Here is a 56,947-nt window from a genome sequence, read left to right as displayed (position 1 = left end):
CCCCTGGTCGTTGCGCGCTGGGCTCAGGCGACGGTGTGCGAGCGTCGCTGGGAGCGCCGGGCGGCGAGCAGCTCGCCGACGGCGCTGGACTGCTTCGGGTTCCGCGGCAGGCGGGAGTGGTGGGGCAGGGCCCGGCCGAGGACGTTGAGCCGGGAGCGTACGACAGCGGTCGGGGCCACGCGCATGACCGCCTGGGCGCCGAGGCCGATCCGGGCGAGGAACCGGTTGCCGTCGCGGCCACCGGCGGCGGCCGCGGCCGCGACCGTCCTGATCCCGCGCTCCTCGGCGAAGGAGACGGCCGACTCCATCAGCATCCGTCCCACGCCACGGCGGCGGAAGCTGGGCACGACGTGGGGCGCGAAGATCTGCACCGTCGGCTCCAGGTTGAGCGGGCCGAAGGTCGTCGCACGCAGGTAGACCGCCCCGACGGGCTCGCTGCCGCACTCGGCGACCAGCAGGCGCTGGTCCGGGGAGGCGTCGGCGTCACGGATGATCGTCTCGAGGTCGCTCAGCTGATCCTGGGCGTCCGCCATCCGCAGCGAGTCCTGCCAGATGCCGAGAAGGAAGAGCGCGTCATCGGCTCGAGCCTCTCGCATCGTCACCGGCACCCTGGTCATCGAACCCGACCTCCATGGGTGCCGTGCGTACAGATCATCACAATTCCTCCACGATCGAGCCTGTTCCTGGCGGGAATCGGGTTCCCCGAGTGATCATGGGTCACCTCGGCCCCGATGATACGGAGCCGATCATGGCGGCAACCGAGGCAATGATGCCACGGGGGAGATGTAACGGATTGGTGAAAAGACAGGTCCCTCGGGTGATTCGCCCTCCGAGCGTCTCTAATGTGACTCCGCAAGGTCCGACGTGAGCCGGGCCAGCCCATACGAAAGAGGGACTAAAGCAGTGAACTCATCATCCTCTACCTGGATGAAGCTGACCGCAGGCGTCGGCGCCTTGGCGCTCAGCTTCACCCTCGCCGCCTGTGGCGGCGAGACCGCTTCCGAGGAGCCGGAGAAGAAGCCTGCCGCCAAGGGCGACGGCACTCTCACCATCGGGCAGCTCCTCCCGCAGACCGGCAGCCTCGCGTTCCTCGGCCCGCCCGAGTTCGCCGGTTCGGACCTGGCGATCCAGGACATCAACGCTGCCGGCGGCGTGCTCGGCAAGGACGTCAAGTCCGTCGTCGCGGACTCCGGTGACACCACCTCCGCGATCGCCCCGACCGAGGCCGACAAGCTCATCGACGCCAAGTCCGACGTCATCATCGGCACCGCCTCCTCGGGCGTGTCGATGACCGTGATCGACAAGATCATGTCGTCCGGCACCGTGATGTTCTCCCCGGCGAACACCTCGACCGAGTTCGACGAGGGCGACTTCGCCAAGCCGGACCTCTACTTCCGCACGGCTCCGTCCGACATCTTGCAGGGCGCCGTCATGGCCAACCTGCTGCTCGAGGACAAGCGCACCAACGTCGCGATCCTGGCCCGCCAGGACGCGTACGGCGAGACGCTGGCCGAGGAGGTCAAGGCCAACCTCGAGGGTGCCGGCTCCAAGGTCGCCACCACGGCGTTCTACTCCGAGGACGCCACCTCGTTCGACGCCCAGATCAACGAGGTCGCCGGCTCCGGTGCGGACGCGGTCGTCGTGATCGCGTTCGAGGAGACCAAGAAGCTCATCCCGCAGCTCATCGCCGCGGGTGTCGGTCCCTCGAAGCTGCCGACCTACTTCGTCGACGGCAACCTGTCCGACTACTCCAAGGACTTCACCAAGGGTGAGCTCAAGGGTGTCAAGGGCACGCTCCCGGGCGCCGAGACCGCCGGTGACTTCAAGCAGCAGCTGCTGAAGGTCAACCCGAAGCTGGCCGACTACTCCTACGCGGGTGAGTCCTACGACGCCACCATCGTCTCCGCGCTGGCGGCCGTCCAGGCCGACAACGACAACGGTGAGGCCATCGCCAAGGAGATCGTCGACATCACCACCGGTGGTGAGAAGTGCACCACCTACGCCGACTGCGTGAAGCTCATCGAGGACGGCAAGGACATCGACTACGACGGCAAGTCCGGTCCGATCGAGCTCGGCGAGACCGGTAGCCCGACGGCCGCGTCCATCGGTATCTACCAGTACAACGACAAGGCGACCTACGCCCCCGTCAAGTACATCGCTGGGGAAGTCTGATCCACAGCGACAAGGGCCCCGGAGCGACGCTCCGGGGCCCTTGTGCCGTACATCCCTACTTCGAGACCCGCTCCGGGTCGATCAGCGAGCAGGTGATCCGCGAGGTGCAGACCCGCTTGCCTCGCTCGTCGGTGATCACGACCTCGTAGGCCGCCGAGGTGCGGCCCAGGTGGATCGCGGTCGCGGTGCCGGTGACGATGCCGGAGGTCGCCGAACGGTGGTGGGTGGCGTTGATGTCGACGCCGACCGCGAGCTTGCCCATGGTCGCGGCGTGCATCCCGGACCCGGTCGAGCCGAGCGTCTCGGCGAGCGCGACGGACGCGCCGCCGTGGAGCAGGCCGTAGGGCTGCGTGTTGCCCTCCACCGGCATGGTGCCGACGACCTTCTCGGCCGAGATCTCCAGGATCTTGACGCCCATCTTGTCGTTGAGGCCTCCCATGCCGTGGGGGAGTGAGGCGAAGAAGACCTCGCCTGCTGTCTGGTCGGCGGTAGATGCATCGGTCATAAATGCATGGTCGCACGCGCCGGTTGAACCTGTTGTCGGTGGTCGTGGATAGAGTCGACCCGTGGCTGATGTGACGCGTGACCGACTGCTCCTTCTCGATGGGCACTCGCTGGCCTACCGGGCCTTCTTCGCCCTGCCGGTGGAGAACTTCTCGACCGTCACGGGGCAGAACACCAATGCCGTCTACGGCTTCACCTCGATGCTGGTCAACGTGCTGCGCGACGAGACCCCGACCCACGTCGCGGTCGCCTTCGACCTGTCGCGGCAGACGTTCCGGCTGGAGGAATACTCCGAATACAAGGCCAAGCGCAACAAGACGCCCGACGAGTTCAAGTCCCAGCTGCCGCTGATCCAGCGGCTGCTCGACGTGCTGCACATCCGCCATCTGTCCCTCGAGGGCTACGAGGCCGACGACATCATCGCGACCCTGGTGACCCAGGGCCTCGAGGCGGGGATGGAGGTGCTGATCCTGACCGGCGACCGCGACTCGCTGCAGCTGGTCACGGAGTCCTCGACCGTGCTCTATCCGATGCGTGGCGTCTCCGACCTGGCCCGGATGACTCCGGCGGCCGTCGAGGCGAAGTACGGGGTGCCGCCGCACCGTTATCCCGAGCTGGCCGCGCTGGTCGGGGAGGACTCCGACAACCTGCCCGGCATCCCGGGGGTCGGGCCGAAGACGGCCGCGAAGTGGATCAACACCTACGACGGCCTCGACAACGTGATCACCCACGCCGACCAGATCAAGGGCAAGGCCGGTGACAACCTGCGCGCCCACCTCGGTGACGTGATGCGCAACCGGCGGCTCAACGCCCTGGTGCGAGACCTCTCCCTGGAGGTCGGCCCGGCCGACCTCGGGCGGGTCGAGTGGGACCGCGCGGCCACGCTGGAGCTCCTCGACGAGCTCGAGTTCCGTGGTGAGATCCGCACCCGGCTCACCGACGTGCTCGCACCGGAGGACGACGTCCCCGTCGACGACAGCGGCTTCGCGCTCGCGGGCGAGACGCTGGCGCCGGGGGCCGTGTCGGCATTCCTGGAGGAGCTCGGCACCACGCCGGTCGGGGTGCACGTGCGCGGAGCCTGGGGTTCCGGCACCGGCCGCGTGGACGGGTTCGGCTTCGCGACCCAGGAGCGGGCTGCGTACGTCGGGGTGGAGGGGCTCACCCCCGAGGACGAGGCGGCGTTGGCAGGCTGGCTCGCGGATGCCTCGAAGCCCAAGATCATGCACGACGCCAAGGGGCCCGAGCTGGCGATCGACGCCCACGGCTGGACGCTGCGCGGGCTGGTGACCGACACGGCGCTCTCCGCCTACATCGTGGCGCCCGACCAGCGCTCCTACGACCTCGCCGACCTGACCCTGCGCTACCTCAAGCGTGAGCTCAAGCAGGAGGACGACGGCGGCCAGGAGTCGCTCTTCGGCGACGACGAGGTCGGTGGCGACGGCGTCGCCACGACCACGATGCTCTACGCCCGGGCCGTGCTCGACCTGGCCGCCGAGCTCGACTCGGCCGTCGAGGCCGCCGGTGGACACCGGCTGCTCTCCGAGGTGGAGCTCCCGCTGCTGCACCTGCTGGCGCGGATGGAGAAGACCGGCATCGCGGTCGACACCGAGCATCTCGACGCCTTGGAGCGACACTTCGCCGGCCAGATGAAGCAGGCGGCGGACGAGGCCTACGGCGTGATCGGCAAGGAGATCAACCTCGGCTCGCCCAAGCAGCTGCAGGTGGTGCTCTTCGACGAGCTCGACATGCCGAAGACGAAGCGTACGAAGACCGGCTGGACCACCGACGCCGACGCGCTCCAGCAGCTCTACGTGAAGACCGAGCACCCGTTCCTGCTCGCCCTGCTGCGCCACCGCGACGTCACCCGGCTGCGGGTCACCATCGAGGGCCTGCTGAAGACCGTGCAGGACGATGGCCGGATCCACACCACCTTCAACCAGACGATCGCGGCGACCGGGCGGCTCTCCTCGACCGAGCCCAACCTGCAGAACATCCCCGTACGCACCGAGGAGGGCCGCGGGATCCGCAAAGGCTTCGTCGTGGGCAAGGGCTTCGAGTCCCTGATGACGGCCGACTACTCGCAGATCGAGATGCGGATCATGGCTCACCTGTCCGAGGACGAGCTGCTCATCGAGGCGTTCCGCTCCGGGCGCGACTTCCACTCGATCACCGCCGCGCGGGTCTTCGGCGTCGACCCCGACGCGGTCTCGGTCGAGCAGCGGGCCAAGATCAAGGCGATGAACTACGGCCTCGCCTACGGCCTGTCCGCCTTCGGGCTCTCCCAGCAGCTCGGCATCGAGCCTTCGGAGGCAAGGGGGCTGATGGAGGAGTACTTCGAGACCTTCGGCGGCATCCGCGACTACCTGCGCAGCCTGGTCGAGGAGGCCCGGCGCACGGGTTACACCGAGACCATCATGGGCCGACGCCGCTACCTGCCCGACCTGCTCTCGGACAACCGTCAGCGACGCGAGACCGCCGAGCGGATGGCCCTCAACGCCCCGATCCAGGGTTCCGCCGCCGACCTGATCAAGGTCGCCATGCTGCGGGTCCAGGCCGCCATCGACGAGGCCGGCCTCTCCTCCCGGATGCTCCTCCAGGTCCACGACGAGCTCGTCTTCGAGGTCGCCCCGGGGGAGCGGGAGGCGCTCGAGGCCCTCGTACGCGAGCAGATGGGCTCCGCCGCCGACCTCAACGTCCCCCTCGACGTCTCCGTCGGCACCGGCCGCTCCTGGCACGAAGCCGCCCACTAGCCGAGAAGTCACCCGCGTCGGCCGAAACGTCACCGGCGTCGGCCGAGAAGTCACTCGCGACGGCCGAGTGGTCACGCGCGTCGTACGCACCGCCGTCTCGGCCGACGCGGCTGACGCCTCGGCTGACGTAGGTGACGCCTCGGCGGGTGGGGTCAGCTGCGGTGAGAGGGCTGGGCGAGGCGCCAGAAGGTGACGGAGAGAAGGACGGCGACGAGGGTGGCGTCGACGCTGAGGACCGCCCAGACGAGACCGTCGGCGCTGGTCTGGATCGCACCGAGGGCGATGACGGCGGCGACGGCGATCCAGAGAAGGTACGCCGAGAGCCGGCTGCGCCGGGCCAGGACCGAGTAGACGAGCAGCTGTAGCACGGACAGCACCGTGCCGAGGATCGCGAAGACCCAGAGCAGGCCCTCGATCTCGGCGTAGTCGGGGCCACCGATGAAGATCATCGCGAGCCAGGACAGCAGCCAGGAGCCGGCGATCGCGCACACGCCGAGCCCGGCGACGAGGGCCAGCGACTTGAGCAGGGCGGAGCGGCGGCTGGCCTCGGCCGACATCGACGGGAAGGCGATGATCACCACGAACTGCGGCAGGAACAGCACCGCCTTGGTGAGGATCAGGCCACCTGCGTACAGGCCGGAGACATGGTCCGAGAGCACGTTGCGGGCGATCAGGATGTCGACGTTGGAGAGCGCGAAGAAGGCCAGCAGCGCGAACGAGCCGTGGAGCATCTCGACCACGACGGGCTTGATGGGCCCCGGCTCCTCCGCGGAGGACGTACGCCGCCGCAGCACCCACCATCCGACGACCGCCGGCGCGAACTGGGCCAGCGCGACCCCGGCCATCGCGGCGCCCTCGGTGGGGCGGACCCACATCGCGGCGGTGGCGACCAGGACCCGGGGGATGCCGAGGGCCAGATACACCATCGCCAGGCCGAGCCAGCGGCGCTCGCCCTGCAGCACCCCGGCCTGGCCGCCCATGATCGTGAGCGGCACGGCACACACCGCGACCAGCAGCGCGGGATAGATGGAATCCAGCCGCAGCCCGCGCCAGACCAGCGGCGAGGCGGCGAGCATGACCACGCCGACGACGATGGCCGCCCGGTAGGTCGCCCGCAGCACGGTCCGCTCGATGGCACGCTCCTCGCCGGGCGTGTCGGTCACCCGGCGTGAGGCCGTCGCCTGCATGCCGAGCTGGACCACACCGACCACGAGGAGCAGCGACATCATCGAGGCGACGCCGCCGTACTGTCCGGGGCCGAGGATCCGGGCGGCGATGATCTGGAAGCCGTAGGTCGCGACGTTGGTGACCATGATGCAGACGGCGAGGAAGCCGCTGCTGTGGATGAGCGCGGACAGCGTACGCCGACGGGCGCTGGTCGGGCTGTCGGTCATCGTGGGCACCTGGAAAGCCTAGGCCGCGGCAGGTCACATGCCGGCACCGGCATCCGCCCAGGATCGGAACTCGTTCGCCACAACTGACATCTCGGTCGACGGATGTGACGTCTCGGTCGACGGATGTGACGTCTCGGTCGACGTACGTGACGGCTCGGCAGGGGGGCGGCTGGGTAGGGTGGCCGGCGTGAGCGATCGGCTGGTGCCTACGGTGTGGGCGGTCGCGCTCGGGGTGCTGATGCTGGGGCCGGCGCTGGGCGCCGGGTTCGTGCTCAGCTACGACATGGTGTGGGTGCCCGATCTCGTGCTGACCAAGGACGTGCTCGGGCTCGGGTCGGGGCTGCCGCGGGCGGTGCCGTCGGACGCGGTGGTCGGGGTGCTGGACGAGATCGTGCCGGGCCTCGTGCTGCAGAAGATCGTCCTGCTGGGAGCGCTGGTGCTGGTCGGGGCCGGTGCCGCCGAGCTGGTGCGCGAGCGCTCGCTTCCCGCGCGGCTGGCGGTGGTGAGCCTGACCGTGTGGAGTCCGTACGTCGCCGAGCGGCTGTGGATGGGTCACTGGCCGATGCTGCTGGCCTATGCCGCGGTGCCCTGGCTCGTCCTCGCCGGCCGCAGGTGGGCCGCGGGGAACCCCGGTGTGACGTGGATGCTGCCCGTCCTCCTCGCCGGAAGCCTGAGCGCGAGCGCCGGCATCGTCTCGGCCGCGGTCCTGCTCGCCACCGGTCTGCGCCGCGGCCGGCGCCCGGCCCTGCTGCTGGCCGTGGTGGCGGCGGTGAACGCCCCCTGGCTCGTCGCCAGCCTGACCCACACCTCCCAGGCCGCCTCGGCCACTGGGTTCGACGTCTTCGCTCTGCGCGGCGACGCCCTGCCCGCCCCGCTGGCCGCGCTCTCGCTCGGCGGGATCTGGAACACCTCGGTCGTACCGGCGAGCCGGGAGGGCTGGCTCGCCTGGGTGGCGCTGGTGCTTCTCGGTGCCCTGGTCGCGACCGGGGCCCGACGGTGGTGGAGATCCGAGCGCCAGCGAGTCACAATCCTGGCGCTGTGGGCCGTCGGTCTGGCGGTCGCCGTCGCCGGCTGGGCGGCGCCGCAGGCGCTCGACACTCTCTCCCAGCAGGTCCCCGGTCTCGCCCTGCTCCGCGACAGCAGCCGCCTGCTCCCGCTGTGCCTGCCGCTGCTGATCCTGACGGTGGCCGCCGGTGTCGACGCGCTGGGGGAGAGGCTTCGAGGATCGGCTCCGCGATGGGCGGCGGCCGTGGTCGTCGTGCTCGTCCCGGTCACCGTCCTCCCCGACGCTGCCTGGGGGCTGGCCGGCGGCATCGGCACCGCCGACTACCCACAGGCCTGGCGCCAGGCGCGCGCGGCGCTCGCCGAGGAGACCGCACCGGGCGACGTACTCGTCCTGCCCTGGTCCGCCTATCGCGCGCCGTCGTGGAACGACGGCCGGCCCGTGCTCGACCCGCTGCCCAGGATGCTGACCCGGACAAGCGTCGTGAACGGCGACCTGCTCATCGGCAGCCACCTGATCCGCGGGGAGGACCGGCGGGCGGAAGAGGTCGCAGACGCGCTGGCCGGGACCGACGTCGCGGGACAGGTCACCAGCCTGCGACAGCTCGGGATCGGGTACGTCATCACCGACCGCTCCGCGGGCGATGCGCCGCAGATCGCCGGCGAGGTGGTCTACGAGGGCGGCGGCATCCTCGTCCAGCGGCTGCCCGAGCGCGAGCACCGGATGCCCGAGACGACGGTCGCTCCGGCCATGGCCGGAGCGTGGGCGGCGTACGGCCTGGCCTGGCTCGCCGCCGCAACATCAACAGTTCTGCTACTGATCAGTACGCTTCGCCGGCCGGCTGCTAAGGTTCGCGGCTAGGAGAGGGAGGTCACATATCCATGGGCAACATCATTGCCATCGTCGCCAGCATTCTTGTTGGCGGCGGAGTCGCCGCAGCGACCATCGTCGGAGTCGTCACCAGCACCACGAACGACACCGTCGAGAATCCTCCGAGCGTCTCTCAGTCGACGGTTCAGTACGGCACCACCAACAACTGAGCCCGGCACATCCGACAAGGGGCCCGGCGGTGATCCGCCGGGCCCCTTCTCCGTCTCGATCGTCTCGATGACCGACGACGTCAGTCCGCGCCGACCACGTGCCCCTGCAGCGCGGCGGCGAGCACGGCGTTGAAGTTGAGCTGGCTCTGCTCCCAGGTGTGCTTGCGGGCGTGCCAGCGGGCACCCTCGGCCAGCTCCTTGCGGCGGATCTCGTCGCCGAGCAGGTGGTCGAGCGCGGCCACGAACCCGGCCTGGTCGTCGACCAGCACCCCGGACTCGCCGTCGTCGATCGACTCGGTCGTCCCGCCCGCGTCCCGGAAGGCGACCGTCGGGGTGCCGTGCTGGGCGGCCTCGGTGACGACCAGGCCCCAGCCCTCCTTCAGCGACGGGAGCGCCATCAGCCAGGACCGCTCGTAGACCGCCTCCTTGGTCTCCTCGTCGACATGGCCCAGCAGCTCGACGAAGTCGCCCGCCCCCACCCGGGAGACGTACGCAGCCAGCTCGTCGGCCCACCAGCCACCGCCGACGATGCTCAGCCTCAGGTCCGGGTAGGACGCCCGCAGCGCCACCGCCGCGTCGACCGCGAGCTCGACCCGCTTGTGCGGCACGAGCCGCCCGACGACGCAGATTGAGGGGTGCTCGGTCTTGGCCGGGTTGTCGCTCAGCGCCGGGGCGGCGCCGTTGTGCACGACCGCGACCCGGGCGGGGTCGACGCCCAGGGTGGCCAGCTCGGCGCGGGTGGCGCGGGAGACCGCGACGTACTGCTTGCGGCGGTAGAGCCGCGGCGCCAGCCACGACTCGACCCACCAGCCGATCCGCCCGGACAGCCCGGGGTAGACCACCGGCCACTGCTCGCGGTGGACATGGTGGACGAGCACGGTGACCGGTGCCCGCGTGCCGAGCGGCGTGAAGAACGGGAGCCCGTTCTGCACGTCGATCACCGCATCGACGCGACCGATCGGGCCCAGCCGGCCCAGCGCCAGCAGCAGCACGCCCCACAGGTAGATGCTGAGCTTGCCGCCGCGGCGCACGTAGCGAATACCGTCACGCGACTCACGAGCGAGCGCGCCCGGGTAGGCCGCGGTGAAGACGGTCACCCGCGCCCCGGCATCGACCAGGCCGGCGGTGATCTGGTGGAGGTAGTGCTCGGCCCCACCGGCTTCAGGATTGTCAGAATCGCGCCAGCTGAACACGGCGACATGGCCGCCGTTCAGCTGCGCTCCCTCGTTGGCGCGCAAAATACAGTGCTCCCCTGGATCTCGCAGTTCCCCGCTGCTGAGTGCTCCCTCCCCAGGGGTCACGCAGTTACTGGAGAGTAGGACATTTCGTGACCAAATGCACACCCACCGGGGTAATCGGTTAGGGTTCCCGCCGTGGCGAACCTCCTCGACTCCCAGCGCAACGCCCCCGCAGGCCGACGCTGGCGCGCGACGCTGGGGCGCTCCGTACGTCTGTTCAGCGACTTCCGGGTGGAGCAGACCGATCCGGCGCGCTTCTACACCGCGCTGGCGGCCGACTCGGTCGGCCAGCTGGCCCACTACACCGACGGAGAGACCCTCGAGGGCACCGTGCTGCTCGACGTCGGCGGCGGGCCGGGCTACTTCCGCGACGCCTTCATGGAGGCCGGCGCGACCTACCTGGCGCTCGACGCCGACGCCGGTGAGATGAAGGGCGCCGGGATCGTCGCCGAGGGCAGCATGCTCGGCGACGGGATGCGGCTGCCGGTCCGCACCGGATCGGTCGACGCCTGCTACTCCTCCAACGTGCTCGAGCACGTCCCGACGCCGACCGCGATGCTCGACGAGATGCTCCGGGTCACCAAGCCCGGCGGCGTCGTCTTCTGCTCCTACACGCTGTGGTGGGGTCCCTGGGGCGGCCACGAGACCAGCCCGTGGCACCTGCTCGGCGGCCGGTTCGCGCGCCGCCGCTACCGCCGCAAGCACGGCCACGAGCCCAAGAACAGGTTCGGCGAGTCGATGTACGCCGCGACCGCCTCCACCGGGCTGCGCTGGGCGCGTGCCCAGCGCAGGGCGGGCAACGCCGAGATCCTGGCTGCGGTTCCGCGCTACCACCCTGCGTGGGCGGCGTGGCTGATGCGGGTTCCGGTGGTGAGGGAGGTGCTCTCGTGGAACCTCCTGCTCGTGCTGCGCAAGACGTGACCCCGGATCCGTCCAGCGCCATCCCCGCTGCCTCGGGCTCCGCGTCGGCCACCTCCAGGCTCAGGATCACCGCGTACGTCGCGATCCTGACCGCGATCACCTTCACCCAGGCGCCGGGCCGGATCGTCGCGGACACCAAGTTCGACCTGAGCGCCGACCCGTGGGCCTTCCTGGGCCGGGCGATGACCATGTGGGACGCCCAGGGCGCCTTCGGCCAGGTGCAGAACCAGGCGATCGGCTACCTGTGGCCGATGGGTCCCTTCTACGGGCTCGGTCAGCTGGCACAGCTGCCGGAATGGGTCATCCAGCGGCTGTGGTGGGCGCTGCTGCTCAACCTGGCCTTCCTCGGCGTCCTGGCCGTGGCGAGCGAGCTGCGGCTGGGGCGGCCGTGGGCGCAGGTGGCCGGGGCGGCGGCGTACGTCCTGACCCCGCGTGTGATGACCATCCTCGGCGCCAACTCGGTCGAGCTGTGGCCGACCGCGGTCGCGCCGTGGGTGCTGCTCGCCGTCATCCGGGCCAGCGGCACCACCACCACGAAGGACCTCGTGCGCTGGTGCGCGGTGGCCGCCCTCGCGGTCGCCTGCGCGGGCGGCGTCAACGCGACCGCGGTCTCGGCGGTGCTGGTCCCGGGCGTGATCTTCCTGCTCACCCGCACCGGCCTGCGGCGGTTCGCCGCGCTCGCCCTGTGGGGCGTGTTCACCATCCTCGCCACCCTGTGGTGGACGATCCCGCTGGTGCTCCAGGGCCGCTACATCCCGCCGTTCCTCGACTACATCGAGACCGCGGCGGTGACCGCCTCGACCACCGGCCTGCTGCCGACGCTGCTCGGCACCTCCGACTGGGTCGCCTACGCCGACCCGCTCTACTACCCGGCCGGGGAGAGCCTGCACGCCACCCCCTACCTGATCCTGGACGCTGCTGCCGTCGTCGCGATCGGGCTGGCGGGGCTCGCCGGCGTGGGCCGTGGCCGCCGGCATCCGGAGAGCCGGTTCCTGATCGGCTGCGTCCTGGCCGGCGTCGTCCTCGTCGGGATCGGCTACACCGGCGCGCTGGCCGGCTGGGGAGCGGAGGCCCGTCAGGACCTCGTCGACGGCGCCCTGGCCGCGGTGCGCAACAGCCACAAATACGACGCGGTGCTCCGCCTCGGTCTCGCCGCCGGTGTCGTGCTGACCGTCGAGACCATCCTCCACCGCGTCGAGCTCGCCCGAGCCTCGACGGCGAGCACGAACGCGACGAGCGCGAGGGCCGCGCAGTGGCTGCGGAGGGTGTTCGTCATCGCCGTCGTCGCCTCGCTGGCCGGCCTGGCGGTGCCGTGGGTGCGCGGCCAGGTGCCGCCACCGGGATCGATCGAGAACGTCCCCGGCTTCTGGACCGACGCCGCCGACTACCTCTCCGAGAACGACGACGGCGGGGTCACCCTCGTGGTCCCTGCCGCCAGGTTCGGCGACTACCTGTGGGGCAGCACCCACGACGAGGTCCTGCAGCCCTACGCCGACTCCCGCTGGGCCGTACGCGGCGTGGTGCCGCTGGCTGAGCCCGGCAACGTGGTCTGGCTCGACCGGGTCACCGAGGAGCTCGAGCGCGGCACCCCCAGCGCGGATCTCGCGCCGATGCTGGCCAAGGCCGGCGTCACCCGGCTGCTGGTGCGCAACGACCTGCACTGGGGCACCACCGGTGCGCCGCCGCCCTCCCTGGTGCACGCCACCCTCGACCAGTCACCGGGCCTGAGCCGCGAGGCGAGCTTCGGCACCGAGTTCGGCAACACCACCTTCCACCGCGAGCAGGGCACCCGCGTGCTGGTCGACGGGGGACTGGCCGGGGAGTACCCCCCGATCGAGATCTACGAGGTCGACGACGCGGCCTCCGGCGCGACCCTGATCCCTGCCCGCACGACCGTGATGGGCGACCCCGGCGAGCCGGCGAGCGGCGCCCAGGCGGTGCTCACCCCCGACGACACCCGGGCCGATGAGGACGCCGAGGAGCCCGCCGACGTCATCCTGACCGACGGGCAGCGGCGGCGTACGACGCTCTTCTCCGGCGTCCGGGCCAACTCCTCCTCGACCCGCACCACCGAGGAGGGCGTCGACTCCGACAAGCCCGAGAGCTTCCACCGCTACCTGGAGGACCAGGAGCGGTGGCAGAGCACCGTGGTCTGGCGCGGGGTCGAGGCCGTGGAGGCCTCCAGCTCCGCGGCGACCCCGGAGGAGGTCCCGGTCGACCGCGGAGCGGCACCTTCGGCCGCCCTGGACGGCGACCCCGGGACCGCGTGGCGCACCGAGGGCGGATGGGGGCACAGCCCCGAGGGCGCCTGGCTCCGGGTGCGCTTCGAGGACGAGGTCGACCTGGGCAAGGTCACCATCACCCTGCCGAAGAACGTGATCGGGGTCGAGCGGCTCGAGCTCGTAGCCGGCGCCCAGATGCGGAAGGTCTACGCCCCGCTGCCGGGGGAGGAGGCGACGTACGACCTCACCGGGTTCAGCGCCCGCAACCTCACCATCACCGCCCGCGGCGCCACCGGCTACGGTCCCTGGGGGATCAGCGAGCTCGACATCGACGGCGTCGACGCCCAGCGCCTGGTCGCGCTCCCGAAGCCGCCCGGCGACGCCACGATCCGCAAGATCCGGCTCGGTCGCGACACCGACCGCAGCGGCTGCATCAACCAGGGCGGGGTGCTCTACTGCGAGCCGTTCCTGGCCGCCGGCGGTGACGACGGCGACCACCTGGACCGGCTCGTCACGCTCACCCGCGAGGAGTCGTTCGGTGTCACCGGGACGGTGTCGCTGCGCCGTGACCACGCCTACGCCGCCGCGGCCGCCGACCTCGCCGGCGTCGACATCACCGCGCCGAGCAGCGGAGACATCGCCCAGTCGGCGCTCGCGATGATCGACGGCGACCAAGGGACCTCGTGGCGGGCCCCGTCGACCGGTCCTGCCGCCGTCACGCTCGTGCTGCCCGAACGACAGCGGATCAAGTCGCTGCGGCTCCTGGTGAACGAGGCCGCGGCGGTCAGCATCCCCACCGAGGTCGAGATCACCGACCTGCGCCGCCCCAAGAAGCGCACGGTCACCCGCCACGTCGGCGACGACGGCAAGGTCGCCGTCCCCGCGGGCTGGCGCACCGACCGGCTCCGGATCCGCATCACCGAGACCGACGCCGCCTACGACCAGCCCTCGAGCAGGGCCGACGCCAAGGAGCTTCCGGTCGGTGTCTCCGAGCTGCAGGTCAACGGCCGTGCGCTCGGCGACGGCCGGCTCCGGGCAGGCTGTGCCGCCGGGCCACGCATCCAGGTGGGCGACCGGTTGCTGCGTACGTCGGTCAACGGGTCGCTCGCCGACCTGCTGCGCGGCGGCGAGGTGCCGCTGAAGGTCTGCGGCACCTCGCCGCTCACGCTGGCCGCGGGGGAGAACACCCTCCTCGCCGATCCTGTCGGCGCGCTCCGGGTCGACAGCCTCGAGCTCAGCTCCGACGTCATCGCCGCCGCGGAGCCGCCGGAGGCGGTCGAGGTGGAGCGGAACGATCGTGACGCCGCGGTCTCGGCGAGCGTCTCTGCCGAGACCTACGACCGGGTCCTCGTGCTCCCGCAGAACATCAACCCCGGGGCCACCGCGACCCTCGACGGCAAGGCGCTGCGCGCCCAGCGGGTCGACGGCTGGCAGCAGGGCTGGATCGTGCCCGCCGGCGCCGGGGGAGAGGTACATTTCGGCTTCGCGCCCGAGGGCACCTACCGTGCCGGGCTGCTCGCCGGTGCGGGCGGCGCGGCGCTGGTCCTGGTGCTCGCGCTGGTGACCTCATGGCGCCGCCGGGGCACCCCGCCCAGCCTCGAGCTGTTCCCCGAGGCCGCCCCGTGGCGCTGGTACGACGCAGGTGTGCTGGTCCTCGTGGCCGGGCTGCTCGCCGGCTGGTGGGGTGCGCTCGCCGCGGTCGTGGCCTGGCTGCTGCCGCGCCTGACCGGCCGCCGCCCCGACCTGGTGCGCCTCCTGGCCGCCGGGTCAGGAGCGGCGCTGCTCGCCGGTGCCCTGGCCGTCGAGATCCTCCCGACCGCCTGGGACCTGCCCTGGGACCCGCCCGCCTGGGCGGCTCAGGCGCTCTCGCTGGTCGCGGTCGTGCTGGCCGCCGCCGCGGCCTCGGCGGGACCGCGCCCGGCGACGGGCTCGGCGGCGGACTCGGCGGCGGGCTCGGTCACGACCACCGTCCGGCGCAACGGCCGGCGCCCGGAGGGACGCCAGCCGCGCAGGCGCATCACCCTGCGCTCGAAGAAGAGGTAGGAGAGGGCCGCGACGGGAACGGTGACGACGAGCGTCATCCCCAGCACGGTCCAGAACCGGTCGTTGAAGGTGCCGAAGCCGAGCAGCTCCATCCCCATCAGCAGCACGAACATGTGGATCGAGAAGATGCCGTAGGAGATCTCTCCCAGCGCGCTGGGCACCGGACCGGCCAGCCAGCGACGCACCGGGCCCTCGAGCTCGGGACCGAAGACCAGCGGGACGATCACGCAGACCGCGACCGCGCCGTAGAGCACGCACTTGAGGGCCGACTCGGCCGGCGTCGGCGCGTCCACGAGGCCGGTCGGGCCGGTGATCGGCGTGCAGGCGGCCACGAAGAGCCCCAGCGCCAGCAGCCACCAGCCGGCCAGGTCGCGCGCGGCGGCGTCCAGCCGCGCACGCATGCCCGGGTCGACCGAGCAGGCCGCGAGCGCGGTCCCGGCGAGGAACCACGGCAGGTACGCCGGCAGCCACTCGGCCGCGAACGGCTGGTCGAACCAGCTCCGGGCGCCGGCCGCGAAGACCACGCCGCCCACCGAGAGCAGCAGGCAGCCGATCAGCACGCGGCGTACGTCCAGGCGGTGCCGTGGCGTCAGCAGCCGCACCAGGAGCGGCAGGGCGAGGTAGAAGGCGACCTCCGTGCACAGGCTCCACATGTGCGCCAGGCCGTAGGCGTGGGAGTCCTGGGTGTAGATCTGGGTCAGGGTCAGGTTGGCGATCCACCCGCTGACACCGACGTCGGAGTTCGCCGGCGCGAAGACCAGGCAGACGATTACCACGACCCAGTAGAGTGGCAGGATCCGCAGCGCGCGCTTCCACAGGTAGCGGCCGGTGCCCGGCGGGCGGGTTCCGGCGGCGCTGGCCGCGAACCACGGCCTGGCCAGCAGGAACCCGGAGACCACGAAGAAGAGCGCGACGCCGAGGTCGAAGTGGGCGAGCATCGCCCCGGTCCAGCCCTGCGGGTAGCGGCCGGTGTGGAAGCCGACGTGGGTCAGCACCACCATGAGGGCACCGACCGCGCGCAGCGCGTCGAGGGTGAGGAACCGGCGGTCCATCAGTCCTCACCCCCAGGTCCCGAGATCGGGTCGCCGAACGGAACCACCTCGCCGACCTCGATGCCGCCCAGGCACGGCTTGGAGCCGGGCGTGAGGCTCTGGAACCCGACGGTGTCGAAGCGGCCCTCGCCGGTGCGCACGTAGAGGCTGCGGAACCCGGGCTCGATCTCGACGTCGTAGGAGTGGTCGCCGGCGGTCACCCGCATCCGGCCCGCGTCCTTCGCCCCGGCCACGTAGGCGATCCGGATCCACCAGCCGGCACCTTCGACGCCGCCGTCGAGACCGACCTGGAGCGGCGTCTGCCGCACTCGCAGCGTGCACCGGTCCAGGCTGGGTGTGGCGTCCACGGCGCCGACCGAGCGTCGTACGGTGTCGACCGCCGCCGGCCGGATGTGACCGTCCTCGTCGACCAGGTAGAGGTTGTCGGTGCTGGCCCGGGGGAAGTCCATCTTGTCCGACAGCGGTCGGAGGACCCGGCTCACCTGGTTGTAGGGGTAGGACGCGCCCCAGACCATCCACTCCGGCACCGGCCCGTCCGCCATCGGCAGCGGCTCCTCGACGTCGGCCAGGTCGGCGCGGACGGTGTCGATGTAGCGCCGGGTGTTGTCGTCGTCGTGCCAGCCCTCGGCGTAGGAGTAGGACGAGAAGAGCCCCAGTGCGGTCACGATCGCCGTCGCGACCGCGACCCGCTTCGGCACGTCGAGGAAGGCAGACGTACGCGTCGGGGCCAGCGTCTCCACCGCCCCGAGCAACGGCAGCGTGGCCAGCGCGAGCGCCATCGCGGTGACCGCGATCGTGTCGGTGAGGTAGCGGTAGGCGAGCGCGATGTCGGCGCCGACCCCGCCGGCCCGGATGGCCGTGATCAGGGCGATGTCGATGACGACGATGCCGCCGACCAGCCACCAGGCGCGCAGCGCGATCGAGCGGGTGCGGGCGAGCTCGTAGGTCAGCAGCGCCAGCACCCCGACCGCGAGCACCGAGACCACCGCGCCGGGCTCGGCCCAGCCGGCCGAGTTGCCCTCGATCCACTTCCAGCGCAACGGGCCGCCGACCACGCCCGGCGCCCACGACTCGAACAGGAACCGCTGGGTGACCAGCGCGAACCCGTTGGCGTCGGAGCTTGCCGCCGCCTTGGACGATCCCGCGCCCAGGGTGAGGTAGGCGACCGCGGAGCCGATCGAGACGACCCCGTAGAGCAGCACGCCGGGCAGGTAGCGGCCCGCGACGGTCCGCACCCGGGTCAGGATGTCACCGGTGGCGAACCAGCCCAGCGCGAGCACGGTGTAGGGCCAGAACAGCAGCATCGCCTTCTCGCCGAAGGCGATCGCCGCGAGGGTGATGAGCATCGTCAGCAGCGCCCAGCGGAACCGCCGCGTACGCAGGTAGGTGAGGTGGGTCCACGACCCCCAGAAGATCGCGGCGAGGAACGGCAGCTGGGTGATCCCCGGGCCCCAGGTCAGGAACGCCGGCAGGCTGATCGAGGAGAACAGGAACACGGCCAGCGGCGGCAGGATCCCGCGCCGCTTCCCGAACGCGGAGCAGAGGAACACCAGGGCGCCGAGGTCGGCGACCGCCTGCAGGATCAGCAGCTCGACGGCCGGGTAGGCCCACGCATAGGGGTCGAGCGAGAAGTTCCAGGCCGTCAGCGCGAACGCGCCCGGCATCAGGTGGCCGGCGAAGCCGTGGAAGAGCAGGTCGGCCGAGAGCCCGTCCGACATCAGCTTGGACATGAAGTTGGCGTCGTCGAAGCGATACCACGACCCGTTGAGCGCCCAGGCACGGAAGGCGAGCTGGGCCACGATCATGACGAGCGCGGCGGCGAGGACCTTCCTCGGGGTCGCCAGCACGCCGTCGTCGGCGGGCGCGGCGGTGGCGGATGCGAGGTGGGGGGATGACACGAAGATGAAGTGTCGCACAGTGGTTTGTGACCCGTTGCACACCTCTCGGGGTATTGCTGCTACGGTTCGCGGATCGAGGGGGGAACTGAAGCCTTGGGAGGGGCAGAAACATGCGAAGAGTGATTGGTTACGTCTTTGTGCTGGTCGGCGCGTTTGCGCTGGTCGCCGCCGCAGTGGCCGGCTTCTGGGCCAAGGACGCCGCCGCCAAGTTTCCACTGAACGTCGACTCGCGCACCGTGCTCGAAGGCACGGCCAGCGGTGCACAGGCCAAGTCGGACGACCCGGTACCGGTGAAGTACGTCAACGTGACCAAGGCCGACCCCAAGGCGTCCACCGATGACGTCGTGGTGCTGATCGAGCAGGCCTGCGTCGTCGTCCAGGACGGCAAGCCGGCACCCGACTGCCCCGACCCCAAGACCGACCCGCGTGCGGTGAACATCTCCAAGAGCGCCTACGCCCTGGACCGCACGACTGCCGAGCCGGTCAAGGACCAGGCCAAGTACGTCGGCGACGAGTTCGCGACCGAGGGCATGACCGGCTACGTCGCGAAGTTCCCGTTCGGCACCGAGCGTCACGACTACGAGTACTGGGACGACACGCTCGGCAAGTCCGTCGTCGCCACCTACGTCGATGACGTCGAGGTGAAGGGCGTGAAGACCTACCAGTTCGAGGTCTCGATCCCGGCCACCGAGGTGACGCTGGACGAGGGCGAGTCCGAGGGCACCGAGGACGACACGGTGGGCACCTACGAGGGGGCCCAGACGATCTACGTCGAGCCGACCACGGGTCAGTACATCGACCAGACCGGGTCCCAGAAGGCGGTCACCGGCGACACCACGGTGATCGACATCGAGGTGAGCTACACCGACGAGACCGTCGCCAAGAACGCCAAGGACGCCAAGGCCAACATCTCCAAGCTCAACCTGATCGGCACCTGGATCCCCGTCGTCGGCCTCGTCGTCGGCCTGATCCTTCTGGTGGCCGGCCTCTGGCTGGTCCTGCGCGGCCGCAAGCCCAACGGTGGCGCTCACGCCGCTGCGGACGACCGCACGCTGGTCGACGCCTGAGGCGCACCGCTCGCCGGAATCAACGTTCGCGGGCCCGGAGGCAGACAGCCTCCGGGCCCGCGCTCGGCTTCCTGGGCTGCCCTCGTGGCTAGCTGCGCGCCAGATCGGCGCCGAAGATCGCGGTGCCGGGTGTCAACAGCCCCCGGGTCCGTGACCAGCCGCCCCAGACCCGCTCGTGGTCCTCGGGCCACTCGGGCTCGACCAGGTCGGTGATCCGGAACCCGGCACCGGCCAGCAACGACACCCAGTCTCCGAGGGTGCGGTGGTGCTCGACGTACGACACCTCGCCGGTCTCGTCGTCGACCTCGACGTAGGGGGTGCGGTCCCAGTAGGACTGGGCGGCGATGAGGCCCTCGGGGCCGGGGTCGTCGGGGAACATCCACCGTGTCGGGTGGGTGATCGAGAACGCGAACCGCCCGCCGGGGCGCAGGACGCGGGCGGTCTCGGCGATCGCGTGGGCGATGTCGCTGACGAACTGCAGTGCCCCGAAGGAGCAGAACACGATGTCGAAGGAGTCGTCGGCGAAGGGCAGGTCGGTCGCGGTGGCCTGCACCGCGGGCACCACGACGCCGGTGTGCTCGTCGAGGCGCCGGGAGTGCTGGAGCTGACGGCCGGAGAGATCCAGCCCGATCGCCTGCCCGCCCTGGGTGTTCACCCAGCGGGAGCACTGACAGGCGCCGGAGCCGAGCTCGAGGACGTCCTTGCCGCCGACGTCGCCGAGGATGCCGAGATCGGACTCGGTCAGGCCCTCCGGGCCCCAGACGAACCCGGCCTCGCCGAGGAACGGCCCGTGGGTCGCCTGGTACTCGTCGGCGTAGCGGTCCCAGTCGGGACCGTTGGCGCGGCGTGACTCGGCTTCACCGACCGTACGCCGCTCGGCTCTGACGATCGGGCCGGTGGTCTCGATGGTTTCGATCGCGCCGAAGGGATCGATGGGCGCCTCCGGTCGGACGACCGGGCTGATGGCTTGGTCCACCTCTACAGGGTAGGCCCCGCAGGGTGACGCCGACAGTTGGACGGGGCCTGTGAGTGGAGCGTAGGCTTGGAAACTGCGTCTGAAGTCTGCCCGGGTCCCGGACCTAGTGGACCTTGGCCTGCTACCTCGACAGCCGGTTCACACCGGGCGACGAAGCCTGTTTGTGCGGTGCCGGCGAGGGGCTGCCGATCCGAGACCTCAGATGTGTGTGACCCGACGATATCTGTCCACCCAAGGAAACCACCTCCCTTATGACGAGCACGCTCAACATTCCTCTTCCTGACTACGACGCGCCTCAGGTCGCGATCAACGACATCGGGTCGGAAGAGGACTTCCTCGCCGCGATCGACGAGACCATCAAGTACTTCAACGACGGCGACATCGTGGACGGTGTCATCGTCAAGGTCGACCGGGACGAGGTCCTGCTCGACATCGGTTACAAGACCGAAGGTGTCATCCCGTCGCGCGAGCTCTCGATCAAGCACGACGTCGACCCGTCCGAGGTTGTCGAGGTCGGCGACAAGGTCGAGGCCCTGGTGCTCCAGAAGGAGGACAAGGAAGGCCGCCTGATCCTGTCCAAGAAGCGTGCGCAGTACGAGCGCGCCTGGGGCACGATCGAGCAGGTCAAGGAGGAGGACGGCGTCGTCGAGGGCGCGGTCATCGAGGTCGTCAAGGGTGGTCTCATCCTGGACATCGGCCTGCGTGGCTTCCTCCCCGCCTCCCTGGTGGAGATGCGTCGCGTCCGCGACCTGCAGCCGTACGTCGGCCAGACCCTCGAGGCCAAGATCATCGAGCTCGACAAGAACCGCAACAACGTGGTCCTGTCGCGCCGTGCCTGGCTCGAGCAGACCCAGTCCGAGGTTCGCCACGGCTTCCTGACCCAGCTCCAGAAGGGTCAGATCCGCAAGGGTGTCGTCTCCTCGATCGTCAACTTCGGTGCGTTCGTGGACCTCGGCGGCGTCGACGGTCTCGTCCACGTCTCGGAGCTGTCCTGGAAGCACATCGACCACCCGTCCGAGGTCGTCACCGTCGGTGACGAGGTCACCGTCGAGGTTCTCGACGTGGACATGGACCGCGAGCGTGTCTCCCTGTCGCTGAAGGCGACCCAGGAGGACCCGTGGCAGCACTTCGCCCGCACCCACCAGATCGGCCAGATCGTCCCGGGTAAGGTCACCAAGCTGGTGCCGTTCGGTTCGTTCGTCCGTGTCGAGGAGGGCATCGAGGGCCTGGTGCACATCTCCGAGCTGGCCGAGCGCCACGTGGAGATCCCCGAGCAGGTCGTCCAGGTCAACGACGACGTCATGGTCAAGATCATCGACATCGACCTCGAGCGTCGCCGGATCTCGCTCTCGCTCAAGCAGGCCAACGAGACGGTCACCTCGACCGACGTCGAGGAGTTCGACCCGACCCTCTACGGCATGCCGGCGACCTACGACGACCAGGGCAACTACATCTACCCCGAGGGCTTCGACCCGGAGACGGGCGAGTGGCTCGAGGGCTACGACGAGCAGCGCGCGAAGTGGGAGGAGCAGTACGCTCAGGCCCACGCCCGCTGGGAGGCCCACATCAAGCAGCAGCAGGAGGCCGCCGAGAAGGCTGCCGAGGCCGGCGAGGCCACCTCCTACTCCTCCGGTGGCTCGGTCGACGAGACCATCTCCGAGGACGAGGGCGGCTCGCTCGCCTCCGACGAGGCGCTGCAGGCTCTCCGTGAGAAGCTGACCGGCGGTCAGTGAACGCACCCGCGTAGCGCGGAGCTGATGCTCTGAAAACGCACGAATGCCCGGCCCCTTTCGAGGGGCCGGGCATTCGGCTTTTTAGGGCAGCCTGGCCGCGGGCTGGAAGTCCGGGTCGATGGCGTGGGACCGGGGAGCGGCCTTGGGACGGTCGCCGTGGACGACGGCGAAGGTGGCGTAGGTGGCGAGGGCGAACAGTGGGATGAGGATCAGTGCTGTGGTCATGGCAGTAATTCTTCGCTACCAGGTATTCCTGCCACATTGGCAGAAATGCCTAAGTTGCGCGAATTCCTGCCAACTGGCACTCTTCTGAGGTGCTTAGGAACGTTGCTGCGGTGATCTGGGACGGTGTCGCCCCCTTCGAGTTCGGTGCGGTCTGCGAGGCCTTCGCCATCGACCGGCGTGACGACGGGGTGCCCTACCTCGATTTCGCGGTGTGCGCGCCGACCGCGGGGATGGTGCGCACCAACCTCGGCTTCGGGGTCGAGGCCCTCCACGGCCTGGAGCGGCTGGAGGACGCCGACCTGATCGCGATCCCCGCCTTCGGCGGCCCCAGCGGCACGCTGCCCGTGGACGTGAGGGACGCGCTGCTGCGCGCCCACGCCCGCGGTGCCCGGTTCCTGACCGCCTGCTCGGGCGCCTTCGCGCTGGGGGAGGCCGGCCTCCTCGACGGCATCGAGTGCACCACCCACTGGAAGTACGCCACCGAGCTGCAGCGCCGCTTCCCGGAGTCGAAGGTCGTGCCCGAGGTGCTCTACGTCGACACCGGGCAGATCGTCACCAGCGCCGGCACCGCCTCGGTGCTCGACGCCGCGCTGCACATCTGGCGCCAGGAGTACGGCGCCGCGGTCGCCTCCGCGGTGGCCCGCCGGATGGTCGTCCCGCCCCAGCGCGACGGGGGACAGGCGCAGTTCATCTCCCACCCGGTCCCCGAGCCCGACGCGGAGACGCTGGGGCCCCTGCTGTCCTGGATCACGGCCCATCTCCACGAGGAGCTCGACGTGGACTCGCTGGCCCGGCAGGTGCTGATGTCGCCGCGTACGTTCGCCCGGCGGTTCCGCGCCGAGACCGGGGCCACGCCCTATGCCTGGATCACCGCCCAGCGGGTCCGCCGCGCCGAGGAGCTGCTGGAGCGCAGCGACCGGTCGGTGGAGTGGATCGCGGGCGAGGTCGGCTTCGGGAACGCGGCGGCGCTGCGCCACCACTTCACCCGGGTGCGGGGTCTGTCCCCGCAGGCCTATCGGCGCCGGTTCGCCTGCGGGGAGCCCGCGACGGCCTAGTAGGGTCTCGCCATGCGCGTAGGACTCACCGGCGGGATCGCCTCGGGGAAGAGCACGGTGTCGAAGCTGCTGGCCGAGTGCGGGGCGGTGATCGTCGACTCGGACAAGATCGCCCGTGAGGTCGTCGAGCCGGGCACTCCGGGGCTCGCGGCCGTGGTCGAGGAGTTCGGGCCCTCGGTGCTGACCGAGTCCGGTGAGCTGGACCGGGCCAAGGTGGGCGAGATCGTCTTCGCCGACGAGGGCGCCCGCGAGCGGCTCAACGCGATCGTGCACCCGCTGGTCGGGGCGCGGTCCGCGGAGCTCGAGGAGGCGGCGCGGACGGCGGGAAGGCTCGTCGTCAACGACATCCCGCTGCTGGTCGAGGTGGATTACGCACCCTTCTTCGACGAGGTGATCGTGGTCGACGTGCCGGTGGAGACGCAGATCGAGCGTGCGGTCGCGCGCGGGATGGCCGAGGCCGATGTCCGCGCTCGCATCTCCGCGCAGGCCAGTCGCGAGGACCGGCTCGCTGCGGCGACGTACGTCATCGACAACACCGGCAGCCTCGAGGACCTGGAGAAGCGGGTGCGGGAGATCTACGACTCACTCGCCGGAACGCGGTCATAGGCGGGGGTTGCTGACATACTCGGCCGCGTGACTGGGGGCAAGCACACCGAATCAGGGGATCAGCAGCGTCGCGGGTGGCGCTGGATGCGGCCGGCGATCGCGGGGACCGTGCTGGTCCTGGCGGCCGGCGCGGGAGCAGCGGCGGTGACCCTCTGGGAGCCGACGGAGGTCGAGCCGGGCAGGCCGGTGGTGGCCACCACGAAGACCGACCCGACGAAGGACACCACGCCGCTGGCCTGGGGCCCGACGCGCGGAGAGCTGGCGACGGCCCGTGAGCTGGTGGCGGGCTGGGACGACGACAAGCTCGCCGGACAGGTGATCGTCGGCCGCTACCACGGCACCGATCCGCGCAAGGCCGCGAAGATGGTGCGCAAGCTCCATCTGGCCGGGGTCAGCGTGACCGGCGAGAACGTCGTCGACGAGGCGCAGGTGCGCAAGACCACGGCGGCGGTCTCCCGTGCGGTGGCGGCCGACGGTCGCTCGTTCCCTGCGGTGATCGGTGTCGACCAGGAGGGCGGGGTGGTCTCCCACCTGCGCGGCGTGGCCACGGAGTTCCCCGAGTTCGCGCGTGCGGGGGACGCCATCGAGGCGAAGCCCGGCAAGGGTGTCGCGGTGACGAGCGAGGCCGCGCGGACGACCGGGCTCGAGCTGCGGGACCTGGGCTTCACCTGGGCGTTCGCGCCGGTCGCCGACGTGACCATCGGTGCGGCCGACCCGACGATCGGATCCCGCTCGCCGAGCGAGGACCCGAAGATCGCCGCAGCGGCGGTCTCGGCGGCCGTGCAGGGCTACAACGCCGCCGGCCTGGTCTCCACCACCAAGCACTTCCCGGGCCACGGAGCGGTCACCGGCGACACCCACCTCGGGCTCCAGGAACTCGACTTCGGGATGAAGAAGCTGAAGCGGCGCGACCTGGTGCCGTTCGACGCCGCCGTGGACGCCGGGGCTCCGGCCGTCATGGTCAGCCACGTCGACGTGAAGGCGGTGGCTCCCGGGAAGCCGGCCAGCATGGCGGCGCCCATCTACGACCTGCTCCGCGACGACCTCGACTTCGACGGCGTCGCCGTCACCGACTCGCTGGGCATGGGCGCGGTCACGACCACCACCAAGAAGCCCTCGGTGGCCGCCCTCGAGGCGGGCGCCGACCTGCTGCTGATGCCCGCCAACTCCAAGGCCGCCCACCGCAGCGTCGTCAAGGCTCTCCGTTCGGGGCGCCTCGACCGCTCCCGTGTCGAGGACGCGGCCGCCAAGGTGGTCGCCATGCAGCTGTGGCAGCAGCGCATCGCCGGTGGGGTGCCGGTGCCCGAGGACGTACGCGAGCAGGCGGAGAAGGCCTCCGCGGCCCTCTCCGAGGCGGGCTCCGAAGGCTGACCCCCACGGCGGCTGGTTCATGGCACCATCGACGCATGAGCGTGGTGCTGCACGTCGACCTGGACCAGTTCATCGCGGCGGTGGAGGTGCTCCGGCGGCCCGAGCTCGCCGGCAAGCCGGTGATCGTGGGTGGGCGTGGGGACCCGACCGAGCGGGCCGTGGTCTCGACGGCCTCCTACGAGGCGCGGGCACACGGGGTCGGATCCGGGATGCCGCTGCGGCTGGCGGTGCGGAAGTGTCCCGATGCGGTGCTGCTGCCGGTCGACAGCGTCGCCTACGACGCGGCCTCCGCGGGCGTGATGGACACGCTGCGGTCGCTGGAGTGGGGCGGCGTACCCGTCCTCGTCGAGGTCCTCGGCTGGGACGAGGCGTTCCTCGGGCCCGGCCCCGGCCACGGTGATCTCGGCGACCCGGTGGCCTTCGCCCAGGACGTACGCGACCTGGTGCTCGAACGCACCCGGCTGCGCAGCGGCGTCGGGGTCGGCGACAACAAGCTGCAGGCGAAGCTCGCGACCGGGTTCGCCAAGCAGCGGGTCGACGGTGCGGTCGCACGCGAGGCCGGAGCCGGCGGTCACGAGCCCGGTCCGGACGGTCAGCTGCGGGGGACCGGCGTCTACCGGATCACCCACGAGACCTGGGACGCCGAGATGGGCCACCGCCCGACCGACGCACTGTGGGGGATCGGGGCCAAGACCGCGAAGCGGCTCGCCGGGCTCGGGATCGAGACGGTCGCCGACCTGGGCGCGGCCTCGGCGGAGGGCCTGGCGGCCGCGATCGGTCCCACGACGGGTCCGTGGCTGCGCCGGCTGGGTCGCGGCGCCGACACCAGCCCGGTCGATCCGTCGCCGTGGGTCGCCCGCGGCCACGGCCACGAGGAGACCTTCCAGCAGGACCTCGTGGAGTGGCCCGACATCGTCGCCGCGACCCGCCGGCTGTGCGCCGAGTGCCTCGAGGACGTGGTCAAGGAGGACCGCCCGGTGACGCGGGTGGAGATCAAGGTGCGGTTCAAGCCGTTCTTCACCGTCACCCGCGGCCACAAGCTCCCCGAGCCCACCCTCGACGGTGATCGCCTCGCCGACGAGGCGGTGGCGCTGTTTGACCGCGTCGAGAAGGACCGGCCGATCCGCCTGATCGGGGTACGCCTCGAGATGGCCCCGCCGCCCGGAGGCTACTGACCGCCGAGACGTCACTCCCGTCGGCCGACCGGGCTGACGCCTCGGCATAAGAAAGACTCGGCGCCCCTCGTGATGAGGGACGCCGAGCCAGGTGGTTGGTGGTCAGGCCGCCAAGTCGGGATCGGCGAAGCGGCGCAGCTTCTGCAGAGCCTCGCGCTCGAGCTGGCGTACGCGCTCGGCGGAGATGCCGTGCTTGACACCGATGTCGGCGAGCTTGTGCTGACGGCCGTCGGTGAGGCCGTAGCGGGAGCGGACGATGTCGGCGGAACGCTCGTCGAGCTGGCCGACCAGCGAGTTGAGCCGCTCGCGCGACTCGACGTCGATGACGTCCATGTCCGGCGACGGCGCCGACTCCTGAGCCATCAGGTCGCCCAGCGAGGTGTCGCCGTCCTCGTCGATCGGGGTGTCGAGCGAGACGTGGTCCCGACCCCAGGAGAGCAGGTCGAGGACGCGGTCGATGTCCATACCGAGCTCGGCGGCGATCTCCTCCGGCTCGGGGTCACGGCCGAGCTGGCGTTCCAGGGTGCGGCGGGCGCCGCCGACCTGGTTGAGCTCCTCGACGACGTGGACCGGGAGCCGGACCACGCGCGCCTGCTGGGCGATGCCGCGGGTGATCGCCTGGCGGACCCACCACGTCGCGTACGTCGAGAACTTGTAGCCCTTGGTGTAGTCGAACTTCTCAACGGCCCGGATCAGGCCGGTGTTTCCTTCCTGGATCAGGTCGAGCATCGGCATCTGCGCGCGGCCGTACTTGCGCGCGATGGACACCACCAGTCGCAGGTTGGCGTTGATGAACTCACGGGTGGCGCGGTGGCCCTCCTCGGCCAACCACTCCAGCTCGGCTCGGGTGGCTCCACCGGGTGCCTTCTTGCGGCCGACGCGGCCCTCGGCCAAGAGGTGCTCGGCCATCAGGCCGGCCTCGATCGCCTTGGACAGCTCAACCTCTTTGGCGGCATCCAGGAGCTCGTTGCGGGCGATCTCGTCGAGATACAGCCCGACGCTGTCACGGCCCTCGATCTCTCGGGTGGCGGTGGCGGTTGCGGTGCGTGTCGCCATGGGAACCTCCTCACGGTGAGGTTTGTGGCCTCACGGTGGTTTCAACGCTTCGCCCCTCCCAGGTGTTCCCTGGTAGAGCGCCTTGTCATCGAATCCGTCTTCGATCTCTTGTCCGGTTCGACGTACGCCACGGGCGATAAGTTGCATCATGAGGTGAATCTCAGGGGTTTCTCATGGAGTACCCCGAGATCCCCGCAGATATGCCCTACGAAGCGGTCACCTGGTCGATCATCCAGGCAAGGCTGAACGCCCGGTCCTCCCACGCCTTGTAGCGTCCCGAGACTCCTCCATGTCCGGCCGCCATCTCCGTCTTCAGGAGTACGTCACCGGGATTCTCTGCCGTCGCGCGGAGCTTGGCGACCCATTTGGCGGGCTCGACGTAGAGCACGCGGGTGTCGTTGATGCTGGTCTCGGCCAGGATCGGCGGGTAGTGCTGGGCGGCGACGTTCGTGTAGGGGTCGTAGGAGGACATGTAGTCGTAGGTCTCCCTGTCGGCCTCCGGGTTGCCCCACTCGTCGTACTCGGTGACGGTCAGCGGCAGCGTCGCGTCGAGCATCGTGGTCAGCGCGTCCACGAAGGGCACCGCGGCGACGATCGCGCCGACGGCGTCGGGCGCCTGGTTGGCGACCGCGCCCATCAGCAGCCCGCCGGCGGAGCCACCCTCGGCGATGATCTTGCTGGGCGTCGACCAGCCCGACTCGGCGAGGTGGCGCGCGCAGGCGATGTAGTCGGAGAAGGTGTTCTGCTTCTTCAGCATCTTCCCGTCGTCGTACCACGCCCGGCCCATCTCGCCGCCGCCGCGGATGTGGGCGATGGCGAAGCCGATCCCACGGTCCAGCAGGCTCAGCCGCGCGATCGAGAAGTAGGGGTCCATGCTGGCCTCGTAGGAGCCGTAGGCGTAGAGCAGCACCGGGATCGGACCCTGCTCGTGGAGGCCCTTCTTCGCCACGATCGAGATCGGCACCCGTACGCCGTCCTCGGCCGTCGCCCACAGGCGGTGCTCCTCGTAGTCGTCGCGGTCGTAGCCACCCAGCACCGGGGCCTGCTTGAGCAGGGTCAGCTCGCGGCTGCGTACGTCGTAGTCGTAGACGGAGGCCGGGGTGCGCATCGTGGTGTAGCCGAGCCGCACGACCGGGGTCTCGAAGGAGGGGTTGGAGCCGGAGCCGATGGTGTAGAGCTCGTCGTCGAACTTCACCAGGTAGTCGTCGGCGACACCGTTCTCGCCGAGCTCCAGGATGCGGAGCTGGGTCAGGCCCTCGCTGCGCTGGTGGACGACCAGGTGGCCGGCGAAGGCGTCGACGTCCTCGAGGCGTACGCCCTGGGTGTGGGGGACGAGCGGCCGCCACTCGCTCCGCGGGGTCGGCGCGGTCGGCGCGGTGGCGATCTCGAAGTCGGGGCCCGAGGCGTTGTGGGTGACCAGGAAGACGTCCTCGCCGGCGATGATGGCGTGCTCCACGGAGTACTCGACGCCCTCCTCGCGGGCGGCGAAGACCTGCCAGCCGGCGTCGGGGTCGTCGAGGTCGAGGAAGCGGTATTCGGCGGTGATCTTCGCGGCGGTGCCGATGAACATGAACCGGTCGGACTTGGTGCGCCCCACGCCGACCCAGAAGCGGTCGTCGGTCTCGTGGAAGACGAGCTCGTCCTCCTCCTGCGTGGTGCCGAGGCGGTGGCGCCAGATCTTGTCGGCACGCCAGGACTCGTCGGCGGTCGTGTAGTAGAGGTTGGCCGAGTCGCGGTCCCAGGTGGCGCCGCCGTGCACGTTGGTGAGCTCGTCGCTCAGCAGCTCGCCGGTGGTGAGGTCCTTGACGCGTACGGTGTAGCGCTCGTCGCCGGCGACGTCGGTCGCGTAGGCGAGCAGGGTGGTGCTCGGGCTCACCGAGGACCCGCCGAGGCTGAAGAAGTCGTGCCCCTCGGCGAGCGCGTCGAGGTCGAGCAGCACCTCCTCGCCGGGCAGCGCGGGCTGGTCGTGGGTGACGTCGGCCGGGGTCGGGGGAGTCCAGTCGTCCGGGTCGGCGACCTTCACCCGGCAGCTCGCTCCGTACTGCTTGCCCTCGAAGCTGCGGCCGTAGTACCAGTAGCCGCGCGAGCGCGTCGGGACGCTCAGGTCGGTCTCGAGAGTGCGCGCCTTGATCTCCTCGAAGATCTGCGTGCGCAGGTCGGCGAGGTGGTCGGTCTGCTCCTTGGTGTAGGCGTTCTCGGCCTCGATGTAGGCGATGACCTCGGGGTTGTCCTTCTCACGGAGCCACTCGTAGTCATCGGTCCGGGTCAGGCCGTGGAACTGCTTGGACGAGGGCTTCTTCGGTGCGACCGGCCAGGGCGTCGACGAGTGTGCTGCAGACATGAACGAGACCCTATCCTCGCGACCCACGAACCTCCGCGCACGGGACACGCGCGCATCAAGCATCGCAACGCGCTATCGCACACCATGGGCGCCGGCCGCGATACCGCACCGCCTCGCCGTGACGACGGAGCCCGGACCGGGGGAGGGGCTCAGGACTCGGTGTAGGGCTGGAGGTCGGGGTCGTCGGCGGCGTAGGACCTCACCGGGCCGGCGGGAGTCTCGGCGGTCTCGAAGCGCACCGTCACGACGCCGCGCCCCGAGCCCCAGACCCAGCCGCGGCCCATCTCCGCGTGGACCACGTCCATCCCGGCCGCCCAGGTGGGCCGCCGCACCGGCTCGGGCAGCGGGAGGTCGGGCTCGGCCTCGTCATCGACGTCGTCGCCGAAGAGGTCCTCCTGGATCCAGTCGGCCAGGCCGGAGACACCGACCCCGAGAAGGCGTACGCCGCCGGCCGTCTCGCCCGCGGTGAAGAGCTCGCCGAGCAGGGTCCTGGCCAGCCGGGCGATGGTGCCGGCCTGGTCGGTCGGGGCCGGGAGGGTCGCGGAGCGGTTGATCGTGGTGAAGTCGTAGAGCCTGACCTTGATCGTGATCGTGCGGCCCGAGAGCCCGTTCTTCTTCAGCCGGGCCGCGACCTCGGTGGCCTGCCGGGTGAGGATCTGCTCCATGAGCGGCCGGTCGGTCAGATCGGTGTCGTAGGTGCCCTCGACGCTGACGGACTTGGTCTCGCGCTCGGGTTCGATGCGCCGGTCGTCCTGGGCCCGGGCCAGCTTGTAGAGGTTGGTGCCGTGGGACTTGCCCACGAGGCGTACGAGCTCCTCGACGCTGACCTGCTCCAGGTCGGCCACGGTGTGGATGCCCGCGCGACGCAGGCGCTCGGCGGTGGCCGGGCCGACGCCGGGGATCACCTTGACGTTCATCGGGCGGAGCAGGTCGAGCTCGGTGCCGGGCGCCACCACGACCAGGCCGTCGGGCTTGTCCAGGTCGCTGGCGATCTTGGCGATGAACTTCGAGCTGGCCAGGCCGACGCTCGCGCTGAGGCCGCCGGTCACCTCGGCGACCTCCGCACGGATCCGCTCGGCCGTCGCGGTCACGGTGTCGACCTCGAGGTCGGGGAGGCCGGCCGCGGCGAGATCGACGAAGGCCTCGTCGAGCGAGAGCGGCTCGACCAGCGGCGACAGGTCGCGCAGGATCCCGAAGACCTGCTCGCTGACCCTCTTGTAGGCATGGAAGCGCGGATAGAGGAACGCGGCATGACCGCACAGCGCGCGGGCCTCGCGGGTCGACATCGCCGAGCGGACCCCGAAGGTCCGAGCCTCGTAGGAGGCGGTGCTGACCACGCCGCGGCCGCCGATGCCGCCCACGATCACCGGCTTGCCGCGCAGGGACGGCTTGTCACGCTGCTCGACCGAGGCGAAGAACGCGTCGAGGTCGAGGTGCATCACCGACGCCTGCGCTCTCATGGTGGCAACCTATCTGGCGGCGGGGACACTCTGTTTCGGGCCGTTGACCCTCCACAGGTGTGGTTGGGGACGGGGTTGTCCACAGGCCTCGGATTTGGCGCCGAAACTGTCGGTGGGTCGCGGGGATCGTGGTCCGCATGACCACGAAACTCTCCATCGCCCGTCCCGAGGACGTCCTGGCGGCCGTCCCTGTCCTGCTCGGCTTCCAGCCCGAGAAGTCGATCGTCATGCTGACGTTCGGCGGTGCGCACCAGGTCCACGGCAGGATCGACCTGCCCCCGCCGGGTGAGGTCGAGGCCTGCTTGGACAGCCTGATCCTGCCCGCGGTCCGCCACCAGGTGCGCGGCGTCCTCCTCGTCCTCTACGACAGTGGCCCACGCTTCGGGGTGAAGATCGCCCGCCGCCTCGCCGAGCGGCTCGCCGAGTGCGACATCGACCTGATCGGGTGCCTACGTGTCCAGGACGGCCGCTGGTTCGACCCGCTCGGGTTCCACGGCGTTCCCGACGACGGCGTCCCCTTCGACGTCGGCGCGCACCCGTTCCGTGCCCAGGCGGTCTACGACGGGCAGCTGGTGCGCCGCTCCCGCTCCGAGCTGGCCGCCTCGATCGCCTCGGACCCCGCGGCCGTCGCCGAGACCGAGGCGGCGCTGGGTCAGGCCTCCTCGATGAAGATCTACGAGGTCGGCCGCCTGGTCGACGACGCGGTCGCCGGGACGCTGCTGTCGGCCGACCAGATCGCCTCGCTGCTGCTGGCCCTGCGCGACCCGCAGCGGCGCGACGCCGCCTGGGGCGGGATGACCCGGGAGGAGGCCAGGGCCCACGTGCGCCTGTGGACCGATGTCGTACGCCGCAGCCCCGACGACCACGTCGCCCACCCGGCCGCGGTGCTGGCCTTCGCCGCCTGGCTCGGCGGTGACGGCGCGCTCGCCTGGTGTGCGCTGGACCGGTGTTTCGCCAGCGACCCTCACCACGGCCTCGGGGTGCTGGTGGCGCAGATGCTCGAGGGTGCGGTGCCCCCGAGCGCCTGGGAGGAGGCGCTCGGCCAGTCCGACCTGCCGGCCTAGTCGTTACGGTAACGCAGCCGCTTCCACCGGCGGCTCACTCCCGAGCGCGGGTCGAACCACGCGTTGCGGGTCACCACCACGTACGTCAGGGGTGCGTCGATCTCCCGGAACGCCTGGCGGGCGGCGGCGAGCCAGCGGAGGTCGACGTCCTCGATCTCCGTGCTGCCGGTGCCGATCGTCTCGGGCTTCGCTTCGGCAGGTCGAGTGAGCCACACGATCGGGTCCGGCACACCGACCCGGCGCCGCATGCTGTGGATGATGTCGGCCCGCAGCCACGGGTCGGTGGGCTCGTCCTCGCGATGTGCGTGGGCGACCTCCTTGCCGCCGGGGATGCCGAGGTGGACGAGCGGCAGGAACGAGCGCCGGTGCTCGGTGGCGGTGTGGTCGAGCACGGCACGTCTCAGCCGCTTCTCGATCACGGGCGAGAGCGGCTCGTGCAGCCCTTCGACGGTCGTCTCGGACAGGGTGGACAGGGAGGCCATGGGCCTAGCGTGCAACGGATGCCGGATCGGCGCGACCCGCTTTCCACAGGCATGACGCGGTGCTCGGCCGCGAGATGAGGCAGGATGTCCCTTATGCCTTCTCTCCACATCACCGGCGACGAGGCCGCCGACAAGCTCCTCTCCGACGACCCGTTCGCGCTGCTGCTGGGCATGGCCCTCGACCAGCAGTACCGGATGGAGGATGCGTTCAAGGGAGGCCACAAGCTGGTGACCCGCCTCGGCCATCTGGATCCCGCCACGATCGCCGAGATGGACCCCGAGGAGTTCAAGACGATCGCCTCGACCCCGCCGGCGATCCACCGGTTCCCGGGCTCGATGTCGGCGAAGGTGCAGGGGATCGCGGCCATCGTCGCCAACGAGTACGGTGGTGACGTCACCCGGTTGTGGACCGAGGCCGCCAGCGGTAAGGACCTGCTCAAGCGGGTCCAGGCGCTTCCTGGCTTCGGGAAGCAGAAGGCGCAGATCTTCGTCTCGCTCCTGGCCAAGCAGCTGGGGGTGCGGCTCGAGGGCTGGCAGGAGGCCGTCGGCGACTACGCGCTCGATGGTTACCGTTCTGTGGCTGACGTCGTCGACGTTGCGTCGTTGCAGAAGGTGCGTGACTACAAACAGCAGAAGAAGGCCGCAGCCAAAGCAGCCGGATGAGCTGGTGGGGAACACGCGCCCCGGATGGGGACTGTTCACCATCACCGTGGCAGAATGAATCTGCGGCTCTTGACGACCCCGGGCCCTGCCGCGCCCAAACTGAGTTTTTGATAAGTCTCGACCAAGTTCGACGGAGAGGTGTTCGTGTCCTCGAACGCGCGCAAGATACCCGCTGAGGTACTCGCCCACCCTGCCGTGAAGGCACTGATCGACCAGGCCAAGCCGACCGGCCGGGTGACCCCCGACCAGGTCCGCCAGGCCAGCGAGGATGCCGCGGTCGAGCCCAGGCATCTGAAGGCACTGCTCGGTCACCTGAGCACGCTCGGCATCTCGGTGGACCTCGGCACCGCCGTCACCGGCCGTGCCGCGGCGGCGGCGACCTCGACCCGCAAGACCACCACGGCCAAGGCGCCGGCGAAGAAGGCCGCCGCCAAGAAGGTCGCGGCTGAGCCCGAGAAGCCGGCCTCGAAGGCGCCGGCGAAGAAGGCCGACGAGCCCGAGCCCAAGAAGACGACCGAGATCGACGAGGACGGCGAGGAGATCGTCCTCGAGGACGTCGACGTCGATGTCGACGACGTCGATGAGATCGATGTCGACGACACCGACGACACCGACGACTCGGACGACGACGAGGCGACGATCGTCCAGATCGGCCCCGACGGCAAGAAGATCCTGCCCGACATCCCCGACGAGCAGTTCGAGAAGGACGTCGCCGCCGATCCCACGATCAAGGAGGACGAGAAGGAGGCCGAGAAGCAGAGCTTCGTCGTCTCCACCTCCGACGACACCGACGAGCCCGAGCAGACCGTCATGGTCGCCGGTGCGACCGCCGACCCGGTCAAGGACTACCTCAAGCAGATCGGTAAGGTCCCGCTGCTCAACGCCGAGATGGAGGTCGAGCTCGCCAAGCGGATCGAGGCCGGTCTCTTCGCGGAGGAGAAGCTCGGCAAGGGCGGCAAGATCACCCCGAAGATCCTCGACGAGCTCGAGTGGATCGCCGAGGACGGCAAGCGCGCCAAGAACCACCTCCTGGAGGCCAACCTCCGTCTGGTGGTCTCGCTGGCCAAGCGCTACACCGGCCGCGGCATGCTCTTCCTGGACCTGATCCAGGAGGGCAACCTGGGTCTGATCCGTGCGGTCGAGAAGTTCGACTACACCAAGGGCTACAAGTTCTCGACCTACGCGACCTGGTGGATCCGTCAGGCGATCACCCGCGCGATGGCCGACCAGGCCCGCACCATCCGTATCCCGGTGCACATGGTCGAGGTCATCAACAAGCTCGCGCGCGTCCAGCGCCAGATGCTCCAGGACCTGGGCCGCGAGCCCACCCCGGAGGAGCTGGCCAAGGAGCTCGACATGACCCCGGAGAAGGTCATCGAGGTCCAGAAGTACGGCCGCGAGCCGATCTCGCTCCACACCCCGCTGGGTGAGGACGGCGACTCCGAGTTCGGCGACCTGATCGAGGACTCCGAGGCGATCGTCCCGGCCGACGCGGTCTCGTTCACCCTGCTCCAGGAGCAGCTGCACGCAGTGCTCGACACGCTCTCCGAGCGTGAGGCCGGCGTCGTGAGCATGCGCTTCGGTCTGACCGACGGTCAGCCGAAGACTTTAGACGAGATCGGCAAGGTCTACGGGGTCACCCGCGAGCGCATCCGTCAGATCGAGTCCAAGACGATGTCGAAGCTGCGACACCCGTCGCGTTCTCAGGTTCTGCGAGACTATCTCGACTGATTCTGGCTAAGATCCCTCTCGAACGCCTTCCCGGACATCTGGGAGGGCGTTCGCCATTTCCGCAGACTCGCCCGCTGCGGCGGCGGATTCGGCTAGGTTGCACGGGTCGAACGTCCGCCTTCCGGGAGGTTTCTCGTGCCTAAGCGTCTTTCGCGTCCCCACCGCCCCGCCCTCGCAGCGGCCGGCGCACTGCTCGGAGGCCTGCTCGTCGCGGTGCCGATCACCGCGGTGGCGTCAGCGTCGGAGCCCGACTGGAGCGCCTGTCTGGAAGGCCCCGCCGACCGGCAGGCGGTCTTCGAGCGGGCAGCCGAGACCAGCGGGGTGCCGGCCGAGGTGCTGCTGGCGGTCTCCTACATGGAGTCTCGCTGGGACGCCCATGGTGCCGCGCCGAGCACGTCGGGCGGCTACGGGCCGATGCACCTGACCGACCTGCCGGCGCTGGCGAAGGGCACCCAGGCCCACCCCGACCCGCTCGGCAAGGGCGACGGCTCCCATCAGGCCCGCACCACGCGCCAGCGTGAGGAGGCGGTCCGGCTGGGTGAGGTCGAGACGCTGCGTACGGCCAACGACATCACCGGGATCCCGGTCGCCGACCTGCGCGAGGATGCGGTCGCGAACATCTGCGGCGGTGCCGCGGTGCTGGCCGACTACCAGAAGGCGGCCGGTGGGGCCGAGGACCTGGCGGACTGGAGCGCCGCCGTCGGTCGCTACAGCGGTGCCGCCGACGAGGCGACCGCGCTCAAGTTCGCGCGGCAGGTCTTCGCGACGCTGAGCACGGGGGAGTCGCGTACGACCAACGACGGGCACCGGGTGACGCTGGCTGCGACGCCGGTGAGCGCCAGCGAGGAGGCCGTCGGGCGGCTCGGTCTGGCCGAGTCCGGCACCGGGGAGGCCGTCGAGTGTCCGGCGGTGCTCGGCTGCGAGTCGCTGCCCGCGCCCTACGAGCAGACCGGCGACACGATCGGCGACTACGGCAACCACGACCTCGCCAGCCGGCCCGAGGAGGGGTCGGTCGACTACATCGTCATCCACGACACCGAGACCTCCTACGACGGCACCGTGCGGCTCGTCCAGGACCCGACCTACCTTGGCTGGCACTACACGCTGCGCTCGGTCGACGGCCACGTCGCCCACCACATCCCCGGCAAGGACATCGGCTGGCACGCCGGCAACTGGTACGTCAACAGCCACTCGATCGGACTGGAGCACGAGGGCTACGCGGCCGACGGTGCGTGGTACACCGAGGCGATGTACCAGACCTCGGCCACCCTGGTCCGCTACCTGGCCACGAGCTATGCGATCCCGCTCGACCGCGCTCACATCATCGGCCACGACCAGGTCCAGGGCGTCGCGCCGGCCAACGTCGCCGGGATGCACTGGGACCCGGGCCCCTACTGGGACTGGAGCCACTACTTCGACCTGCTCGGGGCGCCGATCAAGGCCGACCGGCGCGCGCGTAGCGAGATCTGGACGGTCCACCCCGACTTCGACACCAACACCGGCAACCTGATGACCGGCTGCACCGAAGAGGGCGCCCCGTGCCCGAGCGACCGGGGCACCAACTTCGTCAATGTCTACTCCGAGCCCTCCGTCGACGCCCCGCTGCTGCCGGACACGGTCGTCGGCGGGTCGGCCAAGGTCTCCAACTGGGGACCGCGCCTGGCGGCCGGTCAGAAGGTCGTGGTCAACGACCGGACCCGCTCGGACTGGTGGGGAGTGTGGTTCGGCGGCAAGCAGGGCTGGATCCAGAACCCGCGCGAGGTACTGCTGCCCTCGGCCGGCAAGGTCGTCACCGCCAAGGCCGGCACCACCGCCAAGGTCTACGGCACCGCCTACCCGACGAAGGCCGGCGACTACCCCGACGGGGTGACGCCGCGGACGATCGCGCCGCTGCAGTACACGATCCCGGCGGGCCAGAAGTACGTCCTGGCCGACGCCAAGGTCCCGACCGACTACTACAAGGCGAACAACTTCAACTGCGCCACGGTCGACGGCGTCCCCGACTGCATCGTGATCACCGGCGACACGGTCTACTACCAGATCTGGTTCAACCACCGGATCGCGTACGTCATGGCAGACGACGTGACGGTCACCAACGGCTGATCACATCGATCACTTGTGTCACACCACTCAGGGAGTTCCTGCACTTCTCGGGCATTGCAACACCTGAGAAGTGCAGGAATACCCGGTTAACCGGGTATTCCTCCCCGGCCCTACTCACGTGAGGAACAGCCCCACGACCCAGGTGATGGTGGCGAGCGTGGCGGCGGTGGCGTCGATCAGGATGAACAGGCCGATCGCCTTCAGGGCGGTCCAGGTGGAGGCCCAGGCCTCGCCTGCGTCGCCGCCGTGACGGCGGAGCTCGGCGAGGAAGACGCCGAGCGGGAAGCCGACGAAGACGCCGACGACGGGGATCACGAAGAAGCCGACGATGGCCAGGATCCCACCGACGATCTGGGTGGACAGCGGCATCCCGGAGTCCTTGAGGCGCTTGCCGGGGACGGCGTACTTGGTGATCAGCCCGATGGCGATGAAGGCGGCGGAGATGCCGAAGATCACCCACCCCGTGGGCTCGCCCAGCCAGATGGCCCAGCCGAGGATCGCGGCGGCGACGAGCAGCGCTCCGCCGGGGAGGATCGGGACGATGATGCCGGCGATGCCGAAGGCGATGACCAGCGCGACGAGGCCAATGACGATCCATTCAGGGACGAGACTCACGGGGCGACCCTAGCCCCCGTGACGCCTCGAAACGCGCCGGAGGCCCGGACCGTCGTGGTCCGAGCCTCCGGGGAGTTGGTGGGTGGGGTCAGTTCTTCTCGGTGAGCTTGTGCGTCTCGTCGGTGATCGAGCTCGCGATCTCCTTGAGCTTCTCACCGTGCTCGCGGGCGTGGTGGGCGCAGAACAGCAGTTCGCCGCCGGAGTGGAGCTCCGCGCGGACGTAGGCCTGCGCTCCGCACCGGTCGCAACGGTCCTCGGACGTGAGCGGCGAGCTGGTGGCAACGGCAGTGGTCACATCGGCCTCATTTCTGATCATGATTGCGCCGGGATAACGTACGTGAGTCGTAGAAGATTCCCTAGATCGCTAGCGTTTCCTCGCGGACTCTTACCTCCGTCGCACCTCTAATCCTTGCAGTTGTCGCTCCGGGTTGGGGATCCGGGTCGGACCTACCCCACGGGACATCGCTGTCCGTGACAGACATTCTTACCTGTCAATTGATCATTTCGTGCATCGAAACCGGCAAGTTCCGCGTAACGGACCGATCACGACGTCGATGTGCCGCCCCGTGGCGCGCTGCCCGGTTGCCGCGTGCCTGCGTGAGACCCGGGCGTGTCGCACGGTAGATTTCATCTGAGCAGTACCCGAGCAGCAACGCTTCAATGCAGGACAGCCAGGAGCCGATCATCTCTGACAACACCTACAACGCCGCGCACCTCCTCGTCCTCGAGGGCCTGGAGGCGGTTCGCAAGCGTCCCGGTATGTACATCGGCTCGACCGACACCCGTGGTCTCATGCACTGCCTGTGGGAGATCATCGACAACGGCGTCGACGAGGCGCTGGCCGGAGTGGCCGGCCACGTCGAGGTGACGATGCACTCCGACGGCTCGGTGGAGGTCTACGACGACGGCCGCGGCATCCCGACCGACAAGGAGCCCCGCACCGGGCTGCCCGGTGTCGAGGTGGTCGCGACCAAGCTGCACGCGGGCGGCAAGTTCGGTGGTGGCTCCTACAACGCGACCGGTGGTCTGCACGGTGTCGGTCTCTCGGTCGTCAACGCGCTCTCCAGCCGGATGGACATCGACGTGGACCGCTCGCCGGCCCAGCAGGGGATCTCCTTCCGCCGCGGTGTGCCCGGTGTCTTCGACGGCGACGGCCCCACGGCCGGCTTCACCCCGCAGAGCGGTCTGAGCCGCAAGGGCAAGCGGGTCGCCAAGGGCAAGACCGGCACCCGGATCAGGTTCTGGCCGGACCGACAGATCTTCACCAAGGACGCCCGCTTCGAGCTCGAGGGTCTGCTCGGCCGTGCCCGGCAGACGAGCTTCATCGTGCCCGGGCTCGAGCTGGTCATCCGCGACCAGTCCGGACCCGACCCGATCGAGGAGAAGTTCCGCCACGACGGCGGCATCGCCGAGTTCGTCGACTTCCTGGCCAAGGACGAGCCGGTCAGCGGCGTACTCCGGCTGCAGGGGTCGGACGTCTTCACCGAGACCGTGCCGATGCTCGACGACGCCGGCCACATGACCCCGCAGGACGTCGAGCGCGAGCTCGGCGTCGACATCGCGGTGCGCTGGGGAAGCGGCTACGACACCGAGATCCGCTCCTTCGTCAACGTGATCGCCACCCCGAAGGGCGGCACCCACGTCAGCGGCTTCGAGAACGCGCTGACCAAGACGTTCAACGACGCCATGCGCGCGGCCAAGGTGCTCAAGGTCAACGACAAGGACATCGTCAAGGAGGACATCCTCGAGGGCCTCACGGCCGTGGTGACGGTGCGCCTGGCCGAGCCCCAGTTCGAGGGCCAGACCAAGGAGATCCTCGGCACCCCGGCGGCCCGCAGTGTGGTGCGCAAGGTCGTCGCCGCGGAGATGAAGACCTTCCTCACCGAGTCGCGCGGCGCGCAGAAGCAGCAGGCCAAGCTGGTGATGGAGAAGGTGTACGCCGCCTCCAAGACCCGGCTCTCGCTGCGTCAGCAGAAGGAGAACCAGCGGCGCAAGAACGCGCTGGAGTCCTCCGCGCTGCCCTCCAAGCTCGCCGACTGCCGCACCACCGACGACCGCGCCGAGCTCTTCATCGTCGAGGGTGACTCCGCGCTCGGCACCGCCAAGGTGGCCCGCAACTCCGAGTTCCAGGCGCTGCTGCCGATCCGCGGCAAGATCCTCAACGTCCAGAAGGCCTCCGTCGGCGACATGCTGAAGAACGCCGAGTGCTCCTCGATCATCCAGGTCGTCGGCACGGGCACCGGGCGCAGCTTCGACCTGGACGCGGCGCGCTACGGCAAGATCATCTTCATGGCCGACGCGGACTCCGACGGCGCCCACATCCGTACGCTGCTGGCGACGCTGTTCTTCAAGTACATGCCCGAGCTGATCGCCGCCGGCAAGGTCTACACCGCGGTCCCGCCGCTGCACCGGATCGAGATCTCCAACCCGAAGAAGGGGATGGAGAAGTACATCTACACCTACTCCGACCCCGAGCTGCAGCGGAAGCTCGCCGAGCTGAAGAAGAAGAACGTCACCTGGAAGGACCCGGTGCAGCGCTACAAGGGTCTGGGTGAGATGGACGCCGACCAGCTGGCCGAGACCACGATGGACCCGCGTCACCGGACGCTTCGCCGGCTGACGCTGGACGACGCCGACGAGGCGGCCGCGGTCTTCGACCTGCTGATGGGTTCCGATGTCGCTCCGCGCAAGGAGTTCATCGTCGCCGGGGGCGGTCAGCTCTCCGAGACCGATCTCGACTTCTAGGCGCCACGGTGGATCAGAAGGCAGCACGGACAGCGGCGACCAAGGCGTTCAAGGCGGGCGGGATGCCGCTGCGCAAGGGCCATCACCGGCTCGGTGACCCCAAGAGCGACGACATCGTCTGGTACATCGACCTGCGCGCCCAGGGAGCCGGCCCGTCCGCACCGCTGCGCTTCGAGATCGGCTGCTGGGTCGCCGCTCTCGGTCACCCGGAGCCGGAGGGCGGCCCCGTCGACTGCCCGCTGCTCCTGGACCGCCCGGTCGCGGCGACCACTCCCGCCGAGATGGGGGAGGAGGTCGGCGAGCTCGTCGGCCTCGTCGGCGATCTCGACTCGGTCTCCGCGCTGCGCGAGGCGCTGACGGACGGAGCGCTCGGGCGGCCGCTGGTCGACCAGTCGCTGCGTACGTTGCTGGACGGGTAGCGGCCCTAGCGCTCGGCGGGCAGCGCGAAGAGGTCGCCGACCTCGCCGAGGTGGCCGAGCTTGTCGGGGTTGAGCACGTTGTGCATCCGGACGATCCGGCCGCCGTCGACATCGAGCGCGATGACGCCGAGCAGGGCGCCGTCGGCACCGCGGGTGAGCATCGCGGGCTGGCCGTTGGCATCCGAGAGCTCGAGGCGTACGCCGAGACGCCCGCCCTGACGCATGAGCCCGAGCAGGAAGCGGGCGACGGCGACCGCGCCGAGCATCGGCTTCTGGATGGCCGGAGCCCGGCCGCCGCCGTCGGCGACGAACACGACGTCGTCGGCGAGCAGCCGCTCCAGGCCGCTGATGTCGTTCGCGGACAGCGCGGCGACGAACTGGGACGCCAGCTGGTCGCGGCGCTCGCGGGAGGGGTCGAAGCGGGGCGTGCCGTCGGCGATCCGCTTGCGGGCGCGGGTGAAGATCTGGCGGCAGTTGGTCGCGCTCTTGTCGACGATCGGGGCGATGTCGTCGTAGTCGTAGCCCAGCACCTCGCGCAGCACGAAGACCGCGCGCTCGACGGGCGTGAGCGACTCGAGGAGCACCAGGAACGCGGTGCTCACGGTCTCGTCGAGCTCGAGACGGTGCGCAGGGTCCTCGTCGGAGACCAGGATCGGCTCGGGCAGCCACGGGCCGACGTACTGCTCGCGGCGGTGGCGGGCCGAGCGCAGGGTGTCGATGGCGATCCGGGTGGTGACCGTGGTGGCGTACGCATCGAGGTTGTCGACCTCGCCCGTCTCCTGGGTGCTGCGGTGCATCCGCAGGAACGCCTCCTGGACGACGTCCTCGGCCTCGGCGACGCTGCCGAGCATCCGGTAGGCGATCGAGAACATCAGCGGGCGGAGCCCGTCATGGGCGCTTGCGAGGTCCACGAGTGCAGGACCTTACGCCAGCTGTCACAGGAGCGCAGGTCGTTTCGTCGGTGGGGTCAACAACGACGAGAGGAACACGAGATGCGTATCTTCATCGCAGGCGGAACGGGCGCGGTCGGCATCCGGATGGTGCCGCTGCTGGTGGCCGCCGGGCACGAGGTCTACGGCTCGACCCGCCACGAGGCGGGGTGCGAGACCCTGGCCGGCATGGGGGCGACCGGCATCGTGATGGACCCGCTGAACGCGCGAAGCGTCGCCGACGCTGTGGCCAAGGCTTCGCCCGAGGTGGTCGTCCACCAGCTCACCGCGCTGGGCGGCATCAGCGGGAACCTGAAGAAGTTCGACCACGACTTCGCGATGACCAACCGGCTGCGTACCGAGGGCACCGACCACCTGCTGGCGGCGGCCCGGGCGGCCGGGGTGCGGCGGTTCGTCGCGCAGAGCTTCGGCGGTGGCTGGCCCCTCGAGCGCACCGGCGACTGGGTCAAGGACGAGACCGCTCCGCTCATCGCCGACCCGGGCAAGGAGGCGCGGGAGACCCTGGCGGCGATCCGTCACCTGGAGTCCGTCGTGGTCTCGACAGGCTCGGCCTCCGATGGTTCCGACCTCGAAGGCGTCGTGCTGCGCTACGGCAACTTCTATGGCCCCGGCAACGCTGCGTCCCGTGACGGCGCCATCGGTGAGCTGCTGCGCAAGGGCAGGATGCCGGTGGTCGGCGGCGGTACGGGGGTGTGGTCGTTCGTCCACATCGACGACGTGGCCTCCGCGACCGTCGCGGCCATCGACCGGGGTGCGCCGGGCATCTACAACATCGTCGACGACGAGCCCGCGCCGGTGAACCAGTGGATGCCGTACCTGGCCGAGCAGGTCGGTGGCCGGAACCCGATGCGGCTGCCGGCCTGGCTCGCCCGGCCGCTGATCGGCGAGTTCGGGGTCGCCCTGATGACCTCGGTGCGCGGGTCGTCCAACGCCAAGGCCAAGCGTGAGCTCGGCTGGACCCCGTCCTACCCGACCTGGCGCGAGGGCTTCCGGACCGGGATCGGCTGATGCTGGTTATGGTGGCGCGGTGAAGATGATCGCGTTGCAGGACGAGTGGTGGCCGGCGATGACCTGCTTCGGGTGCGGGCCGGCCAACGCGGAGGGGCTCCAGCTGAAGAGCTATCCGCAGCTGGACGGGAGCGTCACCGCGACCTTCCAGCCGTGGCCGCAGCACGACAACGGCGGCGGGTTCCTCAACGGCGGGATCATCGCGACCCTGCTCGACTGCCACAGCGCCGCCGCGGTGCACCAGGAGGCCTTCCTCAACGGCTGGATGCCGGCCGAGGGGGAGTCGCTGGCCTATGTGACGGCCGGGATCGACGTACGTTATCGGCGGCCGGCTCCGCTCCGGGAGCCGGTTACGCTCGTCGCCACGACCAAGGACGCCGACGAGGACCAGATCACCTCGCTGGTGCGCCTGGAGTGGGACGGCAAGGTCCGGGCCGAGGGCGAGGCGCTGTGGAAGCGGTGGCGCCCGCGCAGCTAGCCGAAACGGCCCCCGACGGTGTCGGGGGCCGTTCCATGTCACCTCAGTCGAGCAGCTCGGTCACGGTGCCGGCGGCCACGGTGTGACCGCCCTCGCGGACCGCGAAGCCGAGCCCGACGTCCATCGCGATCGGCTTCTCCAGCTCCACCCCGAGCTCGATCGTGTCGCCGGGCATGACCAGGGCGATGTCACCGAGGTCGATCCCGCCGGGCACGTCCGTGGTGCGGAAGTAGAACTGCGGCCGGTAGTCCGCGGCGAACGGCGTGTGCCGGCCACCCTCGGCGGTGGACAGCGCGTGCAGGTTCGCCCGGAACCTCCGGTGCGGCCGTACGCTGCCCGGCAGTGCCACCACCTGGCCGCGACGGACCTCGTCGCGCTTGACGCCACGCAGCAGCACCGCCGCGTTGTCACCCGCCTCGGCGGACTCCAGCGACTTGCCGAAGGTCTCCAGACCGATCGCGGTGCTGGTGACCGTCGCGCCGAGACCCACGACCTCGACCTGGTCGCCGACCTTCAGCGAGCCGCGCTCGACGGCACCGGTCACCACCGTGCCACGGCCGGTGATCGTGACGACGTTCTCGATCGGCATCAGGAACGGCTGACCGAGCTCACGCTCGGGCACCGGCACGTAGCCGTCGATCGCGTCCAGCAGGTCACCGATCGCCGCGGTCCACTCGGGGTCGCCCTCCAGCGCCTTCAGCCCGGAGACCCGGACGACAGGGACGTCGTCGCCGGGGAACCCGTACTCGGAGAGGAGGTCACGGACCTCCAGCTCGACCAGGTCGAGCAGCTCCGGGTCGTCGACGGTGTCGGCCTTGTTGAGCGCCACCACCAGGTAGGGCACGCCCACCCGGCGGGCGAGCAGCACGTGCTCCCGCGTCTGCGGCATGGCGCCGTCCTGAGCGGAGACGACCAGGATGGCGGCGTCCACCTGAGCGGCGCCGGTGATCATGTTCTTCACGTAGTCGGCGTGCCCGGGCATGTCGACGTGCGCGTAGTGGCGGGTGGCGGTCTCGTACTCGACGTGCGAGATGTTGATCGTGATCCCGCGCTGCAGCTCCTCCGGGGCACGGTCGATGCCGTCGAAGGCGATGAAGCGGTTCACGCCCGGGTCGCGCTCCGCGAGCACCTTGGTGATCGCGGCGGTCAGCGTCGTCTTGCCGTGGTCGACGTGACCCATCGTCCCGATGTTGAGGTGCGGCTTGGTCCGCACGAACTGGCTCTTGGCCATGAGAGTTCCTTCGTTCGTCAGAAGATTTCGGGGTGAGCCAGGACCCTCCGGCAAGCCCTCACCGCGCTGTCACCGCGACGAGGGGGCCGGTGCGGGCCACCCTCCTCCGCGGGTCCTGCGAGGCAGGAGGAGGGTCAGCTTCGAGCGCCGGTGCAATCGACTGACGGAGCCCACGTGGGAGCGCCCGTCAGGCCGGTGCCTGACAGGTCGAGCTCGGAGACCACGCGGAACATGGGGATCACGTTAGGCATCAACATCGGACCTCGCAAAGTAATTCCTAGCGGGCCTCCAGGCGGACCACGACCGACTTCGAGGTCGGCGTGCGGCTGCCGTCGGCGTAGGAGTCGAGGGGGATGAGGACGTTCGTCTCCGGGAAGTAGGCGGCCGCGGAACCGCGCGGCGTGGCGTACGCGACGAGGCGGAAGCCCTCGGCACGGCGCTCGCCGTCGGTCCAGACCGAGACGATGTCGACGGTGTCGCCGTCGGCGATGCCGAGGTCACGGAGGTCGTCCGGGTTGACGAAGACGACGTGGCGCCCGCCCTTGATGCCGCGGTAGCGGTCGTTGTAGCCGTAGACCGTGGTGTTGAACTGGTCGTGGGAGCGCAGCGTCTGCAGCAGCAGGTGACCCGGGGGAGCGGTGAGCGCGGTCAGCGGGTTGGCGGTGACCCGGGCCCGACCGGTCGCGGTGTTGAACGTGCGGGAGTCGCGGGGGCCGTTGGGCAGGGCGAAGCCGCCGGGCGCCTTCAGCCGGGCCTCGAAGTCCTCGAACCCGGGGACGACCGCGGCGATGTGCCAGCGGATCCGCGAGTAGTCCATCCCCATCGCGGTCCAGTCGATGCCGCTGGCGGAGCCGAAGAGCGCCTCACCGATGGCGCAGATGATGCCGACCTCGCTGCGCAGCTCCTTCGAGCCGGGAAGCAGGCGGCCGTGGGAGGCGTGGACCATGCCCATCGAGTCCTCGACGGTGACGTACTGCTCCCGGCCGCCGGTCTCGTCGCGCTCCGTGCGCCCCAGGCAGGGGAGGATCAGGCCCTCGCGGCCGTGGTGGAGGTGGCTGCGGTTGAGCTTGGTCGAGATCTGGACGGTGAGTCCGACGCCGGCCAGCGCGGCCGTGGTGACGGCGGTGTCCGGGGTCGCGGCGGCGAAGTTGCCGCCCAGGGCGAGGAAGACGTCGACCGCGCCCTCGCGCATCGCCTCGATCGCGGCGACCACGTCGTAGCCCTCCTCACGCGGCGGCGTGATGCCGAACTCGGCGCCGACCGCGTCGAGGAACCACGCCGGCGGCTTCTCCCAGATGCCCATCGTGCGGTCGCCCTGCACGTTGGAGTGGCCGCGGACCGGGCAGGCGCCCGCGCCGGGCTTGCCGATGTTGCCGCGCAGCAGCAGGAACGAGGCGATCTCGCGGATCGTGGCGACCGAGTTCTTGTGCTGGGTCAGGCCCATCGCCCAGCACACGATGATGCGCTCGCGGCTCTCGACCAGGTCGGCCAGCGACTCGATCTCCTCGCGGGAGATGCCGCTGAGCCGGGTGATCTCGTCCCACTCCATCGCCGCCCACGCCTGCGCGGCGACCTCGAAGCCGTCGGTGTGCTCCTCCAGGAACGCGTGGTCGACGGCGTCGCGCTCGACGAGCACCTTGTTGATCCCGGCGAACAGCGCCAGGTCGCCGTTGACCTGCACGGGCACGTGGAGGTCGGCGAGCTTGGTGCCGACGCCGGAGACGCCGCGTACGGTCTGCGGGTTGCGGAACCGCCCCAGCCCGGCCTCGCGCAGCGGGTTCACCGAGATCACCTTGGCGCCGTTCTCCTTGGCGGACTCGAGCGCGGTGAGCATCCGGGGGTGGTTGGTGCCGGGGTTCTGGCCGACCACGAAGATCAGGTCGGCGTGCTCGGCGAGGTCGTCGTAGGTGACGGTGCCCTTGCCGATGCCGATCACCTCGCCGAGCGCAGTGCCGCTGGACTCGTGGCACATGTTGGAGCAGTCGGGCAGGTTGTTGGTGCCGAGCTGGCGGGCGAGCAGCTGGTAGACGAACGCGGCCTCGTTGGAGGCCCGGCCCGAGGTGTAGAAGACCGAACGATCCGGGTCGGTCGCCCGCATCCGCTCGGCGATCAGCGTGATCGCGTCGGACCAGGAGATGGGGGAGTAGTGGGTCTCGCCGGGTGCGATGTACATCGGCTCGGTCAGCCGGCCCTGCGCCTCCAGCCAGTGATCGTCACGCTCGAGGAGGGAGGCGACCGAGTGGGCCGCGAAGAAGGCGCGGTCGACCCGCTTGCGGGTCGCCTCCCAGGCCACCGCCTTGGCGCCGTTCTCGCAGAACTCGGCGGCCTTGCGGTGGTCGGGGTCCGGCCACGCGCACGAAGGACAGTCGAAGCCGCCGACCTGGTTGACCTTGAGCAGCGTCTGCAGGCTGCGCCTCGGGCCCATCTCGCGCAGCGCGTACTCCATCGAGTGGGCCACTCCGGGGATCCCGACCGCGGCCGTCTCCGGCTCGCTGACGCGGAGGGTGGGTTCGGGCAGGTCGACGGAGTGCTCGGTGCTCACGCGTTGCACCCTACTCCGAGGCGATGGCCTTGAGGACGTCCTGCCTTCCCGCGCGGATGGCCGGGAGGAGCGCGGCCAGGACGCCGACCGCGACGGCGATCGCCAGGAAGACGGCGAGCTGGTCGATCGGCACCGACAGGCTGGTGAGGTCGTCGCGCAGCGCGTCGCGCAGCAGCACCCCGAAGAGGACCCCGAGGGCGAGCCCGAGGACCGCACCGAGGACCGCGATCGTCACCGACTCCAGGGTGATCATCCGGCGCAGCTGGCCACGGGCGAGCCCGATGGCGCGCAGCAGCCCGATCTCGCGGGTGCGCTCGATGACGCTGAGGCCGAGGGTGTTGACGATGCCGATCACCGCGATCACGATCGCCAGCGCGAGCAGGCCGTAGATCATGTAGAGCAGCTGGTTGACCTGGCCCTTGATCGACTCGGCGAACTCGTCCTTGTCCTGCACCGCGACCACCGGCCGGTCCTCGATGAGCTTGTCGAGACGGTCGTGGACGACGGCCGGATCGGCACCGCGGGCGAGCAGGATGCTGAGCGAGGCGTCCTCACGCGGCACCTTGGCCGAGACGAGATCCTCGATGCGCACCGTGATGTCTCCGGTCACCTGGCTCCGGGCGATGATCCCGCTGATCTGCGGGTGCAGCTGGCGGCCGCTGACGAAGGTGAGGTCGATGCGGTCGCCGAGTCGCCACTTGTGCTTCGTCGCCGCCTCGTCGGTGACCAGCACCTGGCCCGGTTTGACCTCGTCGCTGCCCTCGAGCACGTCGAGGTCGTAGATCTGTGGCAGGTGGTCGTCGACGCCGAAGAGGAACTCGACCTCGTTCTTCTTCGGGTTCTTCAGGTCGACCTTGCCGACGACGGCCTGGGCGATCTGCGAACGGGAGACGGTGGCGACGCCCTCGACCTTCTCCATCTCGTCGCCGATCGAGGTCGGGAACGGGGTGAACGTCGGGCTCTGCACGATCAGGTCGGGCTTGAACTGCTCCTCGACCACGTCGCTGATCGAGGCGTTCATCGAGGCGGCGAGCACACCGATCAGCGAGACCAGCGCCAGCCCGATCATCAGCGCCGACGCGGTGGCGCCGGTACGCCGCGGGTCGCGCATCGCGTTCTGGCCGGCCAGCCTGCCGGTCATCCCGAAGAGGGCGCCGGAGACGGTCGCCAGCGCCGCCAGCACCGGGCGGCCCAGGAACGCGCTGATCCAGGCTACCGAGAGGATCGAGATGCCGGCCCCGACGCCCACCCACAGCGCCGGGCTCGTCGGGATGTCGAACCCGCCGGGCAGGCTGATCTCGGGGATCCCGATCCGTGGCATCGCCGCGAGCAGGAGACCGAGGGCCAGCAGGACGATCCCCACCGACGTACGCAGGACGGTGGATCTGGCCGGAGGCTGGGTGTCCTCGCGCATCGCCGCCACCGGTGGCACCCTGGCGGCCCGCCGGGACGGCAGCAGCGCGGCGGCCAGCGTGACGAAGACACCCACGGCGTAGGAGGTCGCGATCGTGCGCGGGGTGAGGACGAGGACGTCGGCGGCGATCTCCAGCCCCGCCTGCCGGAAGACGGCAGCGAGGCCGTGCGCGAGCCCCCAGCCGGCGAGGATGCCGAGGGTGGCCGCGACCAGGGCCATGACCAGCGCCTCGAAGAGCACCGAGACGGTGACCTGGCGGCGAGACGCGCCCAGGGCGCGCAGCAGCGCCAGCTGCCGGGAGCGCTGCGCGATCAGGATGGAGAACGTGTTGACGATGATGAAGGCGCCCACGATCACCGCGATCACCGCGAAGACGATCAGGAAGACCGAGATCACGTCGAGGAACGAGCCGATCGCGTCCTCGGACTCCGCGACGAGCTTGTCGCCGGTGACGGCCTCGAAACCCTCCGGCAGGACCGTGTTCGCGGCCTTCACCAGCTCCTTCTGACTGACCCCGGGAGCAGCGGTCAGCGAGACCGCGGAGTAGAGGTCCTTCCCCTCGGTGAAGAGGCTCTGGGCGCCGGCGGTGCTGAAGACGAGCAGCTGGGCACCGGCGGTGCCACCGCCGTTGAAGGCGGCGATGCCGGTGAGGGTGACCTTGCGGCGGGTCTCGCCCTGCGGCGCGATCAGGGTGACGGCGTCGCCCACCCGGTAGCCGGCCTTCTCGGCGGTCGCCTCATCGAGGACGAGCTCCTTCTCGCCGGTCGGCCAGCTTCCCCGGGTGAGCTCGAGCGACGGCTCACCGAGCAGGTTGGGGGTTCCGGTGTGGTTGAAGGCCAGCGTCGGCGCGCCGGAGCTGCTGACCAGCTTGTCGTCGGTGTCGAGCACGTAGAGCCCTGCCCCCCGGACGACCCCGTCGGCGCGGGCGACCTCGGGCAGCGTACGCAGCTTCTCGATGGTCTCCGGCTCCAGCATCGCCCCGCCGCCACCGCCGGGCCGGCTGGCCTCGGCCGAGCTGGCGCTGTTGACCGGACGCACCTGGCCGTCGGGTGTGGAGCCGTTGATGATGTTGGAGAAGGTGCGGTCGAGCCCGTGCGAGAAGGTGAGTACGCCGGCCAGGAACGCCACGCCCAGGACGATCGCGAGCGTCGACATGATCAGGCGCACCTTGTGCGCCGCGAGGTTGCGCAGTGTCAGCCGGAGCACGCCGCCACCTCCCCGCTTCGCGGGGTCACTCCCTCGCTCGGCACGAGCGGACGAGCAAGCTCCGCGCTGCGCGCGGTTACTCCCTCGCTCGGCGCGAACGGACGAGCAAGCTCCGCGCTGCGCGCGGTTACTCCCTCGCTCGGCGCGAACGGACGAGCAAGCTCGCCGCTCGACCTCGCTCCGGTCGTCTCGCCGCTCGACCTCGCTCCGGTCGTCGCCGTTGCGCAAGCGCCAGAGTACGGACGTGACGGCGTGCCGATTGTCTGGTTCACTCGCTGACGCTCGTTCACCTCAGGCGCCTTCGCCGATCGGGGCCAGTCCCATCGCCCGCGACTGCAGGTCGGACATGTGGGCCAGGATCTCCTCGCGGCTCGGCGTGGCGAGCTCGTCGACGATACGGCCGTCGGCCAGGAAGACCACCCGGTCGCAGTAGGAGGCGGCGACCGGGTCGTGGGAGACCATGACGATGGTCTGGCCCAGGTCGTCGACGCTGTGGCGCAGGAAGTCGAGCACCTGGGCGGCGGAGGTGGAGTCGAGGTTGCCGGTCGGCTCGTCGGCGAAGACGATGTCGGGCCTGGAGACCAGCGCCCGGGCGCAGGCGACCCGCTGCTGCTGGCCGCCGGAGAGCTCGCTCGGCTTGTGCTTGAGCCGCGACCGCAGGTCGACGGTGTCGATGACCCGGTCGAACCACTCCCTCTCCGGCTTCTTCCGCGCCAGGGAGAGGGGCAGCAGGATGTTCTCCTGCGCGGTCAGCGTCGGGACCAGGTTGAACGCCTGGAAGACGAACCCGATCTTGTCGCGGCGCAGCGCGGTGAGGCGGCGGTCGCGCAGCTTGCCGAGCTTGCGGCCGCCGACGATCACCTCACCCGACGTGGGTTTGTCGAGCGCAGCCAGGCAGTGCATCAGCGTCGACTTGCCGGAGCCGGAGGGGCCCATGATGGCGGTGAACTGTCCCGCGTAGAGGTCCAGCGTCACGCCGTCGAGCGCGCGGACCTCCGCGGCGCCCTTGCCGTACGTCTTGTGCAGGTCGATCGCCTGGGCGGCGATCTCGAGTCGGTCTGCGTCGGTCACGACCCCAACTCTGGCGCACCCGTGGTGAGCGCGCATCGGGGTTCATCCCGATTTCGACGTGCATCTCGACCATCGACGTAGATCTCGACCCGCTTCGCGGGTTCGCAGGCTCACCCGCTGCGCTGGCGCCCTTCGGGCGCCGCACTCCCTCGCTCGGCGCGAACGGACGAGCAAGCTCGCCGTTTCGACCTCGCTCGGTCGTCACGCTCGATCTCTTCGCGTTACGACCCTGCTCGCTCGCAGGGTCGCAGGCTCAGACCTTCTGGTTGAGAAGACCGGTGTCGACGTCGTAGATGAACCCGCCGACCTTGACGTCCTCGGGGACGAACGGGTGCGAGCGGACCTTGGCGACGTCCTCGGCGAGCGCGCGGACCTGGTCGTCGACGACGTGCAGGTGGAGCCAGGACGCGTCCTGACCGGCGGACTCGGCGAGCTTGGCGCGCAGCTCGGCCTCGGTGTTCGAGGCGACCGCGCAGCGGGTGTGAGGCACGATCAGGATGCGCTTGACGTTGAGGAGGTGTACGCCGAGCACCAGCGCCTCCATCGCCTGCGGGGTCACCCGGCCGCCGGGGTTGCGGAAGATCTTGGCGTCGCCGAGGCCCAGGCCCAGCATGGCGAGCGGCTCGATGCGGGAGTCCATGCAGGTCACGATGGCGACGCCGGCGTGGGCGACGCCGTCGAAGCCTCCGTCGTCGAACTTCTCGGCATAGTCACGGTTCGCGGCAAGCAGGTCATCGAAATCGGCCATGGGGCCAAGGTAGCCGATATCGCGGCGACGACCGCCGGCTGTGTCAGATAGCGTGCACGATGTGATCGATGCCCTACTCGAGCCCAGCGACCTGCCCCACCGACTGCCCCGTTTCGCGGACATCTCGATCGAGGACTACGGCCCGGCGATCGAGCAGGGAATGGCCGAGCAGCTGGCGGCGCTGGCTGCGCTCACCTCGTCGGCCGAGGAGCCGACGTTCGAGAACACCCTCGTCGCGCTGGAGCGGTCCGGCGAGCGGCTGGACCGGGTCCTGCGGGTCTTCTTCTCGCTGCTCTCCGCGGACTCCGACGACGACCTGGACGAGCTCAACGCTGCGTACGCTCCGCGGCTGGCGGCCCACCAGGACGCGCTGCTCCTCGACGACGCGCTCTTCGAGCGGGTGAACGCCGTCTACGAGAAGCGGGCGGAGCTGGAGGGTGAGGATCGCTACCTGGTCGAGCGCTACCACCGCGACTTCGTGCTCGCGGGAGCCGCCCTCGGGCCGGAGCAGAAGGCGCGGCTGCGAGAGCTCAACCAGGAGATCTCCGCGCTGGAGGCGGCCTTCGGGCAGGCCTCCCAGGCCGACTCCAACGACCTCGCCGTGGTCGTCGACACCGTCGAGGAGCTCGCCGGGCTGACCCCGGGGGAGATCTCCGCCGCCGCGGCGGCGGCTTCCGGGCGCGGCTTGGACGGCAAGTTCCTGATCACGCTGACCCTGTTCACCGCCCACCCCTACCTGTCCGTGCTGGAGAACCGGGAGCTTCGGCAGCGACTGTTCGAGGCGCAGCTCGCCCGCGGCTCGCGCGGCAACGCCAACGACACCCGCGGCATCGCGCTGGATACGCTGCGGCTGCGGGCGGAGAAGGCACAGCTGCTCGGCTTCGACAGCTACGCCGGCCTGGTGACCGCCGACAACACGGCCGGCACGCCGAAGGCGGTCCGCGACATGCTGGAGCGGCTGGCCGCGCCCGCCGCCCGCAACGCCCGGGCCGAGCAGGCCGCCCTCGAGGCCTCGGCAGGTGGACCGATCCAGGCCTGGGACTGGCCCTACTACGCCGAGAAGGTCCGGGCCTCGGAGTACGACGTCGACCTGGCCGTCCTGCGGCCGTGGTTCGAGGCCGACCGGGTGCTGCGCGACGGCGTCTTCTTCGCTGCCGGCGAGCTCTACGGTCTGACCTTCGAGGAGCGACCCGACCTGCAGGGCTACCACCCGGAGGTACGCGTCTTCGAGGTCTCCCGTGACGGGTCCCCGATCGGGTTGTTCCTGCTCGACCTCTACACCCGGGACTCGAAGAAGGGCGGTGCCTGGATGAACTCCTACGTCACCGCCAACACGCTGCTGGGCGAGCCGTCGGCGGTCGTGACGAACAATCTCAACGTGCCCAAGCCGGCGCCGGGGGAGCCGACGCTGCTCACCTTCGACGAGGTCAACACGCTCTTCCACGAGTTCGGCCACGCGCTCCACGGACTGCTGGCGCGGGCGACCTACCCGCGCTTCGCGGCGACCTCGGTCTACCGCGACTTCGTGGAGTACCCGTCCCAGGTCAACGAGATGTGGATGCTCTGGCCCGAGGTGCTCGCCAACTACGCGGTGCACCACGAGACCGGTGAGCCGATCCCGGACGACGTGCTCGGCAAGCTGGAGGCGTCCGCGACCTTCAACGAGGGCTTCGCGACCTCCGAATACCTGGCCGCCGCGCTGATCGACCTGGCCTGGCACGAGCTCGGCCCGGCCGACGTACCGACCTCACCCGAAGCGGTGGGGGAGTTCGAGGCGGCCGCGCTGGCGGCGGTCGGCCTGGACAGCCCGGCGGTGCGGGCGCGCTACTACACGGCGTACTTCAAGCACATCTTCGGCGGCTACGCCTCGGCCTACTACTCCTACATCTGGTCCGAGGTCCTCGACGCCGACACGGTCGCGTGGTTCAAGGAGAACGGTGGCCTGACCAGGGAGAACGGCGAGGCGTACGTCCGCTACGTGATCGGCATCGGCGGCACCCGCGACCCGCTGGAGTCCTACGCCGAGTGGCGCGGACGGCCGGCCCCGATCGCTCCGCTGCTGGAGCGCCGGGGCCTGGCCTGAGGGATCAGCGGTCCCGTGGGTCCGCCGGGCCCGCCCAGCTGGACTGCGGGTCGCTGGCGGGGAACGTCTCTTCCTCGATCTCGTCCTGAGGATCGCGCTCCTCGCCCTCTTCCTCGACCCGCTCCGGGGTGGGGAAGGGGATCGGGGCCTCGGTGCTCTCATCCGCTCCGGTCACCGGGTCCCGGGTTTCCTTCTCGACCATGCTCTTGCTCCCATCTGAAGACGTCGATGCGGTCGTTCGATGCCGTTCAGCATCCACTGTGCCACGCCACGGCGATGTCACGGTTGCGTCAGGAGCGGCTCAGCGCGTCCTTGACGCGGTCCACGATGGAGTGGAACGGCATCGTGGCCAGCTGCTTGGGCACGGATCCGGCCGAGCCGGGGTGGGGTCGCGTCGGGGCGATGAGCTCGGTGGCGGTCAGGCGCTTGCCCATCATGTGCCGCTCCGTCTCGCCGAGCGTGGCGAGAAGCAGCGGGAACTCGACACGCTCCTCCTCCTCGGCATGCTGCTCGACCGCGATCTGGAAGATCGGGAAGCTTTCGTCGAACTCCGGGCTATCGACACCGACCTCCTCGAGCCGGGCCAGCATCTCGGTGGCCTCCTTCTCGTCGGCGTTGAGGGCCTTGGTCAGCGTCTCGCCGCCGCGGGCCGACGCGACCGGATGGACGACGAGCTCCTCGGCGGTCTCGTGGACCGCGAGCAGGACCCGGAGATCGTTGAACGCCTGGCGCTTGGCCGCGCCCTCGGAGCTCCCCACCGTCGCGCAGAGCTGGCGGATGCCGGCGTGCTGCTGCAGCAGGATCCTGACCACGTCGCCCTCCGGTAGCTCCGAGGCCTTCCTGAGGTCTTCGGTCACGTGGGACATGGTTCGCTCCTGTCTCAGGGGTCTGGATGGACATCGTCCCTGGTACCCGCGGCGTGTTCTGGCCATACACCTGTCCAACTGACCACCGATCTGAGAAGGTTCAACTGTGATGAGGCAGGGGGTGTTGCGGGTCGCCGTGGTCAGCCCGCAGGAAGTGGTGATGCGGGGCCTGACCACCATGCTGGCGGACTATCCGGACCGGCTCGTGGTGACGGCGCTGCCGTCCGTACGCAGCCGTGCTCCCGGCGTCGACGTGATCATCTACGACACCTTCGGACTGCACCTCGCCGACGGGTCCGACCTGGTGCATCTGCTGCAGGAGACCGACGCCGAGGTGCTGATCTTCAGCCGCGACATGCGGCCCGATCTACGGGTCAAGGCCTACTCGTTGGGCGCCAAGGCCTGGGTGTCGATGAGCGTGCACGCGGGTGAGCTCGTACGTGCCATCGAGCTGGCCGCGGCCGGCGAGTCGCTGGGCGAGCGCGAGGACCGGCTCGGCACGGTCGCGGGACTCACCACCCGGGAGGTCGAGGTGCTCGCGCTGATCACCCAGGGGCTGTCCAACAAGGACATCGCCGCCAAGCTCGTGGTGAGCGTGAACACGCTCAAGAGCCACATCCGTCAGGCCTACCGGAAGATCGAGGTCACCACCCGCAGCCAGGCGGTCAGCTGGGCGATCACCCACGGGTTTGCGCCACCTGACGAGAATTCCGTGGAGTCGGGTGCATCGGTGGGGGCACGGATGGTTACCGATAGCGTATCGACAGAGCAGTCTGGGTGACTTCCCCCTGCTCCGGCTCGGTGGATGACACCACGATTGCGCTGTCGGTGCCGCGGTCTCGGCAACGGACCCGGGACCGCGGTTCTAACCCTCAGGGGTGGGTGAGCTGTGGGGGTTGAGCTCACCCCTGGGGGCCATTTCTCTCCCCAATCCTCGGGATCCGGGTTTTTCCGGGACAGACTCTCAGTATGGACAGGACGCAGGACTCATCGCATCAGACGGAAGACCTCGTCGTACGCCACCTCCCGGTGGCGCGCTCGCTGGCCGCCCGCTATGCGGGGCGCGGCGTCGAGGTCGACGACCTCCGCCAGGCCGCGCGGATGGGACTGGTCAAGGCCGCCCGCGGCTACGACCCTGAGCAAGGTGCGTTCCTGAGCTACGCCGTCCCGATGGCCACCGGCGAGATGCGTCGCTGCTTCCGGGACCTGGCCCGCTGCGTACGTCCCGATCGGGTCGCCGACGACGACCGCGGGCCGCTCGTCGAGCAGGTCGGGGAGATCGACCCCGGTTTCGAGAGCGCGGAGGCGCGGGTCATCCTCGAGGAGGCGCTCAGCGACCTCGGAGAGACCGAGCTGGAGATCCTGCGGCTGCGCTACGCCGAAGGCCTGACCCAGGCAGAGATCGGCGAGAAGGTCGGTGCGACCCAGGCTCAGGTCTCGCGTACGCTCGCACGGATCCTCCGCCGGATGCGGACCGCGGTCGCCGCGTAAGCGGCGGTTCTTCTGGGTACCGGTCGCTCATGAGCACCCCAGCCGTCATCTTCACCGTGATCGGGCTGATCGTCGTCCTGGCCGGTATCGCCGCCTGGATGTTCGACGCCCGCCGAAACAAGCGCGTCGCCGACGACGAAGAGCGCTTCGAGCAGCCGAGAAGGAGGAGGAGTTGAGATGCCGCAACGTGCCTGGAGCAAGAAGCGAGAACGACAGTACGAGCACATCAAGAAGGGTCTCCTCGACCGCGGCGAGAACGAGGACACCGCCGAGGAGATCGCCGCTCGTACGGTGAACAAGGAACGCGCCCGCGAGGGTGAGTCCCGTGAGCGCAGCCGCACCTCGACCAAGGACATCTCCTCGGGTCGCCGTGGTGGCCTGCGGAGCCACCGTGGTCCTGGTGGGCGTACCAAGGCTCAGCTGTACGAGGAGGCCAAGGACAAGAACGTCAAGGGGCGTTCGAAGATGAACAAGGCCGAGCTCGAGAAGGCTGTCGGGCGGTAGAGCTGCCTTGTGTCGGGCCGCGCTCTCGTGAGCGGGCGTGGGTCTGGTGTCGGCCGGGGGTCGAGCTTGTCGAAACCGCCCTGTGGGGCGGTTTCGTCGTGGGTGCGGGCTTTGGTGGGATCTGTGTGTCGCGGACTGGTGATGCTCCGGTGGTCGAGCTTGTCGAGACCACGTGCTGGCTTCGTTGGGTGTTGCACCGGCCTGTGTGTCGCGGCTTGGTGGTGCCCCGGT

The 56,947-nt window shown here is 70.0% G+C and carries 46 protein-coding genes and 1 pseudogene; 25 read left to right on the top strand and 22 right to left on the bottom strand.

Translation table 11 applies throughout. From position 1 onward, the window contains the following. Positions 1-23: 23 nt before the first annotated feature. Positions 24-617 carry a GNAT family N-acetyltransferase gene (locus tag UG56_RS22955; RefSeq protein ID WP_045549083.1) on the bottom strand — a complete coding sequence of 198 codons (594 nt, stop codon included), beginning with the start codon at positions 615-617 and terminating at the stop codon, positions 24-26. A gap of 310 nt (positions 618-927) precedes the next feature. Between UG56_RS22955 and UG56_RS22950 the strand changes: the two genes are divergently transcribed. Then, positions 928-2,172: an ABC transporter substrate-binding protein gene (locus tag UG56_RS22950; RefSeq protein WP_045549082.1), complete on the top strand. Its 1,245-nt coding sequence runs from the start codon at positions 928-930 to the stop codon at positions 2,170-2,172. A 55-nt stretch (positions 2,173-2,227) separates the two neighbouring features. Here the strand turns inward: UG56_RS22950 and UG56_RS22945 are convergent, their stop codons facing one another. After that, positions 2,228-2,677, bottom strand: coding sequence for a hotdog fold thioesterase (locus tag UG56_RS22945; protein WP_045549081.1), 450 nt, complete (start codon positions 2,675-2,677; stop codon positions 2,228-2,230). A gap of 61 nt (positions 2,678-2,738) precedes the next feature. Between UG56_RS22945 and polA the strand changes: the two genes are divergently transcribed. Further along, complete coding sequence (gene polA, locus UG56_RS22940; RefSeq protein WP_045549080.1) at positions 2,739-5,426, top strand: DNA polymerase I; 2,688 nt, start codon at positions 2,739-2,741, stop codon at positions 5,424-5,426. Positions 5,427-5,578: 152 nt separating this feature from the next. Here the strand turns inward: polA and UG56_RS22935 are convergent, their stop codons facing one another. Continuing rightward, entirely contained in the window at positions 5,579-6,820 is a 1,242-nt protein-coding gene (locus UG56_RS22935; protein ID WP_045549079.1) for a lipopolysaccharide biosynthesis protein, read from the bottom strand. Positions 6,821-7,007: 187 nt separating this feature from the next. Here UG56_RS22935 and UG56_RS22930 point away from each other — a divergent pair, with 187 nt between their 5' ends. Both UG56_RS22930 and UG56_RS28510 read left to right on the top strand, forming a co-directional pair. After that, a complete protein-coding gene (locus tag UG56_RS22930) occupies positions 7,008-8,684 on the top strand; it encodes a hypothetical protein (protein ID WP_143055155.1) in 1,677 nt (558 codons plus the stop codon). A gap of 20 nt (positions 8,685-8,704) precedes the next feature. After that, positions 8,705-8,863 (top strand): hypothetical protein, encoded by a 159-nt coding sequence (locus UG56_RS28510; protein ID WP_177191538.1) that lies wholly within the window; start codon positions 8,705-8,707, stop codon positions 8,861-8,863. Between the two features lie 80 nt (positions 8,864-8,943). Here UG56_RS28510 and UG56_RS22925 read toward each other — a convergent pair whose 3' ends face one another. Continuing rightward, entirely contained in the window at positions 8,944-10,101 is a 1,158-nt protein-coding gene (locus UG56_RS22925) for a glycosyltransferase family 4 protein (protein ID WP_052694187.1), read from the bottom strand. Positions 10,102-10,236: 135 nt separating this feature from the next. Between UG56_RS22925 and UG56_RS22920 the strand changes: the two genes are divergently transcribed. Together UG56_RS22920 and UG56_RS29175 are read left to right on the top strand one after the other, a co-directional pair. Next, positions 10,237-11,022, top strand: a complete 786-nt coding sequence (locus tag UG56_RS22920) for a class I SAM-dependent methyltransferase (RefSeq protein ID WP_045551620.1) — start codon at positions 10,237-10,239, stop codon at positions 11,020-11,022. Then, positions 10,941-14,243 (top strand): annotated as a pseudogene (locus tag UG56_RS29175) (alpha-(1->3)-arabinofuranosyltransferase domain-containing protein); the annotation flags it as partial. The gene UG56_RS22920 and the pseudogene UG56_RS29175, both read left to right, overlap by 82 nt. 857 nt (positions 14,244-15,100) lie before the next feature. Here UG56_RS29175 and UG56_RS28955 read toward each other — a convergent pair. Both UG56_RS28955 and UG56_RS22905 read right to left on the bottom strand, forming a co-directional pair. Further along, positions 15,101-16,339: an acyltransferase family protein gene (locus UG56_RS28955; RefSeq protein WP_084101477.1), complete on the bottom strand. Its 1,239-nt coding sequence runs from the start codon at positions 16,337-16,339 to the stop codon at positions 15,101-15,103. After that, the gene (locus UG56_RS22905) at positions 16,339-18,237 is read right to left on the bottom strand and encodes a hypothetical protein (protein WP_143055154.1); all 1,899 of its coding nucleotides are present in this window, start codon (positions 18,235-18,237) and stop codon (positions 16,339-16,341) included. Before UG56_RS22905 ends, UG56_RS28955 begins: the two co-directional genes overlap by 1 nt. A gap of 110 nt (positions 18,238-18,347) precedes the next feature. Here UG56_RS22905 and UG56_RS22900 point away from each other — a divergent pair, with 110 nt between their 5' ends. Beyond that, complete coding sequence (locus tag UG56_RS22900; protein WP_084101475.1) at positions 18,348-19,304, top strand: DUF3068 domain-containing protein; 957 nt, start codon at positions 18,348-18,350, stop codon at positions 19,302-19,304. An 88-nt stretch (positions 19,305-19,392) separates the two neighbouring features. Here the strand turns inward: UG56_RS22900 and UG56_RS22895 are convergent, their stop codons facing one another. Then, entirely contained in the window at positions 19,393-20,280 is an 888-nt protein-coding gene (locus UG56_RS22895) for a class I SAM-dependent methyltransferase (RefSeq protein WP_256206844.1), read from the bottom strand. A gap of 251 nt (positions 20,281-20,531) precedes the next feature. On the opposite strand from UG56_RS22895, the gene rpsA reads away from it, so the two are divergent. Further along, positions 20,532-22,013 (top strand): 30S ribosomal protein S1, encoded by a 1,482-nt coding sequence (gene rpsA / locus UG56_RS22890; protein WP_045551137.1) that lies wholly within the window; start codon positions 20,532-20,534, stop codon positions 22,011-22,013. 81 nt (positions 22,014-22,094) lie between these two features. Here the strand turns inward: rpsA and UG56_RS28505 are convergent, their stop codons facing one another. Next, positions 22,095-22,238 carry a hypothetical protein gene (locus UG56_RS28505; RefSeq protein WP_177191536.1) on the bottom strand — a complete coding sequence of 48 codons (144 nt, stop codon included), beginning with the start codon at positions 22,236-22,238 and terminating at the stop codon, positions 22,095-22,097. A gap of 89 nt (positions 22,239-22,327) precedes the next feature. On the opposite strand from UG56_RS28505, the gene UG56_RS22885 reads away from it, so the two are divergent. From UG56_RS22885 to UG56_RS22870, 4 genes are read left to right on the top strand one after another with little or no spacing between them, the layout of a single operon-like run. After that, positions 22,328-23,293, top strand: a complete 966-nt coding sequence (locus tag UG56_RS22885) for a helix-turn-helix domain-containing protein (protein WP_045551138.1) — start codon at positions 22,328-22,330, stop codon at positions 23,291-23,293. 12 nt (positions 23,294-23,305) lie between these two features. Next, positions 23,306-23,899, top strand: coding sequence for a dephospho-CoA kinase (coaE, locus tag UG56_RS22880; protein ID WP_045551139.1), 594 nt, complete (start codon positions 23,306-23,308; stop codon positions 23,897-23,899). Between the two features lie 27 nt (positions 23,900-23,926). Further along, positions 23,927-25,270: a glycoside hydrolase family 3 N-terminal domain-containing protein gene (locus UG56_RS22875; protein ID WP_045551140.1), complete on the top strand. Its 1,344-nt coding sequence runs from the start codon at positions 23,927-23,929 to the stop codon at positions 25,268-25,270. A 35-nt stretch (positions 25,271-25,305) separates the two neighbouring features. Continuing rightward, positions 25,306-26,445: a DNA polymerase IV gene (locus UG56_RS22870; RefSeq protein ID WP_071327271.1), complete on the top strand. Its 1,140-nt coding sequence runs from the start codon at positions 25,306-25,308 to the stop codon at positions 26,443-26,445. Between the two features lie 102 nt (positions 26,446-26,547). Here UG56_RS22870 and UG56_RS22865 read toward each other — a convergent pair whose 3' ends face one another. The 3 genes from UG56_RS22865 to UG56_RS22855 form a co-directional block, all read right to left on the bottom strand. Next, positions 26,548-27,501 carry a sigma-70 family RNA polymerase sigma factor gene (locus UG56_RS22865; protein ID WP_045548026.1) on the bottom strand — a complete coding sequence of 318 codons (954 nt, stop codon included), beginning with the start codon at positions 27,499-27,501 and terminating at the stop codon, positions 26,548-26,550. Positions 27,502-27,706: 205 nt separating this feature from the next. Next, complete coding sequence (locus UG56_RS22860; RefSeq protein WP_045548027.1) at positions 27,707-29,842, bottom strand: S9 family peptidase; 2,136 nt, start codon at positions 29,840-29,842, stop codon at positions 27,707-27,709. 149 nt (positions 29,843-29,991) lie between these two features. Then, the gene (locus tag UG56_RS22855) at positions 29,992-31,302 is read right to left on the bottom strand and encodes a DNA polymerase IV (protein ID WP_045548028.1); all 1,311 of its coding nucleotides are present in this window, start codon (positions 31,300-31,302) and stop codon (positions 29,992-29,994) included. A 137-nt stretch (positions 31,303-31,439) separates the two neighbouring features. Between UG56_RS22855 and UG56_RS22850 the strand changes: the two genes are divergently transcribed. Then, on the top strand, positions 31,440-32,366 hold the full coding sequence (locus tag UG56_RS22850; protein ID WP_045548029.1) for a DUF4192 domain-containing protein: 927 nt from the start codon (positions 31,440-31,442) through the stop codon (positions 32,364-32,366). Here UG56_RS22850 and UG56_RS22845 read toward each other — a convergent pair. Beyond that, entirely contained in the window at positions 32,363-32,848 is a 486-nt protein-coding gene (locus UG56_RS22845; protein WP_045548030.1) for a hypothetical protein, read from the bottom strand. The two genes, UG56_RS22850 and UG56_RS22845, sit on opposite strands and share 4 nt — an antisense overlap. Positions 32,849-32,932: 84 nt before the next feature. Between UG56_RS22845 and UG56_RS22840 the strand changes: the two genes are divergently transcribed. From UG56_RS22840 to UG56_RS22830, 3 genes are all read left to right on the top strand, one after another. Then, positions 32,933-33,511, top strand: coding sequence for an HhH-GPD-type base excision DNA repair protein (locus UG56_RS22840; protein WP_084101473.1), 579 nt, complete (start codon positions 32,933-32,935; stop codon positions 33,509-33,511). 138 nt (positions 33,512-33,649) lie between these two features. Further along, on the top strand, positions 33,650-35,242 hold the full coding sequence (locus tag UG56_RS22835; RefSeq protein ID WP_052693370.1) for an RNA polymerase sigma factor: 1,593 nt from the start codon (positions 33,650-33,652) through the stop codon (positions 35,240-35,242). A 135-nt stretch (positions 35,243-35,377) separates the two neighbouring features. Next, positions 35,378-37,345 carry an N-acetylmuramoyl-L-alanine amidase gene (locus UG56_RS22830; RefSeq protein ID WP_143055153.1) on the top strand — a complete coding sequence of 656 codons (1,968 nt, stop codon included), beginning with the start codon at positions 35,378-35,380 and terminating at the stop codon, positions 37,343-37,345. Between the two features lie 114 nt (positions 37,346-37,459). Here UG56_RS22830 and UG56_RS22825 read toward each other — a convergent pair whose 3' ends face one another. After that, on the bottom strand, positions 37,460-37,960 hold the full coding sequence (locus tag UG56_RS22825) for a DUF456 domain-containing protein (protein ID WP_256206843.1): 501 nt from the start codon (positions 37,958-37,960) through the stop codon (positions 37,460-37,462). An 88-nt stretch (positions 37,961-38,048) separates the two neighbouring features. Next, entirely contained in the window at positions 38,049-38,276 is a 228-nt protein-coding gene (locus UG56_RS22820; protein ID WP_008361825.1) for a DUF7455 domain-containing protein, read from the bottom strand. Between the two features lie 344 nt (positions 38,277-38,620). On the opposite strand from UG56_RS22820, the gene UG56_RS22815 reads away from it, so the two are divergent. Both UG56_RS22815 and UG56_RS22810 read left to right on the top strand, forming a co-directional pair. Next, entirely contained in the window at positions 38,621-40,705 is a 2,085-nt protein-coding gene (locus UG56_RS22815) for a DNA gyrase/topoisomerase IV subunit B (RefSeq protein ID WP_045548032.1), read from the top strand. 8 nt (positions 40,706-40,713) lie between these two features. Beyond that, positions 40,714-41,124, top strand: a complete 411-nt coding sequence (locus UG56_RS22810; RefSeq protein WP_045548033.1) for a hypothetical protein — start codon at positions 40,714-40,716, stop codon at positions 41,122-41,124. Positions 41,125-41,129: 5 nt separating this feature from the next. On the opposite strand, the gene UG56_RS22805 is transcribed toward UG56_RS22810, so the two are convergent. After that, positions 41,130-42,035 carry an RNA polymerase sigma-70 factor gene (locus UG56_RS22805; RefSeq protein ID WP_084101471.1) on the bottom strand — a complete coding sequence of 302 codons (906 nt, stop codon included), beginning with the start codon at positions 42,033-42,035 and terminating at the stop codon, positions 41,130-41,132. Between the two features lie 81 nt (positions 42,036-42,116). On the opposite strand from UG56_RS22805, the gene UG56_RS22800 reads away from it, so the two are divergent. After that, entirely contained in the window at positions 42,117-43,082 is a 966-nt protein-coding gene (locus UG56_RS22800; protein ID WP_045548034.1) for an NAD-dependent epimerase/dehydratase family protein, read from the top strand. Positions 43,083-43,107: 25 nt separating this feature from the next. Beyond that, a complete protein-coding gene (locus UG56_RS22795) occupies positions 43,108-43,560 on the top strand; it encodes a PaaI family thioesterase (RefSeq protein ID WP_045548055.1) in 453 nt (150 codons plus the stop codon). Positions 43,561-43,603: 43 nt separating this feature from the next. On the opposite strand, the gene tuf is transcribed toward UG56_RS22795, so the two are convergent. The 5 genes from tuf to UG56_RS22770 form a co-directional block, all read right to left on the bottom strand. Next, positions 43,604-44,791, bottom strand: coding sequence for an elongation factor Tu (gene tuf / locus UG56_RS22790; RefSeq protein WP_045548035.1), 1,188 nt, complete (start codon positions 44,789-44,791; stop codon positions 43,604-43,606). 277 nt (positions 44,792-45,068) lie between these two features. After that, positions 45,069-47,333, bottom strand: coding sequence for an FdhF/YdeP family oxidoreductase (locus tag UG56_RS22785; protein ID WP_045548056.1), 2,265 nt, complete (start codon positions 47,331-47,333; stop codon positions 45,069-45,071). A 10-nt stretch (positions 47,334-47,343) separates the two neighbouring features. Continuing rightward, a complete protein-coding gene (locus tag UG56_RS22780) occupies positions 47,344-49,953 on the bottom strand; it encodes an ABC transporter permease (RefSeq protein WP_045548036.1) in 2,610 nt (869 codons plus the stop codon). A 291-nt stretch (positions 49,954-50,244) separates the two neighbouring features. Further along, complete coding sequence (locus UG56_RS22775) at positions 50,245-51,024, bottom strand: ABC transporter ATP-binding protein (RefSeq protein WP_045548037.1); 780 nt, start codon at positions 51,022-51,024, stop codon at positions 50,245-50,247. A gap of 253 nt (positions 51,025-51,277) precedes the next feature. Further along, a complete protein-coding gene (locus tag UG56_RS22770) occupies positions 51,278-51,772 on the bottom strand; it encodes a beta-class carbonic anhydrase (protein ID WP_045548038.1) in 495 nt (164 codons plus the stop codon). A 61-nt stretch (positions 51,773-51,833) separates the two neighbouring features. Here UG56_RS22770 and UG56_RS22765 point away from each other — a divergent pair, with 61 nt between their 5' ends. After that, positions 51,834-53,855 (top strand): M3 family metallopeptidase, encoded by a 2,022-nt coding sequence (locus tag UG56_RS22765; protein ID WP_084101467.1) that lies wholly within the window; start codon positions 51,834-51,836, stop codon positions 53,853-53,855. Positions 53,856-53,859: 4 nt separating this feature from the next. Here UG56_RS22765 and UG56_RS22760 read toward each other — a convergent pair whose 3' ends face one another. Both UG56_RS22760 and UG56_RS22755 read right to left on the bottom strand, forming a co-directional pair. Beyond that, positions 53,860-54,057: a hypothetical protein gene (locus tag UG56_RS22760; RefSeq protein ID WP_045548040.1), complete on the bottom strand. Its 198-nt coding sequence runs from the start codon at positions 54,055-54,057 to the stop codon at positions 53,860-53,862. 88 nt (positions 54,058-54,145) lie between these two features. Further along, positions 54,146-54,721: a hemerythrin domain-containing protein gene (locus UG56_RS22755; protein WP_045548041.1), complete on the bottom strand. Its 576-nt coding sequence runs from the start codon at positions 54,719-54,721 to the stop codon at positions 54,146-54,148. A gap of 109 nt (positions 54,722-54,830) precedes the next feature. Here UG56_RS22755 and UG56_RS22750 point away from each other — a divergent pair, with 109 nt between their 5' ends. From UG56_RS22750 to UG56_RS22740, 4 genes are all read left to right on the top strand, one after another. Beyond that, on the top strand, positions 54,831-55,502 hold the full coding sequence (locus UG56_RS22750; protein ID WP_045548042.1) for a response regulator transcription factor: 672 nt from the start codon (positions 54,831-54,833) through the stop codon (positions 55,500-55,502). 188 nt (positions 55,503-55,690) lie between these two features. Beyond that, positions 55,691-56,212 (top strand): sigma-70 family RNA polymerase sigma factor, encoded by a 522-nt coding sequence (locus UG56_RS22745; protein ID WP_045548043.1) that lies wholly within the window; start codon positions 55,691-55,693, stop codon positions 56,210-56,212. A 29-nt stretch (positions 56,213-56,241) separates the two neighbouring features. Beyond that, complete coding sequence (locus tag UG56_RS28500; RefSeq protein WP_177191535.1) at positions 56,242-56,388, top strand: hypothetical protein; 147 nt, start codon at positions 56,242-56,244, stop codon at positions 56,386-56,388. A 1-nt stretch (position 56,389) separates the two neighbouring features. Beyond that, the gene (locus UG56_RS22740) at positions 56,390-56,716 is read left to right on the top strand and encodes a hypothetical protein (protein WP_045548044.1); all 327 of its coding nucleotides are present in this window, start codon (positions 56,390-56,392) and stop codon (positions 56,714-56,716) included. Positions 56,717-56,947: the final 231 nt, after the last annotated feature.

Origin of the sequence: Nocardioides luteus (assembly GCF_000960475.2) — a bacterium.
Taxonomy (GTDB): domain Bacteria; phylum Actinomycetota; class Actinomycetes; order Propionibacteriales; family Nocardioidaceae; genus Nocardioides; species Nocardioides luteus_A.
Note: the sequence above shows the minus strand (reverse complement) of the source record. Positions and strands in the feature narration are given on the sequence as shown.

Coding starts and splice junctions, on each gene's coding strand:
- UG56_RS22795 (WP_045548055.1), top strand. CDS start 43,108: ATGATCGCGTTGCAGGACGAGTGGTGGCCGGCGATGACCTGCTTCGGG.
- UG56_RS28500 (WP_177191535.1), top strand. CDS start 56,242: ATGAGCACCCCAGCCGTCATCTTCACCGTGATCGGGCTGATCGTCGTC.
- UG56_RS28510 (WP_177191538.1), top strand. CDS start 8,705: ATGGGCAACATCATTGCCATCGTCGCCAGCATTCTTGTTGGCGGCGGA.
- UG56_RS28955 (WP_084101477.1), bottom strand. CDS start 16,339: ATGGACCGCCGGTTCCTCACCCTCGACGCGCTGCGCGCGGTCGGTGCC.
- UG56_RS22800 (WP_045548034.1), top strand. CDS start 42,117: ATGCGTATCTTCATCGCAGGCGGAACGGGCGCGGTCGGCATCCGGATG.
- UG56_RS22845 (WP_045548030.1), bottom strand. CDS start 32,848: ATGGCCTCCCTGTCCACCCTGTCCGAGACGACCGTCGAAGGGCTGCAC.
- coaE (WP_045551139.1), top strand. CDS start 23,306: ATGCGCGTAGGACTCACCGGCGGGATCGCCTCGGGGAAGAGCACGGTG.
- UG56_RS22860 (WP_045548027.1), bottom strand. CDS start 29,842: ATGTCTGCAGCACACTCGTCGACGCCCTGGCCGGTCGCACCGAAGAAG.
- UG56_RS22950 (WP_045549082.1), top strand. CDS start 928: ATGAAGCTGACCGCAGGCGTCGGCGCCTTGGCGCTCAGCTTCACCCTC.
- UG56_RS22750 (WP_045548042.1), top strand. CDS start 54,831: ATGAGGCAGGGGGTGTTGCGGGTCGCCGTGGTCAGCCCGCAGGAAGTG.
- UG56_RS22945 (WP_045549081.1), bottom strand. CDS start 2,677: ATGACCGATGCATCTACCGCCGACCAGACAGCAGGCGAGGTCTTCTTC.
- UG56_RS22745 (WP_045548043.1), top strand. CDS start 55,691: ATGGACAGGACGCAGGACTCATCGCATCAGACGGAAGACCTCGTCGTA.
- UG56_RS22850 (WP_045548029.1), top strand. CDS start 31,440: ATGACCACGAAACTCTCCATCGCCCGTCCCGAGGACGTCCTGGCGGCC.
- tuf (WP_045548035.1), bottom strand. CDS start 44,791: ATGGCCAAGAGCCAGTTCGTGCGGACCAAGCCGCACCTCAACATCGGG.
- UG56_RS22870 (WP_071327271.1), top strand. CDS start 25,306: ATGAGCGTGGTGCTGCACGTCGACCTGGACCAGTTCATCGCGGCGGTG.
- UG56_RS22740 (WP_045548044.1), top strand. CDS start 56,390: ATGCCGCAACGTGCCTGGAGCAAGAAGCGAGAACGACAGTACGAGCAC.
- UG56_RS22900 (WP_084101475.1), top strand. CDS start 18,348: ATGCGAAGAGTGATTGGTTACGTCTTTGTGCTGGTCGGCGCGTTTGCG.
- UG56_RS22935 (WP_045549079.1), bottom strand. CDS start 6,820: ATGACCGACAGCCCGACCAGCGCCCGTCGGCGTACGCTGTCCGCGCTC.
- UG56_RS22760 (WP_045548040.1), bottom strand. CDS start 54,057: ATGGTCGAGAAGGAAACCCGGGACCCGGTGACCGGAGCGGATGAGAGC.
- rpsA (WP_045551137.1), top strand. CDS start 20,532: ATGACGAGCACGCTCAACATTCCTCTTCCTGACTACGACGCGCCTCAG.
- UG56_RS28505 (WP_177191536.1), bottom strand. CDS start 22,238: ATGACCACAGCACTGATCCTCATCCCACTGTTCGCCCTCGCCACCTAC.
- UG56_RS22865 (WP_045548026.1), bottom strand. CDS start 27,501: ATGGCGACACGCACCGCAACCGCCACCGCCACCCGAGAGATCGAGGGC.
- UG56_RS22755 (WP_045548041.1), bottom strand. CDS start 54,721: ATGTCCCACGTGACCGAAGACCTCAGGAAGGCCTCGGAGCTACCGGAG.
- UG56_RS22770 (WP_045548038.1), bottom strand. CDS start 51,772: ATGGCCGATTTCGATGACCTGCTTGCCGCGAACCGTGACTATGCCGAG.
- UG56_RS22955 (WP_045549083.1), bottom strand. CDS start 617: ATGACCAGGGTGCCGGTGACGATGCGAGAGGCTCGAGCCGATGACGCG.
- UG56_RS22815 (WP_045548032.1), top strand. CDS start 38,621: ATGCAGGACAGCCAGGAGCCGATCATCTCTGACAACACCTACAACGCC.
- UG56_RS22855 (WP_045548028.1), bottom strand. CDS start 31,302: ATGAGAGCGCAGGCGTCGGTGATGCACCTCGACCTCGACGCGTTCTTC.
- UG56_RS22820 (WP_008361825.1), bottom strand. CDS start 38,276: ATGATCAGAAATGAGGCCGATGTGACCACTGCCGTTGCCACCAGCTCG.
- UG56_RS22840 (WP_084101473.1), top strand. CDS start 32,933: ATGTCCCTTATGCCTTCTCTCCACATCACCGGCGACGAGGCCGCCGAC.